Consider the following 56,577-nt stretch of genomic DNA (forward strand, 5'->3'; position numbering starts at 1 on the left):
GGGACGCCGTGCGACAAGGGAAAATAAGGGGAAATCCGTGCCATCTGCGCTTCACTGAGCAAAAACAAATCACCCATCAAAGTCTCCATTTCGGAGACCTTGAATCACGCCTCAGTCAAAATTAATAGGTCCTGAGCCTAGGAATACCGACCTGGCTATATGGGCACGAGCCACCAAATCTGTTCGCCTCCGATATCGGGAAATACTTTTTCAACTCAGTGCGAGAAGACGGTTTGGTGACAATCGCCAGCGGTGGAATAGTATTTGCGCCAGGTAGTGCGGGCACGGTACAGGAAGTATTTCAGAACGCTACTGTCAATTACTACAAGAAAGCGCCGCTCCGTGCGACGCCGATGGTCTTCCTTGGAAGAGCATTTTGGAATCCAGCGGCCTACGATCCGCCACAACAGTCGCTCGGGCATCCAAAGCCCTTGTACCCGCTAGTGGAAAAGCTAGCGCGTGATGCCAGCAGCGCGATGAATGGTTTCACAGAAGCACTGCTCCTGTCGGACGATCCCGTCCTAATAGCAAAGTTCATCGACGAGCACGTGTGCCAAGAACTTCCGACATTCGCCGATTTGCGTGTCCAAACGCTTATCGGGGGGCGTCTTAATTGGGGATCGTCAGATTGATAGCCTCTACCTGCAGTGTCCCAAATCGTAGCTGATTCGCTGCGTCATCAAGCGTGAGCTTATGCAACACGAATGTGATACCGGCGTTTGTTAAGCTCGGCACTTTTTGGGAGCAATTTATCTTTCGATTAGCGCAGCCGTTTCGTCCTCATAAATTCGCCCCGGTTTACTTAAGCTTTAAACTAAAGCTCGAGCTCGAAATGTTTCGACGAAAAGGAACGGTCACGCTGATGGTATATTTTCCTGATATCTCTTTACCCCGACTTGAACGAACATAGAACGGCTAAGTCAGAGCAAACGGCTCTATTCCGCTCCTGCCTTCCGCGGTTACCTCGTGGTTACAGCTTCATCGCTCCATGCCCGTGCGTGCTCATCCACGCCGGCTCACGCGCGTTCATGACTGCCTCCCGGCCTTTTTCGCGTATAATCGTATCCTCGCGTGAATGGCTTTGGACTGGCTTGCACGACAGCGACGCTTCGAACCCGCGCTTGTGGATCTGGGGGTCCCCCGTTCGAGCCGGGGTGGCGGTACCATTTTCTCCTGCGACTTCTGATATAAAGACCCGCACGCTGACACACCGGCGGGCGACGGAAGACGCAGGCGCGACCATTCGCGCGAGACCCTCGAACGCGAGCGCGGCCGGACGGGCGCCAAGTGGTTCTTTTGCTGATCGTCCCCGGATGGCGTCTCGCTTTTGTCGCCGGGAGGCTGTTCTTTGCATCCGGAACCAAGCAATATCCGTGGAGGCGATACAGCCAGTAGGGGGAGGGGATGATGGATCGACAGGAAGAGATGCTCATCGACGCCCTGGTCAGGGTCGACGACCTTGGCGACATCGCGCCGGCCGAGGTGCAGGATCCGATGACCATGGTGCTGCGCCAAAGGGCGCTCCTCGCGGATCTGATGCGCTGGGACGATTATCGGGGCCGATACGTTCTGACCGGAACGGGCCGGCGCCGCATCGCGGCGCGCCAGCGCCCCCAAAGCTCGGTCATCCCGTTCGGAAGGCGCCCGGAGGGAAAGGACAAGTCCAGAAGGGCTTGATCGAGAGCGCGCCAGCCGCGTCCTAACCTCGGATCATGGAAGGCCGGTGAATCGGTATCCCACGCCCGGCTCGGTCGTCAGAAGATGCGGACGCGCTGGATCGTCCTCGATTTTTCCTGGCACCTGCCCAACGAAGACCCGCAGATATTGGCTATCATTCTCGTGGGCTGGCCCCCAAACCGCCTTCAGGATGTCACGGTGTGAGACGGGCTGGCCGGCGCGCCTTGCGAGGAAGACCAGGAGATCGAACTCCGTGCGCATTGCGGGCCAGCAATTCGCCCATGCCGAAAGGCTTTTCGACATAGTCGTCGGCCCCGAGGTCGAGGGCCATGACCTTTTCTGCTTCGCGGTCGCGCGCGGACAGGACGATGACGGGCGTATCGGTCATCACGCGCAGCCTCCGCAGCGCCTCCATTCCATCAATGTCGGGAAGGCCCAGGTCGAGGATGACGAGGTCCGGTAAGCCGTCGCACAAAGCCGTGAAGGCTTCCGCGGCGGTGGCGGCGCTGATGACCTGGTAGCCCGAGGCCGTCAGCGCCGGGCGCAGCACGCGCAGGATTTGCGCCTCGTCGTCGACGACGAGAACCCTGGCGCCGCTCATGGGGCGCCGCCCGAGGGGTTGGCGATGGTCGGAAAACACATGACAATTCTCATTCCGCGGCGCGGGACGGCGGGACTCTGGGCGACGATCCTGCCGCCCATCGCCTGCACGAGCCCGCGACTGATGGAGAGGCCGAGGCCCGTGCCGGCCTTGCGCCCGTCCGAGCGCCCGCCGCGATAGAATTTCTCGAAGATGCGTTCGAGATCCGCGGGCTTCACGCCGGGGCCTTCATCCGTGACGGTGATCACCACCTCCGCCCCTTCCCGACGCGCATGCACGATCGCGCCCCCTGGCCCGCCATATTTATGCGCGTTATCGAGCAGGTTGAAAAGAACCTGGCCAAGTAGGCTGGCGTCGCCGCGAATGGGCGGCAGGTCGGGCGCGACGCTGATCCCCGTTTTCTGATCAGGGCAGGTTTTACGGATGCGCTCGACGGCGAGGCGGATGACGGCCGCGACGTCGACGGCATCGCGACGCGGCGTGAGACCTCCCGCTTCGATTCGCGACATATCGAGCAGATTGGCGATAAAGCCGCCGAGCCGGGTCGCCTCCTCTTCGATGGACGCCATGAGATCGAGGCGGTCGTCGGGCGGCAGCTTTTCCCCGAGGCTGCGAAGGCTCGTGATCGCGGCGGTGATCGAGGCGAGCGGCGTGCGAAGATCATGCGAAAGAGACGCCAGCAGGGTGGTCCGCAGTCTTTCATTCTCTTCGAGAGCCGCGGCCTTGATGGAGTCGCCGACAAGACGGGACCTGTCCATCGCAATCGCGGTCTGTTCGAGAAGCGCGGTCAGCATGCGTTCCTCCTGCCCCGTGAAGGGCTCGTCTGGCCGCTTCGGCTCGACGCCGCAAACAGCGACGACGCCCCGCGGCGTCGTCAGGGGACGAAACTGGAAGCGCACGCTTGGCAAGGTCCCCGTTCGCAAGCCGGATGCTTCGCCCTTTTCCAGCGCCCATCTTGCCGCGCCGTCCTCGCCCGCCTCAAGCTGGTCGAGTGGCGGCCATGACGCCGCGATGACGAGCCCGTCCTCTCTTGTTGTGAGGAGGACGACGCTGGACGCGTTCATCGCCTTCTGAACCTGCGTCGTCATCGCCCACAAAATATCGTCCTCGCTCATCGCGGCCGATAATTTGCGCGAGAAGTCGAAGAGAAACTGCGCTGCGCGTTTTCCTCGGCGCCGCGCCCGGCGTGGGCAAGACCTATGCGATGCTCGCGCGCGCCCGGGCGGCCAAGGCCGAAGGTCAGGACATCGTCGTCGGCCTTGTCGAGACGCATGGCCGCAAGGAAACCGAGGCGCTGGCCGAAGGACTCGAAATCCTCCAAAGGCGAAAGATCGCCTATCGAGGCCGTGTTATCGAGGAGTTTGACATCGACGCGGCCCTGGCGCGCAAACCTCGGCTCGTCGTCGTCGACGAACTCCCCCACACGAACGCCCCCGGCGCTTTCCATGGGCTTGAGCGCGGGCGAAAGCAACGTGCGTTCGCCGGCGAGAACGCGGGCGATATAGACGCCGAGCGGAACGAACGCCAGTATGACGGCGACATGAACAATGGCGATCTGCGCCAATCCGATCATTGTCATGATCATCGGCCGGACACTCCGGCCCCTCTCTTAGAATTTCTCGGGGCGCAGCAGCGCGTAAACGAGGTAGCCGCCGAGCAGCACGGCGACGATCAAGCTGATCACAGGCTCCAACATCGCGGGGCCTCCTCTAGAGCCGAGCGCAGGCGCGCGCGTAGGCGGCGGCGGTGAGAAAGAAAAGGAAGCCGAAACCAAAGAAGGCGAGGTCGGTCATGAGAGCGATTTCCCTGCGAGAGTGGTCGAGGAAAATGCGCACGGGTCGATGTAAAGGCTCCATTAGGATTTTTCGGAAAATGCGCGGCTGAGGGAGGTCGTTTGCGCTCCATCTGCTTTGGACCGACCCGATGTCTAGCGCAGCCATTCATAGATGGTTCATGATGAAGGAGCGATCCTCGCTGAAGGCCGCCACACCGCCACAATGTGGACCGAAATACCGGCGATCACGACTTGTCAGAGAGGATCAAGCCTATGGATAAAAGAAGGGCTGGCCTGGTGGGCGCCATTTCAGCATTGACCCCTCTCACTGCTGTGGCCGCGCCACCAGCGAAATCGCTCGCGGACGTCCTGGCGCCGCAGTCATATGCAGAGCTTCTCCAGCCTATCCCGAACGCTTCGAGTCTCCTGAAGGAAGCGGTCGCCGCCTCGGAAGCCCAGCCCGAGCCAAGAATGGAACGGGCGCAATATTACGGCGACCCTTATTACTATCAGAATCCCTATTATCCAAATTACTACCAGCCGCGCCGGCGCTATTATCACCACCACCACCACCATCATCAAAACAACTACGGCGGCTGGGGGTGGGGGCCGCAGCCCTATTACCACCACCACCACCACCACCATCATCATCACCACCACGACTATTATTGGCGCTGAGGGGACTGCGCTCTCCCCCACGGGGGAGCGTTCTCACGTCCTGGACGGTTTCCGCGCGGCGCCGTGAATACGGCGGTAGGTCCCATCGAAAACGGTGTTGGTCGTGGAAAGCCACTGCGAGTCCGCCCCGAGCGTCTCTCGGCTCGCGTAAATGCGACGGGACTGCAATTCCCGCTCGGCCGCCTCGTCGGCGCTCATCGGGACGAGTTCGAAATCCGACTCCGCGGGAATCATCGTAAACTGCGCCATGGGCGCGCCGGGACGGAAGATGTGGGACTGATCCTCGGCCGGCGATTTGAACACGATGAAATAGAGCATCGGCCACCACTCCCGGATCAGCGCCGGAACGGCGATCGGCGCCGTGCCGGTTGTGTCGGTGTAGAAGCTCGGATGAGTCTCGACCTTTATCGCACAACCAGATTCAGGCTTCAGATCGAGCAGAATCTGATATGTATAATAGAGGTCGCCGAAATTTCTGAATGGCGGCCAGTTACGGCCGGGAGCCGGCGGCGGCCCCAAATCGCCTTCGAAGTTCAGCCGGCCATCTTTCGTTGTGACGCGAAACTCGGTTTCATAGGGATAGAAAACCTCAACGCCATATGTCGCAGCCTCTGAAAAGGGCACGCAATGCCATGCATGCTCCTGAGAGCCGTCGGCGCGCCGCTCGGCTTTGCCGGCCCAGCCAGGTATTTCCAGCTTGGTGCGCCGCGGTCGCAGGTCATCGCCGCTCATGCGGAATTTGATCTTGTGCATGTCATCGCCTCCGGAGCGGTCGAACCGCAGCTTTCAGCCGTTGGCCCCTTTCTTTCATTAATTTCGCCACGCGCAAAGGTCCGAAAGAGATCAGGAGCACCCCTTGGGGACAGTCGTCGGCAACCAACCCCACGCAGGGAAATGGTTGGGTTATCGTCATCCGCGCATCGCAAACACAACAAGAGCCGTTCACCGTGTGGGGGAGGGATAGGCCGGGGCGCCTATCCCGGTTGATCGCTTCTCAGTCGTCGTCATCCCAATGATGACGCCTGTAACCGTAGCGATAGCCGTTCCCGTATCCGTAGCCGGCTCCATAGCCGTAGGGCCCGGTTCGATAGGGCGCGTAGCCATAGCCATACCCGTTCGCGTAGCCCGGCCCGTATCCGTAGCCCGCGCCATAGCCGCCGCCGTAGCCGTAATTGTAGCTGGGTTGGCTTGCCAACGTGCCAACGACGGCGCCGAGCGCCATACCGCCGATCATGGCGCCGGCAATCGCCGCGCCGTTAGTGTTGTTGCGGTAATACCAGGCTGAAGCCGGCGTGGTCGTCATCGCGCCAGCAAGCAGAGCCGCAATCGCGGTGGCCAAGATGGGTTTGCGCAGCGTGGTCATTGTTCCCCTCCCGGTGACTCCAATCAACGCCGCGATTTAGCGCCGGCACACCTGAACGGATGCTGAAGGGCGCTGCTTCCGCTGGTGCGGACGCCAGTGCGCCGGCAGCTGTCCTGGCCGTGCCCCGCCTTGCAGCATCCCTGTCTCGTTCAAATTATGTACGGGCGCGTGCACGACGAGAGAGGACGGCATCGATGATGTGGGGCTCAACCAGAGCGCTCGTCGCCTGCTCAATGTGCGCCGGCGCCGCTCATGGCGCTTTGCCGCCCCTTCCTCCACACCGGCCGCCTGAGTTGCGCTCGCCAGTGGCGCCTCTCGCCCGGCCAGCGGAGGAGCGCGCGGAAAGCCAGTCCGTGGATGAGGCCCGGGAGGCGTGCCTTCAGAGATTGACGGATCTCGGCGTGCGCTATGTCTCTCTCGCGCCACAAGAGGACGGCGCCTGCACAATCCCGTCGCCCGTCCGCCTGCTCGGCTTGGCGGCGAACCGCGACGCCCAAAGCTCGATCACCTTCCCCCAAAGCCCCTTGATTGATTGCCCGCTGGCGGAACGCCTCGCGGATTGGCTTCGGGAAGCTGTCTCGCCATTGTTCAGAGCCCGGCTTGGCTCTTCTTTGAAGGCCGTCGCCACCGGCGTGGGCTATGAGTGCCGCACACGCAACCGGGACCCTGGCGCCAAATTGAGCGCGCATGGGCTCGGATTGGCCCTTGATATCTCGGCATTTGAATTGAGCGACAGACAGCGCCTGAGAATTGGGTTGACACAGGATCCGGCCGCCGAAGACGCCCTTGACGTTGTGAGAAGATCTGCCTGCGGCTGGTTTACGACCGTGCTGGGGCCGGGGTCTCCGGATGCTCTTCATGAAAACCATCTGCACCTCGACCTGCAACAACATGGTTCTGGCGCGGGCTACAGAATCTGCCAATAGCCGCAGCGAATGGTCGAGAGATCCAGGGGGGCATGCGAATGCTCATATTCCTGCTAACTTCTTGAGAAACCGCTCGATAAGCTTCGTGAGGGGATAATCAAAGAGAAGGAGTAGCGACATCGGCGCGACAGCCGCGACGCCGATGATGGCGATCAGCCGGGCGCTGACAGGCGCGAGGCGCATCTTGCGGACCACCGTCACGCTATTCGCAAGGTCCGCGAGCGATTGCAGATCCGCCGTCCCGAGCAGCGGCTCCTGTGGACCCTCCTTCCTGATCCATTTCCGCTCGAAGGCGTCCACATAGCGGGACGAAAGCTCCGTATAGTCGCGCAGCCCTTTTTCCTGGCACGCTCTGAGCTTGAAGGCGAAGACGCAGACAGGCGCGATAAACAGCAAGACGTCGATCAGCAGCGTCGCCACGAGCGCCGGATAGATCGCCGTCAGACTGCTTTGACCGGATGCAATATCCTCGGCGAACGTTGACGAGATGACGATTGAGATCGCCAAAGCGAGCGGCGCGAAACGAGTGTGCACGGTCTCGAGATAGCCGAGTCCCCCGACGCCGTCAGGATGCGCCGGGGCGAGCGTGAGGTCCATCTTCGCGAGCCGCGCGAGCAAGACCCACCAGAAGACGAGACGCCAGGCCCAGCGGATGATCAGGAATCGAAAGAGCGGGAGACAGACGAACCAGTACCACGCCGCCGCGAGTGGCAGAGTGGCGAGCTCCTGGCTCGATACATGCGCGCCCTGGCCGGAAAGACGCATCCGCGCCCAGAGCAGCGACAGCGCAGCCGCGACAAGAAGGCTCGCTGCGTCCGGCAGCCAGGAGTCTTGCCAGCGCTGGAGACGCCCGGCGGCGCGCGCCAATTCCTGAGAGGCGCGCTGTCTCGCGACCCCCGAATGCGACAGCAGCGCGACAAATTCCCGAAACTTGGCGTCAAGCGCCGTTTCGGCGACGAAGAGCAGCGGCACGGCCAAGAGCAGGCGCGCATGTGCCGCAATCACCGGCAGCGAAAGAATTCTTGTTGCGCCGCCTTCCGCCGAGGCGAGAAGCATGAGGACGACCCAGGAAACCCAACCCAGCGCCAACCCCAGTGCGACCGTATTGGCGCCGCGCACGAGGCCAAGCCGCACGCCCAGCCGGTGCAACGGGCCGCCCAGGAGCGAGAAACCCTCTATCTCTGAAAAGGTCGTCATCCGACCGCGTGCTATAGATGCGTCAGCAGAGACGGCGGAAAAGCCGGACTCCGGCCGGGATGTGTTTTTGGAACGTCCACCTTATTCCCTCCCCTGATGATGCGGCCGTCACGGTCTCTTTGCAGCGGCTGCGCATGGCTCTTGGCGACCGCATGCGGCAAGGGAGCCACGGCGCCGAAGTCCCTGCTCAGAGCGCATCGGCGCCAGCACTGCCATCGCTGATCCTGTAGACATCCTCCAGGGTTGTGATGAAAACTTTCCCGTCTCCCGTATGGCCGGTCCTCGCGGCGGTCATGATCGCCTTGACAGCGTGGCTCAAAAGCGCGTCCGGGACAATCGCCTCGATCCTCAGCTTCGAGATGAAATGCGCCACATATTCGGTATCCCACAGAACCTCTGAATGTCCTTTCGCATGCCCGTGCCCTTTTGCCTCGCAGACCGTAATGCCGGAAACGCCAACCGCGTGCAGCGCATTATGGACGTCATTCAGCTTGAACGGCTTGATATAGGCGGTCACCATCTTCATGCGCCTCTCCATCCGCCCGCCCAGCCGCCTCGCGGGCGCGACTCACTGGGGGTGCGTCGATATTGGAAGCACGTCAGACACTTGTTCGGGAAGCAGATTCGGATTCACGGGAGGCTTTATCTGCTCGAGCTGCTGTTTGGTGGGGCCGCTGGGGCCGTCAGGAGGCAAATTCTTGAGGTTTTGATCCTGCCACCCCCCGCCGAGAGCCATGAACAGGCCCGCCACGTCCGCAAGCAGACTCCCCCGCGCCTGGGCGTGCGCCACGACGGCGAGGAGATACGTTTGCTGAGCATTCAACACGGCAAGGACGCTCACGCTCCCGATCTTGAGTTGCCCTCTGACGATATTCAGGTTCTTTCCAGCGACGGTCTCCGCATAGGAGGCGGCTTTGACGGCTTCGTTGTCCGCCTGAATCGCCCGCAACAGATCAGCCACATTTTCGAAAGCGGAAATGACCGTCTGCCGATATTGCGCGTCGGCCTGTTGAAACGCCGCTTCGGCGCCCTTCTGCTGGTTGAGCAGGGAAAAACCCATGAAAAGGGGCTGCGTGGCGTCGGCGGCGAAAGTGTAGAATTGCGTGCCCGGCATGATGAGCTGGGCGAGCTTATAAGCGCTGAAGCCGCCATTGGCGCTGAGCGTGATGTTTGGAAGGCGGGCCGCGACGGCGACGCCAACCTGGGCGCTGGCCATGTGAAGCTGCGCTTCGGCGGCGCGAATGTCCGGTCTTTGCCTCACAAAGCGAGCAGGAAGACTGACTGGCACATCGCGCGGCAGTTTGATTTCATCGAGGTCGAAGGTTTCGGGAACCTCGTCGGTTGAATATCTTCCAACCAACGCCGTGATGAGGTTTCGTTGCTGAGAGATTTGTTTCTTCAGCGGCGGCAGCAATTCCAGGGCCTGGGCGAGCGCCGCCTCCTGGGTGAGCACGTCGGCTTCGGACGCCCAGCCGACGCCTTTCTGCTTGCGAAAGAGATCGAGGAGGTCACGCTCGATCCTGATCACCCGCTCGACGGCCGCAAGTTGACCGCGTAACGCCGCTTCCTGAATCGCCGCCACCGCGACATTGGCCGTCAGGGCAAGATAAGCCGCTTCGGATTGGTAGCGCATCACATCGGTTTGCGCCTCGAGCGACTCGACCGCCCTTCGATTCTGCCCCCAGACGTCGAGCGTGTAAGCAACCGTCAGTTGCTTGAGGAACAGCGAATAGGACCACATCGGCGGGTTTTGTGTAAAATTGGGCACCGGCGCATTGTTCAAAATGTTGAACGCGGACGGATAAGCCTGATTGAACATGGTCTGGTTGATGGCGCTCAGCGGCCTGAGATTCGACGGCAGGGTGACGCTGTCATTGGAATTCAGCAGCAGCGAAGGGAGGAAGCCGCCTTTTTGCGCCTCGGCCGCATAATAGGAGACTTTGATCGCTGCCTCCGCCGCCTGAATTGAGGGGTTGTGCTCCACCGCCGCCTCGACGAGCCGACTGAGTTTCCTGTTGCGGAAAATTTCCCACCAACGTTGCGGGACCTCGCCGCCGGCGACGAAAGAGAGCCCGCTCTCCTTCCCGCCAACATGGGCGACCGTGTCGGAGGTGAAGCGCTCGACCTCAGGCGGCGGCGGCGACACGAAATCCGGCCCGACCGCACAGCCCCCCAGCGCGGCGACGCCGATGAGGACGAGCGCCTCAAACCCGATCGCGCGCATGCTCGATCGGCGATCACCCGTTGAGTCGGGCAAATCTTTTACCGAAGCTGACAACCGCTTTATGGCCACCTGAAAGATCCGGCTCGGAGAGAGAAGGTCGGGAAACTGACTGAAGCCGAGTGGCTCGCCGTGATTTATGTCAGCATTGTGTCGCTTCCCGCGTTGAATCCTGTTTTCCAGAGAAGCCGTGTTTCGCTTCTGTTTCAAGTGGGCGGCGCCTGGGGGAGCGGCTGGACTTTGTTGATCCACAAGGTAATAAGGGAGCTATGCCCCCGACGCGTCAAGATCGTTTCGACTCCAATGGATCTTCGTAGCTTATCCGCGAACAAGCGGCGCGCCATCGGCGGACTGGCCGCTGTCGCCGCGGCGATAACAACCGTCTTTCTCCTGCTGTCTCCCCCGCCGGCGGAGCATCGCCGGAGAGACGCCGAGCCGCCGGCTGGTCCGATCGAGTTGGACCTTACCGAGCCGCAGGCCGCCGCGCTGAAATCCGAGAAAGTTCTTTTCCGCGACTTTCATCAGGAGAAACAGGCCGTTGGAAGCATCGACTTCAACCAGAACCGGCTTGTTTCGGTGTTTACGCCCTATCAGGGACGAATCATCAGCGCCGCTCTCAACGTCGGAGACCCGGTCGAGAAGGACCAGGTGCTCTTCACGATCGACAGTCCCGATCTTCTGGCTGCGGAATCGACGCTGATCGCCGCGGCGGGCTCGCTCGTCTTGCAGAGCAAGACTCTGACCCGCACGAAAACCTTGCTGAAAATCGGGGGCATTTCGCAGCAGCAGGCCGACCAGACGACTGCGGAGCAACAATCTGCGGAAGGGGCGCTGAAGGCCGCCCGGGACGCCGTCCGCATGTACGGAAAGAGCGCCGAGGAGATCGACCGAATCGTCCAGGATCGCCTCGCGGACCCACGGCTCGTCGTCAAAAGCCCGTTGAAGGGCTATGTGACAGCGCGCGCGGCGGTCCCTGGACAATTGGCGCAGCCCGGCGTCGCGCCGGCGCCTTTTGTCGTGGCGGATACAACGACCATGTGGATGGTCGCGAATGTCGTGGAAAGCGACGCCGCCGCGCTTCAGCTGGGTCAGGAGGTCCTTGCGAGCGTCTCCGCCTATCCGGGACGCACATTCGCAGGGACGATAACCGTCCTCGGCCCCTCCGTGGATCCGACAACGCGCCGTCTTTTCGTGCGCAGCGAAATTGCTGATCCCGAACACCTGCTGCGCGCCGGGATGTTTGCGAATTTCGTCATCCGCACGGGTGATCCGATTTCCTCTCTCTCGGTTTCGCAGAGCGCCGTGGTTCGGGAAGGGGATGGGTCGATGATTTGCTGGGTGACCAAGAACCTGCGCCATTTCACACGCCGGCCGGTCACGATTGGCGTCCGGCAGGGTGAGTTTGTGCAAATTCTGTCCGGGCTCCAGGCCGAGGAAACGGTCGTTGGCGACGGCGCCATCTTTCTCAGCAATCAGGCGGCCATCCAGACGTCTCGCTGATTGGCGCGTATCGGAGAAGCGACGTGCTGAAGACCGTTCTCGAGTTTGGGTTGACCCGACGCGTGATTGTGGTTGTGGGGGTGATCACTTTTGCCCTCGCCGGGCTCCTGGCCTTTTCCAAGCTGAACATAGAAGCCTATCCCAATCCCGCGCCGGTCATCATTGAAATCTCGGCTCAGGCTCCGGGCCTTTCGGCTGAGGAGATGGAAAAATACTATACCATCCCCATCGAGATCGGCATTTATTCCACGCCGGGGGTGACGAACGTCCGCTCGACGTCGTTTTATGGGTTGAGCTTCATCCGGGTGACGTTCAAATACGGAACCGACTATTACTTCGCTCGAACGCAGATTGCCCTGAATCTGCAGCAGAACGTCAATCTTCCCAACAACGTCACGCCGCAGATTCAGCAGTCGAGCCTGACCGGCGAGATCTATCGCTATCAGGTGAAGGCGCCGCCGAATTTCGGCTTGACGAATACGCGCACAGTCCAGGACTGGGTCATTGCGCGGCGTCTTCTCACCATCCCGGGCATTGTTCAGGTCACCTCCTGGGGTGGGACGACCAAGCAGTTTTCGGTCGACGTCAATCTGCGAAAACTGGAGGCGCTGAACGTCACGCTGCCCCAGGTCATCTCCGCGATCGGCAATTCCAACGTGAACGTCGGCGGGCGCGAGATCGAGATCGGTCAGCAGTCGGTCAACATCAGGGGCGTCGGTCTCATCAATGATGGCGGCGCAAGCGACATTACCGCAGGATACCGCACGGAAGACATCGAGAACATCATTCTTTCGCAATCCAATGGCGTCCCCATCAGGATTGGCGATGTGGCCAGGGTGGCGGTCGGTTTCGTGCCGAGGCTCGGCATTGCAGGCCGGGATTTTCAGGACGACATCTCGGCGGCCATCATCCTGATGGGTCGGACGCAGCATACAAATGAAATGCTTCCCAAGGTGAAAGAGGAGATCGACAGGCTCAACACCGACGGATCACTGCCTCCGGGCGTCTCCATCGACCCCTATTACGATCGCGGGGCGCTGGTTGACGTGACCACGCACACTGTCTTGCACAATCTCTATTTCGGGATGATCCTGGTCTTCCTCATCCAGTGGATCTTTCTCGGAGATTTGCGCAGCGCCCTGACGGTTGCCGTCAATATCCCTTTCGCCTTGTTTTTCGCCATCATCATGCTGGTTCTGCAAGGCGAGGACGCCAATCTCCTTTCGGTCGGCGCGGTGGATTTCGGCATCATCGTCGATTCGGCCGTCATTCTCGTCGAAAACATTTTCCGCAATTTTCAGGCGCCTCGCGACAAGCGGCTCCAGCTTCTGCAATTCCTGGCGGAAGGTTTCTGGGGCTCTGATCCGACCTCTCCGACCGAGACCAGCGGCTCGTCGCAGTTGTGGACGAACAAGCTCCGTCTGGTTTTCGTGAGCGCGCTTCAGGTCGACAAGGCTGTCTTCTTCACCGCGACGATCACCATCGTCGCCTTTCTGCCGCTGTTCACGATGACGGGCGTCGAAGGCCAGATTTTTGGACCCATGGCGCGCACCTATGCCTATGCGCTTGCCGGCGCGCTGCTGGCCACCTTCACGGTGACGCCCGTGCTCGCCTCGATCGTGCTGCCTGAAAACGCCAAGGAGGTCGAGACTTGGGTCGTCCAGCGGCTTCGGGACCTTTATACCCCGGCGCTGAGATTCTCCCTCGCCCATACGAATGTCCCGCTGATCGCGGGCGGGGCCTTCCTCTTTCTGGCGCTCCTCATCGCCACGCGGCTTGGCAGCGAGTTCCTCCCCACGCTCGAAGAGGGCAATCTCTGGATCAGAGCTTCGATGCCGCCGACGGTTTCATTGAGCGCGGGCACGGCGCCCGCGCGGAAGATGCGGGAAATTCTGCTCCGTCATCCAGAGGTTCTGACGGTCGTGTCGCAACATGGGCGACCCGACAACGGCTCCGACGCGTCTCCATTTTCCAATGTCGAGCTCTTTGCGCCGCTCAAGCCTTTTGATCAGTGGCCAGCCGGACTGACGAAGGAAAAGCTCACCGAGGACATCGAACGCGAATTCGAACAAGAGCTTCCTGGTGTGAATTTCAATTTCTCCCAATACATTCAGGACAACATTCAGGAGGCTCTTTCGGGCGTCAAGGGCGCCAACTCCATCAAGATCGTGGGACCGGATCTCGAGGTTCTGGAAGATCTGGCGGAGCGGGTCATGAAGGTGGTCAACCGCGTTCCGGGCGTCGAAGATCTCGGCATGTTCCATGTGCTGGGCCAGCCTAATCTGAATATTCGAGCCGACCGCCAGCGGGCCGCGCGTTTCGGCATTTCGGTCGGCGACATCAACACCGTCGTTCAGTCGGCCATGGGCGGGGCGGTCGCGACAACTGTCCTGGAGGGCGATCGGCAATTTCCCGTCATGGTTCGTCTGGCGCCCGAATACCGCCGGTCGATCGACGCCGTCGGCGGAGTCAAAGTCGCCTATACGAATGCGAATGGCGTCAACGCCTACATTCCCTTGAGGGAACTCGCCGACATCTCACTCGACACCGGGCCGTCCTTCATCTATCGCGAGCGCGGCCAACGCTACGTGCCGATCAAGTTCAGCATCCGCGGCCGCGACCTCGGCGGCACCGTGGCCGAGGCGCAGGCGCGTGTCCAGCAGGAGATCAAACTCCCCAGCGGCTACCAAATCCTGTGGGCGGGTGAGTTCGACAATCTTCAGGAAGCGAAAAAGCGGCTGATGGTCGTCGTTCCCATCACGCTCGCTCTCGTCTTTCTCCTGCTTTATGCCCTTTTCAATTCGGTGCGCGAAAGCATCCTTGCCTTTGGCGGCATTCCATTTGCGATCGGCGGAGGAGTCATTGCGCTCTATTTTTCCGGATTGAATTTCAGCGTCTCGGCGGCGATCGGTTTCATCTCCCTCTTCGGCGTCGCCGTCATGGACGGCATTCTGAACATCACCTACATTCGCGAGCTGATGATCCAGGGCATGGAATTCAAGGAGGCCGTTTTCCACGGCGCCGAACAGAGAATGAGGCCCATGCTCATGACGGCGCTGTCTGCGGGCGTGGGTCTCTTTCCTGCCGCGGTTTCCCATGGCGTCGGCTCGCAGGTTCAAAGGCCATTGGCGACGGTCGTCGTGGGCGGCATGATGCTGGGCCCTGTCATGATCCTGCTGGTCGCGCCGGCGTTGAGACAGCTCTTTCTCAAGCCGATCAAGCCTGCGAGGCCGGCCACCCGGAACGAGACTCCATAGCGCGGCAACCAATCAGAGAGGGGCTTTTCAATGTGTTTGTCGACGACATTCGCCGCGCTGCTGGGCCTCTCCTTCGCGGGCTGTGACGCCTATCAGGGTCTTGGCCCGGATCCGGTTTCACACACGGACGCTGTTGAGGTGTCCCTGCCCCAGGGGGCGACGGCATACGCCATCAAATGCCCTCAGTCGATGGCGTCCTGTTTGAGCCGCGCGCAAGCGATCTGCCAGGGCCCTTTCAGGGTTGTCGCGCCAGCAGCTCATGGACCCAGGGTTCAAGCGCTGGTCGATCTGCAAATCAGAACGGTCGAAACGGACAATTCTGGCGCGCTGACGGCCGTCTGCAACTGACGCCGGATGCAAGCCGAGACGCCAATCGCCCGGTTTCATCGCGCACCGCGAGTCGTCTCAAAACGCCCCTCGGACGCGCAGCGCGAAAACATTCACCGGCCCGCGCGCCGCATTATGGCCCGGGTTTATGAAAAGCTGATAATCAGCAGTAAGATCGAAATTCCTGGAGAGTCCCAGCTTGTAATAGGCTTCCAGATTCTTTTCTCCGCCATAGGTCATTGCCCCGTCGCCGATATAGGTGCCACGACCGCCGAGCTCGAAATAGCGGATGTGATCGCCATGGAGACCCGCCGCCGCGGCTGCGACGCCGATCTCGTCGTCCTTGCGATCCCATAACTCGCCATCGAAGACAAACCCCGCTGAAATCTGGCGGTCGTTGTCGATGTAGTCGACAGTTTGGTAGCGTCCGTCCGTCATGCTGCCGCGCATGAAAAATCCCACGCCATTCGTTATTCTCTGTTTGAGATTGAAGCCGCCGCCCGGTTTGAAATGACGCTGCTGCAAGGTCGTCACATCGGGCGGCAGGTTCCCTGTCGCCAGCGCGAGATTGATCACGTCCTGAAACTTTGCAAACCGCCCATTGTCGCCGTAGGCGAGCAATTTGAGCGCGCCCGGCTCACCGAAAATGTCGTAGCGCGCCTCGAATTCGACCACTCCCATATATTGGCGGAAGAGCTCCGGCTCAATGTCGTTGCCGTTCGGGACGGTCGATTGCTGAAAGGTTCCGGCGCGCAAGGTCCACCAGCTCTGCTTCCACTCGACCGAGGCGCCGTTGGTGTACCCCCACGCATCCGAAACATAGTCGAACGCGCCCATGTAGTTGAATGCAAAACTCATGAACCCGGTGGTCGGGTCATGCGCATAAACGTTGTCGTCGAAGACGTCGCCCACGGAAAACTTGCCGATCGTCAAGGTGATCCGATCCCGGTCGACCTTGCCGGCGACCTGATTCTGCAACGATTCCAGTACTTCGCTCCGGGACCCTTCATCCGGGTCGTTCACCTGGTCGCCACTCGAGTCGAGTCCGATGATTTGTCTCAAGAAATAACGCTGAAATCGCATATAGGGCGCCGCCCGGCCGATCTTCTGCGCAAGACCGTCAGGATAGGCGGCGGAGCCGGTGGAGTTGCCGGGTCCATAGCCCTCGTTGATCTCGGGGTTGACGTAGACGGAACCTCCCTGCCAAAGCCGCAATCCCATGAACAGATCGTTCTGGGTCAGGACATCGGCCACGCCCTTCGACGGGAAACTCGCTGGTCCATCATAGGTCGCATAGAATTTGGGAAGACCCTGGAGGACGGTGGTGGACTGCGCGTGGACGCTATATTGCTCCTCCTTCGTGTCCTCCTTGTCCTGAGCCTTGGAAGGCTGGCCATATGTGATCGCGCCGGGAATTCTGCTCTTGTCGCCAAAGTGGAAGTTCATTCCAAAGCGCAAAATGTGGTTCTCATTCCGTACCCGGGAGAGGAAATCATAGCCCTCGCCATTGTCGAAGATCTGGTTGTTGAGCGATTGATTGAGATAGAGATATTCCGCTCGCGCGGACCAGTTTTCGGCAAAGGCGTATTCAAAGCCGACGCCCGCTGCGAATTTGGCGCGGGATGATTGCGACCAGCCTGCGGCGTAAGCATCCGCGCCAATTGAAAGAGACGCCGGGCCGCGCCCGCCGCCGTTGGCGATCCCGGCTGTCAGATAGATCAGGGACCGATCGAAGGCCAGGCCAGCGCGGGCGCGCAAGCTGCCGAAATAATTCGCGCCGCTATTGGAGCTGATGGTGAAGATCGGCAGCCCCGAATAGGCGGGTGGGGTGGGATAGACTCCGTTCGGGGCGCGGCGGCCATCGAGGAAGTTGAAGTCCGCCTCCAGACCCCATACCCAAGGCCCGGCCTGAAAGTTGAAGCCAGCCTGGGCGCCAATCGTGCCTCCGAGCCGGGTCGCCGTCTGAGGTTGGAGATCAAACAGGGCGGACCCGAATCCACTCACCGCCTGGAGACGTTCTCCCGGATGCAGCGGCGCATTCACGCCGCCGTTCGCCCCGAGGTACATGCCGGACCAATCATAGGCGCCCACGGCCTGGTCCGCAGCCCAGCAGGAGCGGGGGGCATGCACGGCCCCAGACAAGCAGAACATCAAGCTTGTGCGAAAGAGTGAGCCGGCGAGCGACTTTCCGCTGGATCTCATCTACGAAGCCTAATCCGGAAGCGCCGAGGGGTGAAAGCGGCTCAATGACAAGGCGGGCTCCCGACCTCCCATTTTTCTCGCCTGTGATGATGACGCAACAATGAAAGGCATCCATTTGAAAAAAAGCGTACATCGCAGAGCCTCGCGGGCTGCTGCGATTGAGTCGCCATCTTACCATGGCCACCAGGATCTGAGCCATGATGGACGGTGACGCGCTGACCAATTGCTCTCGGAAGCCGTGTGGGCCTCGGTCTCGGCCCGGGAAAGACGCCGCGACGCAACGTCGACGGCCTGTTGCTTCCGCGAGATCGATTGCTTGAGAATCTCCTTCTTTTTCCACAAGTAGGAGGGCTCGATCCAACTGCCTTTCTTTGCGACGGCGACCCGCCGCAGCGCCGCCTCCTCCTGTCTCAATTGGTCGAAAGCCTTCTGCTCGGCCTGCAATGCAGCTCTTGAGCGTTCCAGGTTCTTTTGAGCGTGGATGAGAAATTCCGGCTCTGCCGGGTGGGCGGCAGGCGGTCGGCCATCGGATGGGCCAGGCTGTGCAGATGCGCTCATCGGACTGGCCAGAATGCAGACCGCCGAAACGCCGGCGAGAAACCGTCTCGTATGGTCCATTTTCCGCTCGATCATTGTCATTGGCTGTCGACGCCCCGCGTCACGCTGACTTTAAAACAATTCGCATGTCACCAAATAATGACGCCGCGAACGTCTGGGAGGTCAACCAGCCGGTCCTCGGGAACATTGGTCCAGACGCGTAGACGACCGCTCAAGGACGGGTTTGACGCACAGGCGGGCCACCCGGAGACGCAAGCGCGACCATGCTAGTTAAACGCGGGCTCTACCGCACGCGATGCAAATTAGCCCGGACATCGTCTCGCTAGCGATAGCTTGACAGGACGAACGAGGTGGCAGGCAGGGCGGAGTCTTTGCGTTTCCATTGGGATACGCAGCGCCTTAATTTGTCCAATTGGTTCATTTGAACTAGCTGTTATCCGGTCACAACATTTTGAGGCTCGCATGTCAAAGGAAGTTAGCGATTCAAAGGACTCGAAAGAAGCGGAGCTGAGCGAATCTGCAAAGCTTCTGAAGCAGCTTCACGATGAAATTCTGAGAAATCTCAAGCCCGCCGACGAAATGGCGGTAAAAATGTCTCTCAAAGCCTCTGCTTGAAAACGAAAGAACGTTGCCTTGGCCGGGGCGAGCAAGACAAAGGTTTCCAGATGCGTCACCCGCGTTGGGTCATCCGAAGCGAAATCAGCTATGCGGTGATGGCGTCCGTGCTGGTCGCAGTGTTTGTGATCGCACTTTGGCTGGTTGGCGGGTGAACGACGTCTGCGGCATGGCCCGAGCCGAGGCGCGAGGGCATGGCCGCAAGCCGACCTGACGCTCCCGTCTCGGTTACGATTTCGTTCCCGTCGCGCGTCGACGCCGACAGATGGCGGCTGCCTCCCTCTCTGGTTTTCACGTCAGAGGCCTCGACGCCGCGCCCGGCCAGCGTCGCGGGCGAGCGTGAGGGCTTGCGTCTTCCGCGCGGCGGAGCCAGAGTGAACTTGAGCGTGGCGTGTGAGACTGCGGCATGTCCTTTCTTCGCGTTGCGGCGGTCGCCGCGATTTCGGTTATGGCTCCAGTTCTGGCCTGGGGTCAGACGGTGTCGCCACAGGCGCTCGTTCTGGCCTATCCGGACCAGTTGCAAGGCCAGGACGGCCAGACGCTTTCATGGAAGGACGGCTTCCGGCAGCCGCTCTCCGACGGCGTTGAGAAGACATTCCAGGAAAAGCTCGGCAACGCGTCGCTCCTCGATCAGCTCAGCCTGCCTTATCCGAAGGGCCCGCAAACGCGCCCTCCCGGACGGGAAGAAGATCCGGGACGTTTCAGAAACACCGCCTTTTTCGACAGGATGTACGGCGACTGTCAAAAAGGAGAAACACAAAAACGCCTGACCACGATCCAGTGGGTTGGCGGCGAGCGGCTGCAGGCAACGGAGGTGAATGGCGTCGCCCGCCATCTGCGGGAGATCGCGACCGAACTGAGCCGGCTGCCCGAGCCATTGAAGAAATTCGTCTCCCCCAGCGCGGGCGCATTCAGTTGTCGCGCGGTCAAGGACACGGGGAAGCCCAGCATGCACGCCTATGGCGCCGCCATCGACATCAACGTGAAACAGGCCGATTACTGGCTCTGGAGCGGCGGCGCCTATCGCAACCGCATCCCTTACGAAATCGTGGCTGTGTTCGAGCGCCACGGGTTTATCTGGGGCGGGAAATGGGGCCACTTCGACACGATGCATTTCGAATATCGGCCCGAATTTTTCGTCGCCGTCGAGGGCGCGGAGAAGCGCCCGTAACCGCGCATCGGCGCCGGGGCCTCATCTTTTCCGGATATCGCGGGACGCAGGCAGGACTCGTCGCCTTGTTGAAGATCAAACCCCCGGTCTGCGCGGCGCTTCTTTGCCTCGCCATCCTTGGCGCGACGACGTCGCCCTCACGCCCGGAGGGCGGCGCTCCTGCGGGAACGCCGGCCGAAATCGTCAGGCTCGGCGCACATGCGCCGGCGCGATCGTCGCAACATGATCCCTCCTCGCGCGAGTTGCTCGAAAGCTGGATCGCCGGCCGCATCTGGCCCGACGGCAAGCGCTTCGATCAGGAACGCTACGAGATCCTCGATCGGCGCGTCGTCTGGAGCCAGAAGGGCCGGGCGATTTTGCACGCGCGCGTTCTTCCCCTCGACGGCGACGCGGCGGCTTTCGCCGCAAAGCGCTGTCCGGGGCGCAAGGAGCCCCTGGAGTTTCAATTCTATTTCGAGTGGAGCGCCCAGATCGGCGCCTGGGTGGCGCTGGCGGAGCGCGGAACCGACGGCTTCGATTTTTGCGTTCGTGAGCCGCTGTGGACCGCGGCGCAGATGCAAACCATCGTCGCGCCTCCGCCTTTGCCGGCGCCGCCGAAAATTTCGGCGCGGGACATCCATACGCCTTTGCCCGGAACGCCCGAGCGAAAGGCGATCGCGGATGCGTTGCGCCCCGCGTTCGAGGCGCTTTTCAAGGCTCCGATCGAATTCAGATTTGCTGAAATGAAGGTCGGCGGCGGTTTCGCCTGGGTGTCGGCGCACCCGCAGCGGCCCGGCGGCGCCGCGATCGCCAAAAGCGACTGGGTGGCGGCGGTCGGCCCGTGCGAACAGGATCGCAAGGACGCCGTCGCGCAGTTCTGGATGCGGAAGGCCGGCGGCTCATGGGGCGTCGACTGGGGCGGGCCGGCTGGCGTATGCGTACCAACATCCGCGCCCCCTTCGTGACGCCTCCCGCATGCGGCCCATCGGCTCCATGGACATGATGCAATATTGCGACGATTTGTCCCTGCGCGCCCATGGTTGCCGCGCGGCGGCCTGCGCGTAAACTGCTTCAGGAGCCGTGAGCCAGCGGATGAAACAGCGAGCATGATCAGGGCGCCTCTCCACTCGCTTGTCATTGCGCTTCTTTTGGCGGGCATGGCGTCATGCCTGACGGCTGGGGCCGCAGCGGCGGATGCGATCGCTCGTTGCCGCGCCAAAGGCAATGACGACACGGTCCGCGCCATGCCGCCCGCGCTGGCGAGGGGGGCCGCAAGCGCGTTGGGCGTCGAGACATCGGATATCCGCGGCAACCCCCGGCGATTCGTCTATCGCTGCATGAATGGCGCGGTGTGGGCTTGCGACCATGGCGCCAATATCACTTGCGCACGGGCGGATGCGGAAGGGGAGACGCAAGGCGTCGCCGAGTTTTGCAAGGCCAATCCGGATGAAACCGTCCCCATGGTTGTCACCGGTCACGGCGCGGTCCACTCCTGGACATGCGAGAACGGCAGACCGAAAATCACGGGCGCGCGGCAGGTCGACGGGAGAGGGTTCATCGCCGACGACTGGCGCCGCGTCGACCAATAGGCCTCGCGCGCTCAAGGCGGCGTGAATACACCCCGCCGTGTGCCGCGATTGCGATCTGCGCGCCCTGGAGACGCTGTCTACGCACCAGAACTGGACGCCGCCGGCTGTCAGCGGGCCGACGCCCGTGAAACTGTCGTTCAACGGCGAGGACTGGACTCAAGATTATCCTCGGGCCGGAACATGCCTTTGACTGCGCCGAGCCGGTCTACGTCTGCTGCCGGAGCCGGTCCCGCGTTCCGCCCCCGAGCGCCGTTACTAGTTGGCGATCCCCGGCGCCCAGCTCGCCAACGACGTCGATCCACATCAGGGCGACGCCGTGTCGACTACGGGCCAATCTCGCGCGCGGCGTGGCGTGGTGGCGCGCTATCGCTCCCCCGTGAGACGGGCGCAGGCCGTTGAAGATCGCCTTCCCAAAGGGCTCAAGTCGGCGCGCCCGTCGCGCTGCTTTCGCGGCTGCCGACAGCGGGCGACAGTTCGTGATTCCATCCCGCCTCCATCCACAACCCGAGGTTGCGCCCGAAATTCGAAAGCTTTACCTTGACCTTTCGAACGGAAGCCAGGATTCCGGGGCGCGAACTGCGAGGGGGATTTTGACGACTCCATATTACAAGTCCGGCTCCGCGACCCTCGCCAGCACGGCGATGCCGCAGGGCCAATATAATCATCAGGTTATGCCGCTTTCGAGCGGCGGCCCCGCCGTGATCTGGATGGACTTGAGGCAGGGCGTGGCCGCTGGGAGCGGCGACATCAGCGGCAGAGCGATCACGGCGCAGGTTTTTGCAGGGACAGTCGGCAGCGGCTTCGTCAACCACAGAATGGGATTGTCCATGGCAAGCAATACCTCAACCTCCATCCAAGGTTCGATCACAGAATCTTGCCTGCGCAGCACGTTCAAAACCCTGACGCGCAGTGAGATCAACGGCCAGACTCCGCCGCGCGTCATTGTGGGCGCCGGGCCCAATGGCGGCTGGAACGAGGACTCCGAGTTCAACCCGCAATTCGCGACTACGGTCCGCCCTGCGGCGTACGGATTCCGGGCGGTCGAAGCCTAAAGCGAGGTCGATGATCCCAATGGCTTTAAAGCGCTATTTGCAGACATTGCAATTCAATCAGAAAGAGTTGGTCAGCTCGAATGAAATTTTCGAGTTGCGTGATAAAATCAAACAACTTGAATCAATCGTCTACCTGACAGACATAACCAGCCTGCGTGATTTGATAAAACTGAAGCACGTTGAACTAAAGTCGACATTGGCGCGCTTTTTAGAGAAGGCTTCGATCGAAGATGCTAGTCCCGCTGTCGCGCACAGACTCTCGAAGAGCGTCCTCCAGCAGAAAGAGTCCGAATTAAGAGCTTTCCTTACAAGGACGCTCGGGCCGCACTGGAAATTCGACGGCTATCCATCGCGATATTTCTTTGATATGACGCAAGCCATCTCGCTGGATTATGTCACTGGGATACAAAGGGTCGTTCGTGAAATCGCAAGGGAGGGAAGTAGACTGGGTGTGTTGATCCCGGCCTTTGTCGTTGGAAAAGATGTCTTTTTCCTTCCTTCATCAGGCGGACAGTTAGAGCGCGTTATCTTCAGGCCAGCGGATACTTTTATCCTGCCTGACGCGTCATGGAACTATTCCGACGAGGTGCGCCGCGCGATGCGCACCGCAAAACTCGGCGGCGCCAAAACGGTCTCTATCGTTTACGATCTGGTTCCCCTTTCATTTCCCGATACCTGTCCCCCTGGCCTTCCGTTTCATTTTTCACGATGGTTCCATACTTGTCTTATCAAAAGTGATCAGGTCGTCTGCATATCCAGAACCGTCGCGGATGAAACAGCAAACTACATTGACCGCCTTGGGGTTCAAAACGCTCCCACCATATCCTGGTTTCATCTCGGAAGCGACTTGGTCGATGCCGGCCATGTTGAAAAGGAGATAACAGACCAACTGAGCCTTCTTCCCTCGCCGGTAGTGCTCGCTGTAGGCACGATAGAACCGCGGAAGGGTTACGATGTTTTATTGGATGCAATGGAAAACCTATGGGACTTGAGGTACGAAGCTCAGCTTGTCATTGTAGGAAGATACGGATGGGCATCGCATTTGCTTGAGAAGCGGATTGCGAATCATGAAGAATTCGGCAAGAGACTTAGGTGGTTCAATTCTGCTTCAGACGCAGCTGTTTCAGCCCTGTACAGGATGTCTCACACGCTCGTGTGCGCATCTATCAGCGAGGGATTTGGTCTTCCAATCGTTGAAGCCGCCAGAATTGGACTTCCGTCAATTGTCAGCGATATCCCTGTCTTTCGTGAGATATGTGGAGACGACGCAATCTACTTCGAAGCAGGCTGTGACGATTCTCTGACGCACCGACTCACTGAATGCATTAAAGGGGAGAAGCGTTGCCCCCATATAAACCTTTTGACGTGGGAACAATCGACGGCCCTCCTACTGCAAAGAATAATTTGTTCCGGTGAATCTGGATTGTCCGTCTGACGAGAGGGAGGTCCGATGCCTCTGCCGCATATGATTTCGCACGCTCAGAACGGTGAAGATGTCGTACTGAGACGAGCGCTGCATTCCAAGACAAGCGGACTCTGGGTCGATATAGGGGCCTGTCATCCAGAGATTGACAGCGTCACGAACCATTTCTCCCTTTTGGGATGGCATGGCGTCAATGTTGAGCCAGATGCAGGTCTACACACACTGCTTAGCGTCGCACGTCCGAGGGATGCAAATGTTAGGTGCGCGATAGCTGCAGATTCGAGGGGGCGCCGCTTCTACCCGACCGGGACACGAGGTCACGGCACACTTTCCGCCGCGTTGGCAGAAGCACGCACACCAAAAGATAGCTACTGTGTCGAGACTATGACCTTATCCGCACTAATTGATACATATGCGTCAGGTCGAGAAATTGATTTCTGTAAAATAGACGTTGAAGGCCATGAAGCAGAGGTCATTGCATCAGGGGACTGGAGGCGGCACCGTCCGCGGATCGTGATTGTTGAGGCTGTCGATCTCCATGGAAATCGGACACATCAGACTTGGGAGGAAGCCATCTTGTCGAAAGGCTATTTGTATTCCTTGTTTGATGGCCTCAATCGCTGGTATGTGCGTGAAGAGGAACCGGAACTGAGAGAGAAAATTGAGTTTCCTGCTAGTGTTTTCGACAATTGGACTCATGTAAGTCACATCAATCTGCTTCACGAGCAAGATAATTTAATCAAGGCGCTCGATCTGGCGCGTAATGAACTCGAGTCGGCGCGCCTGCAGCTCGAAGAATTATCGCGATACGAAGATATGACTCTTTTGGGATTTCTTCGCCAACGTTTGTTCAAAACGAAAGAGACGCCAGTGATATGAGAGGTGGCCGTTCATGATAAAAGACCTCATCGAACATCTCTTTTGGCGAAGATCTTCTCTGAAAGGACAGCAAGATTTCGCCTCTCTTTCAAAGGGTATAGTGTTAACTATCATCGATGTTGGAGCTCAAAAGCTCAACTGGGAAGACCACATATATGACCCTATATGCACTCCTCGAATCAAACACAGAATTATTGGCTTTGAAGCGCTTGAGGAAAGAGCCTTTGAGCGATCGGATTTGGGTGAAAAAGACGTTACAATTCACCCGGTAGCTGTCGGCGACGGTCTTGAACATACCTTGTACGTGAACAATGACGATGCGACGTCATCGCTTTTTCCCTTAAACGAAGAGTTGTGTAATGATTTCGAACACCTGTGCACTCTCAAAACCGTGGCGACAAAAAAAATTACGACAAGTCGACTGGATGATCTGATCCCTGATTGTGTGGTGGATTTTTTGAAACTCGATATCCAGGGAGGAGAACTGCTGGCGCTCGAAAGCGGCAGAAATGTCCTGGAGCGCACGGCGGTTGTCCACTGTGAGGTTGAGTTTGATCAAATCTACAGAGGCCAGCCTCTGTTTTCTGATATAAGCACATTTATGCATGCATCGGGCTTTTACCTGGTAGACTTGATTATTCCGCATCGATACAGCTACGAGAATGCGGATCAGACAAAATCACCCGACAGACTTTTGTGGGCTGAGGCAGTTTTCTTCAAAAAAACAAGCGTCGCGCGGCTGTTAAGGTCACAAGCGCTGATCGCGGCTCTTGTCTATAACAAGCCAACGCTTGCGGCGCATCTTGCCAATGGAATTCAAAATAATCCCAAGAGGAAGACACTTCTTCGCGACGATGACCAAAAATTTTGAACTGTCTTTTTGGGGAAAGGCGTCGCCACATGGGCAAGCCGAAGTCCGCCATCCACTGGTCTATCACTGTCTCGATGTCGCCGCCGCTTTCGAGGCGCTCGTCGAGGCGGACGCGCGTCTCGCAAGCGACCTCGCGGCCCCGTTCCAGCAGCCTGCGACACGCATCCTTCCCGCTCTGTGCGCGCTTGTCGCGTTACACGATATCGGCAAGGTCGACGTCAAATTTCAGGCCAAGAGCGAAGCGGCCTGGCGCGGTCAAGGTGACTGGCCGGGAGTCCCCGCGCCTTACGATCACGCGGCGGGAGGCATGAAGCTTTTCGAGCGGGCCCTGAAAAGCGCCCTCGATGAGCTGATCGCCGACACGGACTACTTTACCCGTGCGGCGCTGCTCGCCCCGATCGCCTACCATCACGGCAAGCCGCTCGACCGTCTCGGCGGCGGCTCCACGCTCTCGCGCGGCGTCGGCGAGCAGGCGCAACGCGTGATGGCCGCAATCCTCTCCGCTTTCGACGGTGTTGCGCCCTTGCCGCCGACCGACGCGGCGGCAGTCAATCCTGCGAGCTGGCGGCTCGCGGGGCTCGTCTCGCTCGCCGACTGGATCGGCTCGTCGACAGACTTCTTCCCTTACCAGGCGCCGCATCACAGTCCGCGCGACTACTGGCGGGAGATCGCGCGCCCCGGCGCGAAGAAGGCTTTGGCCAGGCTCGGCCTCGCCCTCGCCGCGCCAAACCCGGAGGTCAGCTACAAGACGCTCCTCGCCGCATCCTGCACACCCGGCGCGACGCAGCGTTATTGCCGCGACCTCCGGCTGCCGGAGGGCCCGACGCTCGTCTTCATCGAGGATATCACCGGCTCGGGGAAGACGGAGGCCGCGCTGCTGCTCGCGCAGCGGATGATGCTCGCAGGCAAGGGCCGCGGGCTCTTCGTCGCCCTTCCGACGATGGCGACAGCCAACGCCATGTATGCGCGCATGTCCACCTGCTATCGCCATCTCTTTTCGGCCAATGCGTCGCCCTCTCTCGCGCTGGCGCATGGCCGCGCGCGCCTTCACGACGGGTTTCGCGCGTCCATCCTGCCGAACGGCGGGCGACCGGAAGGCGAAGCCGATGGCGAGATCGAAACGGTGCAGGCTGCCTGCTCAGCCTTCTTCGCCGACGACCGCCGCAAGGCGCTGCTCGCTGACGTCGGCGTCGGCACGATCGATCAAGCGCTGCTCGCCGTGCTGCCGACGAAATACGCGACTCTCCGTCAATTTGGCCTCTCCGATAAGATTCTTCTCGTCGACGAAGCGCATGCCTACGACGCCTATATGTCGCGCGAGCTCGAAAGGCTGCTGACCTTTCACGCCGGCATGGGCGCCTCCGCCATCATTCTCTCCGCGACGCTGCCCCGGCGCATGAAGGATCGATACGCCAGCGCCTTTTTCGGCGCGCAGGGTGGAAACAGGGTCTCGCTCACCAGCGCGGCCTATCCGCTCGCGACCGTGCTCGCGGCGGGGGAGGAACATCGTGAGACGGCGCTCGACGCGCGCGCGGATTTGCGCCGGCGCGTGCCGGCGTCGCGTCTCGACTCGATGGAGCAGGCGCTCGATCGCATCGCCGACGCCGCCATGAAGGGCGCCGCCGTCGCCTATATCCGCAACAGCGTCGATGACGCCATCGAAGCGGTCGAGGCGCTGCAGCGACGCGGGCTCGATCCCATGCTGTTCCATGCGCGCTTCGCCATGTGCGACCGGCTGAAGATCGAGGACGAGGTTCTGGCGATCTTCGGCAAGAGAGGAACGCCCGCGCAACGCGCCGGGCGCATTCTGGTGGCGACGCAGGTCGCCGAGCAGTCGCTCGACCTCGATTTCGACCTGCTCGTCTCCGATCTCGCGCCCATCGACCTCTTGATCCAGCGCGCCGGCCGTCTGTGGCGTCACAGCGCGCGTGAACGGCCGCTTTCGGCTCCGGAATTTCTGGTCGTCTCGCCGGAGCCCGCCGCCGATGCGCAGGCGGACTGGTTCGAGAAAGCCTTGCCGCGCGCGAGCTGGGTCTACAGGGCGCATGCGCTGTTGTGGCTCGGCGCCAAAAAGCTTTTCGAGGCGGGCGCGCTGGTTTCGCCCGACGGCGTGCGCGGATTGATCGAAGCCGTTTACGGCGAAGACGCGCGTGAGCTCGTTCCGCTGGCGCTCCAGCCCAATTTCGACGAGATGGAAGGCGCCGCCTTCGGCGACGCCAGCCATGCGGAAAACAATCTTCTCGATTTCTTCGCGGGTTATTGCGGGGATCATCGCGCTTGGTCGAGCGATATCGCAACGCCGACGCGGCTCGGCGACGAGCAGACGCTGTTTCGTCTGGCGCTGTGGGAAGATGGCGTGCTGCGGCCCTACGCCGAAGACCCGGATGATTTCCGCGCCTGGGCGCTGTCGGAAGTCTCCCTGCGCGCTTCGCGCGCGACGGGGCGCGGCCTCCATGAGCAGGCGATTGAAGGCGCCGCGCAGGCGGTCGAAGCGGTCTGGCGCAAGGCGGGCGACCGCGCGGTCGTTCTGCCGCTGCTGGGCGCCCCTTTTGAAGGAAGGGTCGCGGATCGTCGGGGCCTCGAAAAATCGGCTTCCTACGACCCCCGCCGGGGGCTCGCCCTGTCATCCGGGAGCCCCTGATACCGGCTTTGCAATCGATGTGGACGGCTTCGGCCCGATATGCTTCCCTGCTCAGCCATGTTCGCCGCCGGCCCCCAAAGGGCCGTCCCCGGCGGGTCCGGAACAGACCCGAAACGCCGGTGCGTTGTTTGACATTGCGAAGAGACAATGAGAACAACGCTCTCTGGAAAGAGTGTTCCGCGCACACGCGGGGATGAACCGGAATATGTGATTGAGGCGCTGCCTGGGGAGCCGTGTTCCCCGCACACGCGGGGATGAACCGGTAGACCTCGACAACAAATTCGGGAGCCCGGTGTGTTCCCCGCACACGCGGGGATGAACCGGCGTTCCGCATCCGGTTTGCGAGCGGGTTTCAGTGTTCCCCGCACACGCGGGGATGAACCGCGGCCCGGCGCGGGTCGCTCTCACAGCTGGCCGTGTTCCCCGCACACGCGGGGATGAACCGATCACACCAAACGTTGGTTTCGTCATTCTACGGCGTTCCCCGCACACGCGGGGATGAACCGTCCTCGGAGAAACAGTCCCACGGCTGGATATAGTGTTCCCCGCACACGCGGGGATGAACCGGAGCGCGGATGATGGACTGGCCGTTCGGCGACGTGTTCCCCGCACACGCGGGGATGAACCATCGTCGGACGCGCGCGCCGCGTGCTGAAGGGGCGTCCCTCGCGTAAGGGGGAATCGAAAAGCCTCACGCGCAAAAGGGCGTCAAAAAATCGACTTCCATTACACTCTTCGCTTGCATTAGCTTGCGGCTACGCTTAGGCTGGTTGCCGTCAGCTTGAAGCCTTTTTTTCGGCTGTGGATTCGCGTGGCTGTTTCTTTTTTCGAATTTCCATAACGCCCGGCGACAGCCGGCCGCGCCCAGCTTTGAACAGATGATCGACATGACGCCCTTTTCCCTTCTCGCCGCCCGTTGGCTTCCCGTGCGCCGCCGCAGCGGCTCGATATGTTTCATCCGACTGGCCGAGATCGCCTCGGACTTTCTGCACGATCCCATTGTCGCCTTCGCCTGGGGGCGGCCGGATTTCGACGCCGCGTCGCGCGAGTTCATGATCGGCCTGCTGGCGACGGCCTTCGCGCCGGCCGACGGCCGCGCGTTTCTGACCTGTTGGCGCGAACCGCCCGACGCCGCGCAACTCGACGCCGCCTTCGCGCCCTTCGCCCCCGCCTTCACGCTCGATGGCGACGGGCTCCGTTTCGGGCAGGATCGCGATGCGCTGGCGGATGCGGAAGAAACGCCCGTGAGCGGCCTGCTGATCGAGGCGCCGGGCGCCAATACGATCAAGGAGAACAAGGACCTTTTCCAGAAGCGTGGCCAGGTCGACCATCTCTCTCGCGCCGCCGCCGCCATGGCGCTTTTCACTCTACAGAGTTACGCGCCCTCCGGCGGCGCCGGTCATCGCGTCTCGTTGCGCGGCGGTGGGCCGCTCACCACGCTGGTCGCGCCCTCCGACACGACGCCGGAACTTTGGCGCCTGTTGTGGCTGAACACGCCGCCGTCCCAGCGCGATTATCCGCCGGCGCAGGAAGCGCTCGACAAGGTCTTTCCGTGGCTGGCGCCGACGATCACCTCCGAAGGCAAGCCGCCGGCGACGGTTTCCCCGCGCGCGAGCCATGTCCTTCAGGCGTTCTGGGGCATGCCGCGCCGCATTCGTCTCATCTTCGCGCCCAATAGCGATGGCAAGCCCTGCCCGATCACCGGCCTCATTGACGAGGTGCGCGTCACAGGCTTTCGCACGCGGCCTTATGGCGTGTCTTACCACGAATCCTTCGAGCATCCGCTGTCGCCCTATTACAGTCCGAAGGGCAAAGGCGACTGGTTGCCTGTACATCCTCAGCCCGGCGGCATATTGTATCGCGACTGGCCGGCCGTCGCCGGCGCGCCGGACGAGAAGGAGCGGCTTGCGAGCATTGTCGCCGTCGCGACCACGCGCCTGCGCGCGCTCGACGATATGGGCGAAGCGCGACTCATCGCCTCCGGCTTCGACATGGACAACATGAAGGCGCGCGGCTTCGTCGAAACGGAAATGCCGGTGTTTCTCTTCGCGAAGACTGTCTCGCAGGAAGACGCGGAAATATTCCAGCGAGCGGCGCGCGGTTTCGTGGAGGCGGCGGAGCTTGCCGCCAGCATGATGGGCATCGCCATCCGCACCGCGCTGGCCGGTGAGCGCGCCGACGGCAAGGCCACGCCTTTCTCGGCGCTGCGCGAAAACTTCTTCCTCACCACACAGGGCGCCTTTTTCGGCGCGCTGCGCGACATGTCGCGCCGCTTCGCGGAGGGCGAAGACCCTGAACGTCTGCGCTCTGAACTTGGCGGCGCATGGCTGCGCGTGTTGCAAGACACGAGCCTGTCGACTTACGACCGCTCGGTCGATTTCCTCACGCTGCCCCAGCATATCATGGAGCGCGCCATCAGGGCCCGCCGCCTCCTCGCCGGCGCCTTTCACGGCGACAAAGGCATGGGCAGGAAGATTGACGCAGCGCTCGCACTCGCGCGCCAGCCCCGAAAGAAAACCGAGAAGACCGGGAAAGCGGCATGAGCAACAATGCAACGCAGGCCAGCGCGGACAGCTTCGATCGCGCGGACGCGGCCTTTCTCTGGTGGCGCGAGATGACAGGCGCCGAAAGCGGCAAGAGCCGCAGCGGGAAGGATCGCGCCGCGCTGGCGCGGTTGCGCCGCGCCGCGCCGCAGGAAGCCATGACCGAAGAGGCGACGCTGCGCCTGTTTCGAGCGCTGCGCTACAAAAATCCGGCGCGTCTGCCGCGCGTCGCCGCGCTCGCGACGGTGCTGGCCACGATCCGCAAGAACGACAGCGGGCAAAAATTCGCGCGGCGGATCGGCCGCCGGAATTTCGGCGACGAGGCGAGCGCGGCGCTGAAACCAGCGCGCTTCCGGCGTCTGCTTGACGCAGACACGGACGACGAAATTGCAACGGCCTTCCGGCGCGCCCTCGCCATTGTCGGCGAGGAAGCCAATGTCCGCGACGTCGCCCGCTGTCTGCTCTTCTTCGAAAGGGAGGAAACCCGGCGGCGCCTGATCTTCGACTATTACGCGGCCGGCGAAGACGACGCGGCGCAAGCATGATTTTCCTCTATTCCAGAGACGCTCATGAACCGTTTTGTTCAGCTCCACCTGCTCACCTTCTATCCGCCGTCCAATCTCAATCGCGACGACTCGAGCAAACCGAAAACGGCCATCGTCGGCGGCGCGACGCGGCTGCGCATTTCCAGTCAGGCGTTGAAACGCGCATGGCGCACATCGGACATTGCCGAGAAAATCCTCGCTGGGCATCTCGGCAAACGCACGCAGCGCATCGGCGTCCTCGTGCTTGACCATCTGCGCGGCAAGGCCGACGAGGCCAAGGCGCTGGAGATCGCACGGGAAATCGCGGCCGTCTTTGGCAAGGTGAAGCCCGACGAGACCGCCGTGCTCACCGAGCAGCTCGCCTTCGTCTCGCCGGAAGAGCAAGAGGCCGCCATCGCCTACGCGGAGGCGCGGGTTTCCGGCGCGCAGGCCGCGCAGGAGAAGAAGGCGCTCGCCGGCGCGCTGCTGCGCAAGACAGACACCGCCGCCGACATCGCCATGTTCGGCCGCATGCTCGCCGACAGCCCCGACTTCAACCGCGAGGCGGCCGTGCAGGTCGCCCATGCGATCACCACCCACACTGTCGCCGTCGACGAAGATTATTACACCGCGGTCGACGATCTGAAGACCTCGGCCGAAGACGCTGGCGCCGGCTTTATTGGCGAGACGGGATTCGGCGCGGGCGTTTTCTACCTCTACGCCAATATTGATCGCGCGCTGCTGCGCGACAATCTCGGCGGCGACGGCGACGTCGCGCGCAAGGCGATCGAGGCGCTGGTCACGGCGGCGGCGACCGTCGGACCGCGCGGAAAATCGGCGAGCTTCGCGAGTTTCGCCCGCGCCGCCTTCATTCTCGCGGAGCGCGGCGACACGGCGCCGCGCACATTGGCCGGCGCCTTCCTCCAGCCCGTCGACCGCCTCGGCCGCAACGCGGATCAGCTCGCCCTTTCCATCAGCCGCCTGCGCGAGACGCGCGCGCGGCTGATGACAGCCTATGGCGAGGAGGGCGTCAGCGCGGTCGAGATGAACACGCTCGATGGAACGGGCGCGCTCGCGGACGTAATCGCCCTCGCGACGGAGGGGCTGTAATGGCCGAACTGTTGATGTTTCAGCTCGTGGCGCCGATGGCCTCCTTCGGAGCCGTAGCGGTTGGCGAGAGGCGCGAGACGGCAACGCGACCGGGTCACGCCGCTCTGGTCGGCGTCATCGGCGCAGCGCTCGGCCTCACGCGGGACGATCCGCGACAGCCGTCCTTTTCGGCAAGCCTGGCCTTCGCGATCCGCCGCGATCGGCTGGGGCCGCTCCTCGCCGATTATCACACGGCGCAAACGCCGCCAGCCCGCAAGGGCCGCCGCTTCGCCACCCGGCGCGATGAGCTCGCAGGCGATAAAAACACCATCCTGTCGCGTCGCGACTACTACACAGACTGCGCCTTCAGCATCGCCTGTCTGCCCCTTGGCGACACGCTCGCGACAACGCAGGAAATGGCGGAGGCGCTGGGCCGGCCGCGTTTCGCGCTTTATCTCGGCCGCAAGTCTTGCCCGCTCTGCCTGCCGCCCGATCCGCTGCTCACGCCAGCCGAAAGCCTGTGCGACGCCTTTAACGTCTATGACGCGCATCGCCACGACCGCGCGCCCTTCGACTGGCGTGACAAGACTGGCGAAATTGCCTTCGATCCGATCTTTTGCGCCAAAGGGCTCGCGCCCGCGCCAGGCGTCCTCGGCGGACGGCAGGAGCAGCGGCGCGACGCTATCGCGGACCGCCGAAGCTGGCGCTTCGATCTGCGCAATGAAATCGTGGCGCCGCGTCTTGGCGGCGGAGCGGCTGTGTCATGATCGAGCCGCTCTATTTTTCGCGCGCGACGCTACGTCAAGATCCGGCGCTCGAGGCCCTGGCGCCCGTGCTCATGCCAGCCGACGCCGCAGCGCGCGCGCAGACCGATCATCGTCTCATGTGGTCGCTCTTTGCTGGCGACCGGGACGCGGAGCGCGACTTCCTCTTCCGACGCGAGACGCGAAAGGCGGCGGCGCCTGGCGCGTCCTTTCTGATCCTGTCAAAGCGCCCGCCTAATGAAACGTCGCCGCTGTTCGAGGTGGAAACCAAGACCTTCGCGCCGGTGCTGTCGGAGGGCGACCGCCTGCGCTTTTCGCTCTACGCCAATCCCGCCATCAACCGCAGTCATCGGATCGATGGGCGGAAGGTGACGCGGCGTCACGATGTAGTGATGGACGCGCTCCGACAGGCGGCTGGCGATCGGGCGCAGGCGCGCGAACGGGCGATCCAGGAGGCCGGGTGTGAGTGGCTCATCCGAAAGGGAGAACAATCGGGCTTCACTCTCGCGGGAACGCCGGCAATCGATGGCTATGAGCAAATCACCATCGCGCGCGGAGGCGCCGCGCCAATCACCTTGTCGGTCCTCGCCTTCGAGGGTCAACTCACCATCACCGAGCGGGACATGTTTATACGGGCGGTCGCCGAAGGCTTCGGCCGCGCGCGCGCATTCGGCTGCGGCCTCATGCTGATCCGGCGGGCGTGACGCCGTGAGCGCCGCGATCCCCGCGACGGCATGCCCGGACTCGCCCCGCCGCGTCCCCTGCCGCTCAGGGATCGCTCCTCCATCATCTTCATCGAATACGGCTAGATCGACGGACTCGCGGAGGCCGCCGTGCTGGCGGCCGGTTACGCGCCGGCGATCGGTTTCCTGCACACGGGCAAGCCCTTGTCCTTCGTCTACGACGTTGCTGATCTGTTCAAGTTCGAGACGGTCGTGCCGGTGGCTTTCGAAATCGCGGGTAAGGCGGCAAAAGGCGCTCTGCACGACGAGCCGGCGCGGGCGGTGCGACGGGCGTGCCGAGACAGTTTCCGCCGCACCAGTCTGCTGGAGCGACTGATTCCGGCAATAGAGGAAGCGCTCGCCGCCGGAGGCGTCGACAAGCCCGCCCCGCCCGAGGACGCGGTAGGGCCGGCGTTTACGGATCGGGAGCAAAGCGGTAATGCTGGTCATCGTGGTTGAAAACGCTCCGCCACGGCTACGCGGGCGGCTCGCCGTCTGGCTCATCGAGGCGCGCGCGGGGGTCTATGTCGGCGCCTATTCGCGCCGCGCGCGGGAGAGAATCTGGGAGGAGGTCCAGGGAGCGATCGGCGAGGGAAACGCGGTCCTGGCCTGGTCGGCCCCGACGGACGCCGGCTTCACGATCGAAACCTGCGGCGCCAACCGACGCCTCCCGGTCGATCTGGATGGCTTCACCCTGATGAGTTTTCTCCCGCCAGCGGACCCTGGGACGAAAAAGGAAGAAAAGCGGCGGAACCCTGGGGACCTGTCCGGCGTCGCTGAATAGGCTCCTTCCAGGCCCCCGGAACACACCGGAAACGCCGGTGCGCTGTTTGACATTGTGAAAAGACAATGAGATCAGCGCTCTCTGGAAAGAGTGTTCCCCGCACACGCGGGGATGAACCGACAGCCGCCTTTGACGGCGCGCGGCCGCGACCGTGTTCCCCGCACACGCGGGGATGAACCGTGAAGGCGAGCTCGATAGTGAGTTTGGCCGAGGTGTTCCCCGCACACGCGGGGATGAACCGTGAAGGCGAGCTCGATAGTGAGTTTGGCCGAGGTGTTCCCCGCACACGCGGGGATGAACCGCTGATCGCCAAGCACAATGACGGCACTGGCTAGTGTTCCCCGCACACGCGGGGATGAACCGATTGTGGTTGTGGTTGTGATTGCTTCGGCAATGTGTTCCCCGCACACGCGGGGATGAACCGCTGCTTCCCAATGTTGGCGGTGGCGCTTGCGTGTGTTCCCCGCACACGCGGGGATGAACCGAGGTCGTCGCCAGTCAATTGAACCCCAGCGCTGTGTTCCCCGCACACGCGGGGATGAACCGGTCATCAAGCTCGGCGGCGGATTCAACCCTGAGTGTTCCCCGCACACGCGGGGATGCAGTGACACGATGCAGGATCGGCGCAGGATCAAATCCGCGCTCCGCATGATGAGCCGCGGTCGCAGCCTCGCGGCGCTCATGGCCGATGTTCTGGATTTGAAACTTCTGATCGGCGTCGGCGACGAAACAACCGCGAAATACTGCTCCGACGAAATCGGAAAGCATTACGTTCGCCGCGAGCGCTGGGGGACGTCGGTCGGCGGCGGCGGTTGGAAGCTCGAGCCGCTCCTGCCGCCAGAAGCCCTGCGCCGGCTGGATGGCAAGAAGCGCCTCGACCCAAGCAGCGCAACGAATGCAAAGCCCTTCGGCGACGCCGCCATCCGGGCCTTGTTCAATGACGCGAACGATCTCGGGACATTTATCAAGACGAACGCCAATCCGGCGTTCGGGCTCCGCCGTGGACGATCCGACGCAGCCAAGGCGCTCGCTGAAATCATCGTCCAATACGCCGGAGACCTTGGGCTCCAAAAATCGACGAGCATCGAAGCGGCGAAGTCCGGCGTTTTGCAGTTCTTGGACCAAGACCGGACGCTGAAAGCGACTCTGGACCCCAACGACTGGCAAGGAACGTTCAACAAGAACGGGGGCAGCGCCGGCGGAGAGAAAATTCTTGGCGTGCAAGACCTGACGGCTGCGTTGGGCGATATTGTCAGGAACGACGGCGACGCGAGCTCATTCTCCGTCGAAATCGACAACGCCCTGAAGAAATGGGACGCACAGTACAACGCCGTGTCGTCCGCAACCCGAGCGCGTCGTCGACAAGGCGTCCTTGTTGACAGCGGCTTGTGGCAAGACAGCCTGCCAGGCTGACGGAGCTTCGGTTCACACCATCGTCTTCTCTTTTAGCGGAGCTAAATGTAACATATAACTGCTGGAAACGTGCTGGAGGGGTCACATCATGTGCCGCGGTTGTTTCAATCCCCTGATTCTCAATGGGGAGGTTTTTGTGGGGGGCGGCGGCAGGGTCTTTGCAGATGTCGCGCCCGGTCCGACGCGGCGCAATTTCATTGCGTGTTCGGTCGCCGCGGCCGCCGCCGCGAGCGTGTCGGGCGCCCAGGCGGCGCCGGCGGGCGAGGCGGGCGCCGAGGTCATCTTCAAGGGCGGCAAGATCATACCGCTTCCCGGCGCGAGCCCGGTGAAGGCGCTCGCCATTGGCGGCGGCAGGATTTTGGAACTGGGTTCCGAAAGCGCGGTGAACGCCGTCAAAACGAAAAACACGCAAATCGTGGATTTGCAGGGGCGCGTGCTGATGCCGGGTCTGATCGACCCGCATAATCACACGATCCTGTCGGCGCTGATTTTCGAGCTCCTCACCGACGTCGGCTATGTGAATTTTCCAACGCGCGGGAAGCTGCTTGATGAATTGCGCGCCCTCGCGGCGCGCACGCCGCCGGGACAGTGGATCGCCTGTTCCAACTTCGACAACCTCCTGCAGGGCGGCGATCTCTCGCGCGACGAGCTCGACGGCGTCTCGACGAACCATCCGATTCTGGTCTGGTATACGAATGGGCACGACGCCTGCGTCAACAGCGCCGGTTTGAAGGCCGCGAATATTCCCGAGGACATCGGCCCGCTGCCGGGCGGCGGCCATTTCGGACGAGATGACAACGGGAAGCTCAACGGCCGCGCCTATGAAGAGAGCGCGGTGATGAAGGTGGTCTTTCCCGCCCTCCCCAAGATCACCCCCGCGCTCGCCTCGAAGGCGATCGGCGATTATCTGCGCTCCGCCGCGGCGGTCGGCAATACGACCGTGCACGAGCCGGGAACGCTTCCGTCTCGCTGGGTGGCCGACTTCGCGAAGCTCTCCAACCATGTGGCCTGCCGCACCAGCGCCAGCCTGATGTACGACGACATGAAGGGTTTCGAGCCCTATCGCAGTCTGGGGATCGGCGCGAAGGCGACGCAACTGCCGAATTCGCTTTTCACTCTTTATGGCGTGAAGATCGTCGGCGACGGATCGAACCAGACCGAGACGGGCGCGCAGACACAGCCCTATCTCGACACCGACAGCAAAGGCGCGCCCAATTACACGGCCGCGCAGATGAAGGACATGGTCGCCGCCGTGAAGGCGGCGGGTTTGCCCGTGCTGATTCACTGCAACGGCGACTATACGATTGATATTTCTCTCGACGCCATCGAAGCCGCCTATGGCGGGTCGACGGCGCAGGGGATCAATCGCATCGAACATTCCACGATGGCGCGGCCCGACCAGATCCTGCGCATGAAGAAGCTGAATGTGCAGCCGAGCTTCCTCATGAACCATGTGCGCTTCTATGGCGCGGCCTATCGGGACCAGATTTTCGGCCGCGAGCGCGCCGCCTTCACCGATCCCGCCGGCGCCTGCGTCAAGGCGGAGCTTCCGTTCACGCTGCACACCGACGCGCCCTGCTCGCCGCTTGGGCCGCTCGCCCTCGTCAGCACGGCGGTCACGCGGCGGTGCGATATCGACGGCTCGACCATCGGCCGCGATCAGGCCGTGACACTCGATCAGGCGCTGCGCGCCGTCACGATCGACGCGGCGCGCCAGATCGGCATGGGCGACCGCATCGGTTCGCTCGAAAAGGGCAAGGAGGCGGATCTCGTGCTCCTGGAGTCCGACCCCTACAAGACCGCTCCCGAAAAACTCGGCGCCATCAAGGTCAGCGAGACATGGGTGGCCGGCGAGCGGAAATACGGCGCCTGAGCGCGGGCCCGGACGCCGCCGCTCGACGCGTCCGGGCTTTTCCTTCGCACCGAAGCCGAACCAGCCGCCGAAGCCGCCGCGCGGATCCTTGCAACGGCGCGCGTCGGGCGGTTCGCAAATGCAAAAGAGACGCGCGCCATGTGGGAGCTCGAGGACTGGAAAGACTTCTCCAAGATGCTGGAAAACTTCGCAGAGGCGGCGTTGGCCCTCGCGGGAACCCATGTCCTTCTCAAATGGCTTTCCAGAAACAGGGAGTGAGCGGGGAGCGGGATTTTCATGTGGGATCTGGATGACTGGAAAGACTTCGCGGAGGTTGTGAAAAACTTCGCCGAGACAGGCTTCATCGCCGTCGCGATCGTCGCGCTGTCGATATGGGCAGGCAAGGACAAGGCGCGCGATTGAGAGGTCCTCTCGCCAGCCAGGAGCAGCAGACTCCCTGAAACACGCGCAGAGACCGGGGCTGCTCGCCCCGGTCCCGCGAGGCTTACTTGCCGGAGCCCGCGCCCGTTCCCCCTGCGCCTGTTCCTGTTCCCGTATGACCGCTCCCGCCGGTCCCGGAGCCCCCGAGGGTCCCGGTTCCGCCGGTCGCGCTTCCAGTTCCCGTCCCGGTCCCCAGCGTTCCATTCCCGGTCCCGAGCGCTCCTTTTGCGCCGGTCCCTGTCCCGGTCCCTGTCCCGAGCGCTCCGCCGCCGGTCCCCGCCGTCCCTGCGCCGCCGGCGCCTGCCCCCGCGCCGCCCCCCGCCGCGCCTCCGCCAGCCCCGCCGCCCGCGCCGCCTCCGCCCCCGCCTTGAGCCCATGCGAGTGAAGCTCGCAATCACTGCCGCCGTCATGGTGAGAAGTCGTCGTGTCCTGGTCATTCTCGCCTCCGCGCCGGGGTTTCTCATCTCCCCGGGCGCCCGAAAATAGGGGCGCAAAGGGGAGCCGCCATTGGGCGGCGTACGGAGAAACGGTTCCTTGCGGATGCGAATCGCCCGGCGCGTCACGCACCGGGCCGCGCCGCTGATCGGGCGGCCGGCTCGCCTGTGCTCGCGCGCACATCCGGCGCGGCCGAGGCCATGTACGGTGCTGTCATCGACAGAGAGCAACGCGTGAAGGGCGCTGGGTCGGCGGCCTTCCAGCGGAGTCGCGAACCTGTCCTTTTGAAGGGTGCAAGCAAATGGGCGAGAAGCTGGCTCGAAACTTCCTGGGGCTGCCAGCGCAAGGGGCGCTGACGGATTCGCAGATCAACTTCTTCTTCGAGAAGTCGGTCTTCATTCGTGGTCTGACCTTCGATGATTATTGCCTGCTCTATCGCGCGCGCAGTCTGCTGCTCGCCAGATGGGCGCGGGTTGTCGGCTGAGAGCGCCGCCGCTCATGCAACAGCGGCCGACGCAAGCGCGACGGCCGCCGACTGGCAATCCGGTTCTGAGCGTCCGGCAAGTCTTTAGTGAGACGACTTTCCGGGCGCGGGAACGACCTGTATTTTGGCCATCATGCCGCTGTCCTCATGCTCCAGGATGTGACAGTGGTAAACGAATTCACCGAGCTCCGCGAAGGGAATGTCGACGACTTGCGGAGTCATCCGGCAATCTCCGTTCCGCCACTGGGCAATGGTGCAATAGCCGTTCTGATTGTTCATGACCTGCTGCGCGATCGTGGCGTCCTTGGGCACGGCGATGGCGAGCGGCACATTGTCTTCCATCACGCCGGCGCCGACCGTCGGATTGAGCTTCGGCGCCAGCGGAGAACTTGCGTCCGCCGTCGCCTGCACGGCGCGGAACTTGGTCTGGTGGATGTGGAAGTTGTGGTTCTCAGTCGCGAGATTCACGAGCTCCCATGTCTCCCTGACAGGCTTTTGCCCTTCGCCCAGAGGAAGGCACACAAACGGCGTGTGGAGATCGAAAGCGGTCACCGGCAGGGACGATTCCGGCACGACGACGCCCTTGTCGTCCACGACGTCATAACCAAGGCCAAAGATGTTGGAGTTCGACGTATCGACGAGGCCGAAGAAAATACGGCGTCGGTAGCCCTCGGGCAGGGCGGCGCAGTTCGGCGGCACGGGGGCGGGCTTCGCATAGGGAACCGGCTCGACGAAGATGCCCTTGGGCGCATTCGCGGCGAGGGCGTCGCCGTTCAGGATCAGCGAAACCAGGCCGTTCGTCGTGTCCCTGGGGCCAAAGGAAACGCTCGCCAGATCGACCGCCGGCCAGGGATCGCCGACGCCGGGCGCTCCGGTGGTGATGCCGACCGTCTGGAACGTGGCCGTCTTTCCGCCTTGCGGAGGCGCGACCACATTGCCGTCCTTGTCCCGATAGGTCACCCAGACCTGCGCGCGCGAGCCCGGCATCATGACGAAATCCTTGACGCAGGTCGGATCGGAGCCGGCGCCGTCCGGCGTCACGCCCGGACAGGGAACGATCGTGAAGCGGGAGTTTCCGAGCGCGATCTTGTCGCCGGCGGCCGTTCCCTTCGGAACATGCACGCTGACGCCGTCGACGGAGATGAGCTGCATGAGGATCGGATAGCCGCCCTGATTGTCTTTCAGCTGGAGTTTGTAGGTCGCGCTCGCGCCGATGTTGCTGATGCTCCAGATCTCCCCGCCGGGCTTGTCGACGCCGATCGTGGGATAGACGGTTCCGCTGACCGGGAAATACCATCTGCCGCCGGCATAGTTGTTTCCGCCCGAGGACGTGTTGTTGGTTCCGGGGCAGAAGCCCGGCCGGACTTCGCCCGCCCCCGGCTGTTGCGTGCAGAACTCGGGGTCCTGCTGATCGTCGAGCACCTCGCCGTTGGAGACCGGCAGCGTGGTCATCACGGTCCCCTGCTGGAACTGAATGGCGCCCCCGGCGAGCACCTGCATGTCCTTCAGGGTGATGTGCCGCACCTGCGATTCAGGGAAGCCGCCGCCCCAGCCGAGCGAGGCGTAATCCGACGCGCGGCCGATCGAGATGATGCCGGCGAGACCGCTGGACAGACTGTCGGCGGTAATGCCGTGCACATGCGGGTGGAACCAGTCGGCGCCGGAGGGTTCGTTTCTCGGAATGGCGATCTCGTAATCGAGCGCGCCAACGTCGACGACGATTCCGTGCTGATGCGGCTGCGGGATCGGCCGGCCGTTTTCGGGATTGAACAGATCGACGTAAATATCGTCGCCCCACGTCGGATTGGCCCGGGAGGGCGCTCTCGCCTGCACCACCAGACCATGCGTATGCAGATTGGTGGGCGTGAGCGGAAGATTGACTCCCGCGGGATCGGGAGTCTTGGGCAGGCTCATGTTCCAGAAATGCGAGACCTTCGCCGGATTTTGCGCGGGAAGCTTGTTGACGAGCCGCACCTTGAGGAGATCGCCCTTGTCCAGCGCGAGCCTGATCCCGCCAAATTCGGATGAGGTCAGGGAGCCCGGCGGGCACAGCTTCTGCTCATCGAACAGCCGATAGCAGATTTCATACACCCATCCGGTCGGATGAATCCGCTCATTGCTGTTGGGCGCGGGGAAAGAGATGGCTTCAACCGGCTTCGTCCTGGCGACCATGACGATGTCGAGCACGCCGTTGACGCTGCGGAATACGGGCGGGTCCCTGAATGGCGCGGCGGCGCCCGGCGAACAGAGCGAAAGAAAAAAGCCATATGCGACGACGCCTGTCAGAAAGTGCTTGTTCATCTGCCCCTCTTCAATTCGGCTGGGTCAAAAACCAAGCGGCGACGGCCCCTGTCGTCGCTGGCCCGAGCGCATGAGTGAAGCGGCTTGTTGTTCGTAGCTGTCCTGAAAAACGTCAGCCTGACTATTCACTCAGTCTCAAATCCCAGCTGCGCCGCAAGATGGCCTTTTTTGGGCTTTTCGACAAGCCTGCGCCATAATGTCCGCGTTGCAATTGTAAGGCCTGTCATCTATTTAGCCGAGGCGACCGTCATGCTTGCGCAAGCCGGAGGCCGCCAGCTTCGTGACGGCGTCACTCCGCCGTGTCGGCTCTCATGAGGGGGAGCGTGATGATGAAGGTGGCGCCGCCGTCCGCGTTCCGCTCCACCGCAATCGTTCCGTAATGCGCCTGAATGATGGATTTCGAGATCGGCAGTCCGACGCCCAGACTGTTTGGCTTCGACGAGGTGAAGGGCTCGAAGATGTCCGCGCTCAGGTCTGGACCCGGCAGGCCGCGTCCAGTGTCGGCGATCGCCACGCGCAACTGATCGCCGTCGAGCGCGGTGGTGATCGTCAGCCTCTGTTCCGCCGAGCCCTGCATGGCGTCCTTTGCATTGCGGATCACATTGACCAGGGCCTGAAGGACCTGCACCTTGTCGATCAGCACGGCGTCCTGCGGGGCGTCGAGATGCAGAACAAGCTCGATGGCGGGAGATCTCTCATCGGGCAGCATGAGCTTGCAGGCCTGGCGGATGAGCGCATGCAGGCTCTGGGTCGTCTTGTCCGGCTCGCCGGGGCCGACGAATTCCCGCAGATGTCCGATGATTTCTCCAGCGCGCAGCATTTGTTCGGCGGCCTTGTCGACAGTGCTCGAAACGTCTTGTGGGTCTGCCGTGTGCGTCGCCAGCAGGCGCCGGGCGACCTTCAGATAGGTGGCCGCCGCCGTGAGCGGCTGATTGATTTCATGCGCCAGAGCGGTGGCCATCTCCGCCATGGAGCTGAGCCGGTTGATATGCAGCCGTTCCAGCCGGCTCTCCAGCTTGCGCCTTTCGCTGAGGTCCCGGATGAAGACGATGAACAGCCTCCCGCCGCCATGGCGGGTGCGAGACACGGTCGCTTCCGCGGGGAAGGAGGAGCCGTTCTTGCGCCGTCCCTCGAGGCGTTCCGCCACGCTTGAAGATTCGGCCTCTCCGACGTCGAGCAGCGTTTGAATGGTCTTGCGGATGCCCTGTCCCTGCGCCGCGAGCACGTCGATGTCCCTGCCGACGAGATCAGGCTCGGCATAGCCGAAAATCTTCATCGTCGCCCGGTTGAGGGATTGGATCGCGCCGGCGTCATTCACCGTGACTATGGCGACGTCGACGCCGTCGATCACCGCGCGAATGCGGGCTTCGCCGCCACGCAGCGCATCCTCGGCGCGGCGCCGTTCGCTGAAGTCGACAAGGGTGACGACGACGCCGTCGATGCGATTTTCGACAGTCCGATAGGGCCGCATGCGCATGAGGTACCAGGCGCCGCTCTTGCTCCGCACCTCGCGCTCGCTCGAGCTCAATGTGCGGAGCACGTCACGCGCGTCGTCCGCCAGGCCGTCGAAATCGAGAGAATGGGTAAAGTCCGTGATCGATCGGCCCTCGTCGCCGGTCGCGATATTGAAAAGGTCCGCCACGCGCGGGGTGAAGCGTTTGATGCGAAGCTGATTATCCAGAAAGAGGATGCCGACGTCCGTCGCGACCATCAGATTCTGTATGTCGCTATGGGCGCGGGAGACGCTTTCCAGTTTCGTCTTCAATTCGCTGTTGACGGTCTGAAGCTCCTCGTTGATCGACTGCAATTCCTCCTTGCTCGTCTCGAGCTCTTCGGTGGTCGACCGATATTCCTCATTGATGGATTGCAGCTCCTCATTGGCGGCGCGCAGCTCCTCATTGGCGCCTTCATATTCCTCCCGCGACGTGCGAAGCTGTGATTGCGTGTATTGCAGCTCCTGCTGGAGCTGGCGGATCTGCTCATCGGGCCGGCGCTCTTCTATGCCGGTCTTGCCCGCATCGTCCTGGAGCGAGTCCCCCTCGAAGAAGAACACCAGCGCGGCGCGACCGGAAGAAGGTTCCGTTTCGATCGCCCTCACTTGCAGATAGACCCGACGCTGCGTCCCGTTGAAGCGGACGGGGATCGGGGCGCTGAGACTGATTTCGCCGCCTGAAAAAACGCGATGCAGCGAAGTGCGAAGATCGGAGCGCAGCTCCTCGCGGGCAAGCATCGTGATGTCGTTGGCCAAAGCGCCCGCCGAGGGCTGCAAATAGCGTCCGGCGGTTTCGGAAAGATGCAACACGCGGTAGGACTCGTCGACGACCGCGCTCGGCGGCGCCAGCCGTTCCAGGGCTTCGCGATGGGACGCGTCTTCGTTGCGAGGATGAAAGCCGGCGGCGCCGCGCGCCGGAAGCGGTTCCGGGGTCGGGGCGACGGCGGCGAAGGTCTGCGCCAGCCTCAAGCCGTTCACACTGGCGGGCATCCGCTGGTAGAGTCTGGCGTCGCGGTCGATCGAGCGAAAGGCGCTGAGCGGACTTTCCGCGCTTTCGGATGAACCCAAAAAAAGATAGCCGCCGGGTCGCAGCGCAAAATGGAATGTCGCGCAGACCTGCTGCTGCAACTCCCGGTCCAGATAGATGAGCAGATTGCGGCAGGAAATCAGGTCCAGTCGCGAAAACGGCGGGTCCTTGAGAATGCTGTGCCGGGCGAAGAGAATGACATCGCGCAATTCACGGCGCACGCGGTAGTGATCACTCTCGCGGGTGAAAAAGCGGCGCAGGCGTTCGTCGCTGAGATCGGTCTCGATCGCGACGGGATAGCGTCCCTCGCGGGCGGTCGCCAGCGCCATTGCGTCAATGTCGGACGCGAACACCTGGATTTCCGGATGAACGTCCCGCCGGCCGGCCTCTTCCAGAAGCAGCATCGCGATCGAATAGGCCTCTTCGCCCGTCGCGCAGGCGGGCGCCCAGACGCGCAGCGCGTTCGACGGGCCAATCTCGTCGAACAGCGCGGGAATGACGAGCTCGGCGAGCTTCCTGAAGGCGGCGGGATCTCTGAAGAAGGTCGTCACGGAAATCAGCAAGTCCGCGAAGAGCGCCTGCGCCTCTTCGGCCTGCTCCCGCAGGGCGGAAAGATATTCGGCGAGCGTCGGCGTGCGCTGAACCTGCATGCGCCGGGCAATGCGCCTGCGCACCGTCGATTTCTTGTATTTGGTGAAGTCATGCCCTGTGCGGATGCGCAGATAGGAGAGGATCCGCTGCACGGTCTCTTCATCGTCCGGACCGGGAGAGTCCATGGGGGCGCGGGGGCGGGACGCGATCAGTTCGGGCAGGCGGCGGGCGATCTCGCGCACAGGTAGAACAAAATCAGCAAGACCCGTCGCGATTGCGCTACGCGGCATCGAGCTGAAATCCGCTTCGTCGGGCTCCTGCACCAGGATCAGGCCGCCGGATTCCTTGACGGACTTGATGCCGGAGGCCCCATCGGAGCCTGCGCCGGAGAAAATGATGGCGAAGTCATTGCCTTTCTGCTCGGAGAGGGAGCGGAAAAACAGATCAATGGGCGCGCGCTGCCACCGGGGCTCCACAAAGGCCGAGACGGAGAGGTGGTGGTTCGCGAGGGTGAGCTGGCGGTTGGGCGGGATGACATAAACGTGGGCGGATTGAAGCGGCGTTCGTCCCGTGACCTGAATCACGGGCATTCTGGTCTGGTTCGCGAGAACGCTTGGCAGATCGCTTTGATGCTCCGGATCGAGATGGAGAATGACCACAAAGGCGGCGTCGACCGCATCGGGCAGCTCCTGAAAGAAGTTCTGGAGCGCCTTGATCCCCCCGGCCGAGGCGCCGATGCCCACCACGGGAAACGGTCTTGCCGCGTCCTGCTCGTCGCGCCGCTCGCCAGAATTCGACTCGGAAGCCTCGTTCATCCCAATTCCCCGGATTCGACCGCCGATTTCAGCTTTATTCACGCGAACCGTTTTGGGCAACTTGGGTCAGGATGTCCGATCCTCAGGCGCGGCGGCCGCGGAAAGGTCATCCACCCGATCCATCGCGCGGGCGATGACGCGGGCCTCTTCTTCGAGCTCTGCAATCTTTCTGTCCTATAAGTCCACGCTGTGCCTGTGGTGGCTTTCGGCGGCCATCCGTCTCAGGCGGCGCACGAGCGCCAATCTCTCTTCCAGCGCGCGGAGCGCGACGTCGAGCGCGCGGCGCACATTGTCGTCGAGAGCAAGCTTCAAAATCCCTGCCGTATAGGCATGACCCGTGTGGCAGCGGTAGCGAAGGCCGCCATTTTCGTCGGTTTCCCACAAGACGCCGCCGCAGTCCGGGCACACGATCGGCGAACAACGCCCGATCCGATCCATTTCGGCGATGTTTGCGCGCTTGCCCCTGGCGATCTCCACTTCGGCCCGCAGCCGTTGTGACGCCGGTTGCGGCTTGCCGCCCGGCGTCTTCACAAGCGTGGCGAGCAAGGACGGAATCGCATCGAGCGCGACGACGTGGTCCGGCTCGGACCGTTCGAGGGCGGCGGCGGGCATTTCGGGATAGGCGGCGTCCTCCGGACTCTGCACCACTGTCACGCCGCCGCACAGTTTCATGGCGGCAAGACCAGCGGCTCCGTCGTCGAGCGCGCCGGTCAGAATGACGCCGATGGCGCGGAAGCCGCAGCAAACCCCCACCGAGCGCAGCATGGGATCGATGGCGGGCCGGGCGAGATTCTCCCTGGGTCCGGCGCCGAGGGTCAGCCGCTCGCCGCAGAGCAGAAGATGCCGTTCCGGCGGAGCGACATAGATGCGCCCCTTGAGAAGCGCTTCGCCGTCTGTCGCGAATTGCGCTGGCAGAGGCCCGGCGCCGGAGAGGAGTCGGTCGAGTTCGCTCGGGAAGTCGCTCGCAAGGTGCAGCGTCACCAGAACCGAGGCGTCCAGCTCCGCCGGCAATGCGCTCGCAATGAAGCGGAGGGCGCTGAATCCGCCGCTCGACGCGCCGATGGCGACAAATGTCGCGGTTGCTCATTGCGCCGCCCCTGTTTGCCTGGCCGCCCGGGCTCGGGAGTCATGCTGAAGCCGGGTCCGTCCCGGTTCGCCAAGCGTGCTGTGTGGCAATGTAGAGCGGCCGCGGCGCATGTCTTGCGCCGCAGACGGCGGCGCCACACGCCCGGCGCGTGTCGGGTGGCCGACGTCCGCCGGCGCCGGTCTCGCCCTGTCAGCCGCGAGACGCTCGAATCTCGCAGACAGGTTCAGGAAAAGCGGCGGCGGCGTGCAAGAGTGTTGGCGGATGTGCGCGGCAAGACGTGGGCCGCCCCACGTCGCTGGCGGCCTTGCTTACTGCCCGCTGAGCGGCTGGGGCGGGCCGCTGCCGGCGAGGAGCGACGTCACGACCGCCAACTGCTCGGGGCTCGGGCCGTTGCCCTGATTCTGGTTGGAGCCGGCGACGACGCCCGCCGTCGTCCCGCCCGCCACCGCTGCGGCGGTAAAGGCGAGGCCGGCGAGCTGTGTCCCGCTGAGGCCGCCGGTCAGGCCACTTGCGCCCTGCGCGCCCGGGGGCGTCGGATTTGCGACCGCCTGCTGCGCCTGCGGAAAGGTGAGCGTGTCGCAGGGGCCGACGCAGGCGGCCTGCGACGCCTGGCCGGTGAACTCGGACGGCGTGACGCTGTTGTTCGAGACATTCGCCGCCTGTCCGTCGGTCAGCGTCGTGCACCTGGGCTTGCGCCTCTCTTCGCGAGTCGCCTCGCGCGTCTCCTGGCGCGTGCAGACGATCACGTTCCCGTGATCGACTTCGATATGCGTCGAACCCGGATCGAGAAGAACGGAGAAGTCCGTTCCGCGCACGCCGATGGTCGCCTGCGGCGTCTTGATGTCATAGGCGCGCTTGTCGGAGGAGCCGCTGGCGAAGCGGAACGCGCCCTTCGCCATGCTGAAGCTCGCCTGCTTGTAGTCCGAGGGGCCGGCGAAGACGAACTTGTCGAGCGTGACGCTCGAATTGGGGCCGACGTTCAGATTGGTGCTGTCCTTGAGGACGATCTTGGCCGAGGCGTCCGCCTGGGTTTTCACGATCTCCTTGCCGAAGACGTCCGAACCGTCGTTGACCCTGACCGTGTTGGTCTGAAGCTTGCCGGTCACTTCGTTACGAACGGTGACCGCGATGCCGATCTGCTCCTCCGCCAGCGCGGGCGCGAAGGGCAATGCAATGGCGAAACCAATCGCCGCCAGTTTCGAGAAAATGCTGACGCCGTTGTTACGCGGCGGAATGAACCTGGCCATGTCGTCACCTGATTGAATTCGACAGCCTGAACTGAATGTAGACGCCAATCTGGTGCGATGCTTCCTGTTGTGCAAGCGCAAAAAATACGCTGTTGCGCCGATTGGCGCTCCCTGCGGCGGAAACAGACTGGACTGTTGCGCAGAGAGCACGCTTCGGTGTGATCGATATACAACTATTTACCAAAACAAGCGTGAACTTAAGCTTGCTTGGCAGCCTCCACGATCCGGCGGTCCTCTTCAATGAAGCGCACCAGTTCCCTGGCGTGATCGGCAAAAAGCTGCAGTTTCGTGACGTCGACCGGCTGCTTTGCGGATTGCAGCAGCAGAGCGTCATGGTCGCCCAGAAAGGCGGGTCCGAGTCCGCAAAAGTAAAAGCCCAATTCCCGCGCGCAGGCCGCAAGGCGCGGGAGAGCGGGATCCTGAAGCGGCGCGCAAATCTGCACATGGTCGGCGCCGAGGCTCATCACATCGCTGAACGCCTGTCGCAGCTCCGTCCCGATCGCCGCGCCGATGGCCTCGACACGGATGCTGGCGGCGCCGATCCTCTCCATCTTGACTTCGATGACGGAATGCTCCGCCGATGGCCCGGCCTCCTCGCAAAAGCGCGCGGCGAGACCCAGCCGCGCGGCAATGTCCTGGATGACGTCCCGATAGGCCGGCGGCGCATAGATTTCACGCTCGCCCGGCTGCGCCAGGAAGCGGAAGGAGAGAAGCAGGCTTTGTCTCTGGCCGCGCGTGGGGATCGTCAAACCTTTCGGCAGCACGTCTTCCGGCAACATGCCGAGCATCGCCGCGCAAACCGGCATGCCGGCGCGATCATCGTTGCGCTGGGAGAATGTGTGAATGGTGACCGGCTGCGCGAAGACGCCCGTGAGACCGATTGTCTCGGCCTGCCGGGAGAGACGCTCGGTCATCCGTTCCAGCAGGCGATGGCCGCGATAGGTCGGCAGGACGACCGCCTGGCCGCGTTCGGCGATTCTTGCGCCAGGCTCGCGTTCGAGCGCCACATGTCCGACGATCTCTCCGCTGGCGTTGCGCGCGATGACGGGGACCAGCTCGCCGCTCTCCACCTTTGCCCAGTATCGGCGGGGGGAAAAAACTTCGGAGTGAATATAGTGACGCCCATAGACCTGCAGGAAGCATCGCGCGATGGCGGCGGAGTCGTCCTTTTGAGGGAGGCCGATCTCGAAGCTTTCTCCGGACGTCGCGTCGGCGTCGTCGTCGTCCACGCTGGCGTGAGCCGCGGGCGCGAGGGGGGCGACGGCCGTATGAAGGGTGATCTCCCAACCGTCGATTCCGCGCTCCCTGTAGGAGACGCCCAGATCGTCCGGCAGGCCCTCGAAAAGCGAGGGCATGATTCTGCTGAAACGATCGTGTCCGCTGATGAAAAACCGGACGCTCATGTCGCTGTTGCGCGTCGATGTCGCGAGCCGGGCGCGCGCGCCGTCCGCCTGGCGCTTGCAGAGCGCGCTCCAGATGAGAAGCGCGCCTTCAGTGATGCGATTGGCGACGGCCAGCGGCGCGCCTTCGGCAAGAGACGTCTCGCGCACGAAGGCGCGCACGAGATCGCTCCAGGCGCTTGCGACATCGAGCCGAATATCAGGCGTGCGGGTTCTGCTCTGCATCTGTTCGCCCACGCGCATGGACCGCGCTTTCAAGATTTGAACGCGTCGTCCACCGGCACGCCCAGCGCCGCAACGAGGCGGTTCGTCTCCGCGGCCATGCCGATGATCGCCAGCAGTTCGCGATATTCCTCGTCGGTCATTCCCTTCGCCCGCGCCCCGGCGGTATGCGAATGAATGCAGTAATCGCAGCCATGCGCGACGGAGACGGCGATATAGATCATCTCCTTCACCCTTGGACTGAGCTGTCCGGGGCCCATCACCTCCTTGACGCCCTCCCAGGTGCGTTTGAGCGTCGCCGGATCATTCGCCAGCGCGCGCCAGAAATTATTGACGAACTCGGTCTGGCGCGTGGCGCGAATATCCTCGAAAATCAGGCGCGCTTCCGGCGACAGCTCATCGTCGCCCAGCAGCTTGACCGTCGCCATGTTCATCTCCCTGCAATCATGATGATGCGGCGAGCATAGGACGATCGCCGCGGGGAGCAATGGCGCAAGGCCGCCGCGCGGCGGATCAGGACAAGACGCTGTCGACGAAGGCGAGGACGCCCAGAATGACGCCGCCGCCCGGGATGTTTCTGCAAAGCTGATCGAAGCGCTCGGGCTCGACGCCCGAGATGAGCATCAGCGCGGAGAGAAGGAGCAGCGCCCCGGCGATCTTGGGAAAGAAGAGGCCGATCGTCATGGCGGCGGCGAGCGCCGCGCCCCGCTTGAGTCGTCCCGAGACGCCGCGTCCCCGTTCGTCGCCCTCCGGCGCAGCCGTTCGTCCGAACAGCGGAAGCGGCCCTGCGGACGCCTCATCCGTGATGAGGCCGCGATACTGGCTCCAGACCCACGCCGTGCCCTGCTCGTTCATGCGCCGCCCCTGGTTACGCCTCTTGCTTGCCGCGCGAGGTCAGATGGTTTGCGTCGTCGATGGCGGTGCGGATCGCTTCCGCGTCGGTCGAGAGATTGAAGAACCATTGCCGCAGTCTTGCAAGCTCCCGGCTGGCCGCTTCGAGTCCCGCCGCGAGAGATTTGTTGGACGCGTCGAGTTCGAGGATGCGCCGCTCCGCAGTGGCGAGCGCGTGACGCTGCTCTCCGCTGACGGCCTCGAAATCCTTCTTGAGCCGCTCGTATCGCGCCCGTTCTTCCACCACTTCGCGGCGCAGGGCGGCCAGCGCCTGTTCGGTCGCGAGCGTGTCGGAGCGATTGCGATGGGTGAGCTCGCGCAGCTTCGCCGCGCCGAGATTGAGCGAGGCCCTCAGCTTCTGGAAGTCGGCGTCGGACTCCTGCGCGTCTTCGCCCTGCGGAGACGGCGCCCGGATCAATTGCAGGATCTTGCTGCGTGCGAGTTCTTCCGTCGCGCCGGCGCCCAGGCCGTTGGCGCCCCAGCGCGCCTTGTATCCATCCAGATTTGTCATTGGCTTCGCGCCCCCGCCATCGCCCGCCACGGAGCGCGCCCGGATTTTCGTCCCCGCCAGGCTGCTCCGCCGCCGCCTCTTTGAGGCGTCACACTGTTCTGTCAGATCAGCCGAATCGCGTTGCAAAGCGAACGACTGTCACGGTGAAAAAGTTAACAACATCCTCCCTCAAGGGCCAGAGCCGCCTCGGAGCGGCGCGGGCGACCGAGCGTTCGCGGGGTTCCGCGCCCGAGTCGCAACCGTCTGAAATTCCGTTACAATGAGTCGGACGCGATCGCTTGTTTCGGAAGTTGCCGAAAAGTCACACATTTTTGTTTTTGCGCGTCGCCTGCGCGAGCTGCGCCATGGAGGCTTGTTGGCCATGCGCAACGGCGGGCGACATGGCGGCCCGCGCGCGTCAGCGAATCACGGCTGCGCGTCGCCGGTCAGCGGTTGGCCCGGGGAAACAATTTCTGCCACCAGGATCGCTCGGACGGGTGTTTGAAAGAGAAGACCGCTTCGCAGCCCATGTCGACCCAGACGCCATCGGCGTCGACGCCCCAGGTTTCGTTCTTCTTGCACCCGCCTTCGCGATCGAGCTTCAGCCGCACCTTCAGCCGGTCGGCGTTCTTGAGGGCGCAGCGGTTCAGTTCGCCGCGCAGCGAGTTGCAGGCGAATTCGCCGGCTGTCGCGGCGGGGACAAGCAGGATCAGGCTCGTCAGCAGGCCGATGGCCGCGCTCAGACGCATTGCATGTCTTTCCAAGAGCCGCCCTCTTTCCAGTGAGACCACGCGCCGGACAAGGGCCGGCTCAGCGCCCGAGCGCCGGGAAAAAGCCGCCGCCGGCGTGGCGCGCCGCGACGTCGCCGAGCAGATCGCGCCACATGCGATCGGGGTCGCGAAAGACCGCCCGGCCGAGCTCCCTGTCCGCGAGCGCCGCGGCCAGACTTTTGAGCCCCTCCGGAATCGTCAGGGCGTTTTCGAGATAGAGCAGCCGCTCGCCAACCGCGTCCTTGCCCATGAGCGACATGGCGGCCGCGATTTCCACATTGTCACGACGTCCGAAGGCGACGCCGCACACGCCCACGAGGCAGTCGCTCCAGTGTTCTGGCGCGCTGTCGTCGATGAAAGCGCGCAGACCCCGCACGACCGACTGGTAGACAGCTTCGCCAACGAGATCCACCGCCTGATCGAGCTCCCGCCCGACGCTTTCCATGGCGGCCGGCAAGTCGTCCGGAGTCGCCTTTCGGCCCGCGGCCCAGCCCTCGGCGAGCCTGTGCAGCGCTGTCAGAACGGCCTGCGCGAGAGGCGCGAGATCAGGCGGCAGTACGACAGGACTTCTGGAGACGGCCTCCCGCAGATGGCCTTCGAGAAGACGCGCGCCGGCCCTGGCCGCTTCGTCATCGTCGCGCCTCAGCAAGCGCGCCCAGACGGCTTGCGTTCCGATGACCGCGTGGAACAGACCTTTGACCTTGGACAGCCAGGGCGTTGGCGGATAGGATTTGACGACCCTGCCGAATTCCACGCGCCAGATTTCACCCGTGCCGATCAGCGTGAGGGCCGCCAGCGGCGTCTGGCTGAAGAGCTCCTCGCGGTTGACGGCATAGAGCCCCCGAAAGGCGAGGTTCAGGGCCTCGACGGGATCGACGCCGCCGGAAGCCGGCGCGGGCGGGTGAGATTCTGAATGGCTCATCATACTGCGCAATCTTGAAAATCCGGTCGTTGCAGGGGAACGGATTTCCCCGGCCCCGTCAATCCCTTGGCCATTGGCCTGCCGACCGGCGCGGGAAGGCGCGCGTCACGAAGATGCGCGGCGGGAGCGCGAGCGGATGTCTCGGAGTGGCTTGGGGGCGTCGCCGCCATAAACATGCTGGCCCAGAGACCCCAGTCCGAAGGGCTCCGGAATAGGATCGGGAAGATGGCTTTGCGCCGGCTCCGGCGCGCGCGGCCGCGCGGGGAGCCCGCGCGCCCCTGCGCTCGCGGCGGCGAAGCCGAGCAGCGCCATGCGCCGCGTGATCAGCATGCGATGGATGGAGGCGCTCATGGCCGATCCTTCCGAAACGGATCGCGATCATGGCGGCGATCGCGCGCATGGCGCAATCCGTGAGGTCCCTTACCCGGCGCGGGAGCGGATGCGCGTTATATCTGTCGCAGCATCGCCTTGAGCTGAATCTGCAGCAATATGGTCTGGCCGTCAGCGTCGAGTTTCTTGCAGGCGTGCCGGATGATGTCGTCGAGCTCGGCCTTCTCCCCGAGTTCCCGCTGGGATTGGCGGAAGGCCTGTTTGGCGGCGGCGGCGATGGCGTCCGGCTCCTCTCGCGGCAGGGGCTGGGGTTTCAGCTCCTCCGCCGTCTCGAACCGCGGCGTCAAAGGTGAGGATGGCGCGGCCGCGTCAAGCCGGGGCTTTTCGGGCGGGGCCGTCTGCGCGGCTGGGGCGTCTCCCTGCGCCGGCGCGCCGGCCCCGTCCGTCTGCTCGAGGATTTCCTGCAAGCGCAAGAGCGGATCGCGCGCGTCCGCCGTCTCCACGGCGCCGGTATCTCGAGGTTCGGCCGGCATCAAGGCTTCGAGCATCTCCAGTGGATCGCGGCCCGCGGCGGCCTTGTTTGCCGAGAGATGCGCCGGACGAAGCTCTGCGTCAGGCGTCGCGAAAAACGCCTCGAGGCGCGCCAGAGGGTCCGTGGACGGCGCCGGCGCGGCGGACGGCGCCGCCTGCGCGTTCTGATCCTCCTCGGCGAGGATGCGCTGCAGCTTCAGGATCGGATCGTCTTTCCTGGACGGGTCTCCTGTCATGCCGACGTTCGTTCCCGTATGTTCGATGGACTGTCTCAAAAGCAAGCCCGCTCCGGGGGACAACACTCAAAATTCAGGCCAGGGCTTTCTCGCGCCCCCTGGCGTCGGCCGGGAAAAAAGTGATGCGGCGGTCGCAAATCCTTCGTTGGCGCAAAGCCGGAACCCTCGTGGACAAGGATCATGAGGCGCCGGGCAGGCGCATGTCAACACGTTGGTAAATAAAGGAAAAATTAACGTCGTTGGCCGCGCGTCGAACGCAGAGGAAGACGCCGAAATTATGAAGGCTTGACCGCGCCTCCCCTTCGCCTCGAAACTGGCGCGGATGCCCTATCGATGCCTCGAGAGCGACGAGATCACGGCTCGGCTGGAGGCGCGCCTCGGGATCGCCAATGCGCGCCGCCGTCTCGCGATGGAGACGCAGCGCCAGTCGCAGGCGCGCCGCGAGACTCTCACGGTGCTTGGTGTGGCGCTTCCCATTCCGCACCGATGGATCGAGGGCGTTCTGCGCCTGAGCGGCTTGTACTGGATCGGACGGCGCAACGCGGCGCGCGTGCGGGTTCTCGTCAACGAAATCGTCAGCGCCGATCTGCCCGCCGCCTTCGATGGCTTCACGATCCTGCATCTGAGCGATCTGCACGCCGACAACAGCCCCCGCGCCATGTCGAGCGTGGCCGATCTGCTCGGCGATCTCGACTATGATCTCTGCGTCTGGACAGGAGATTATCGCGGAGAAACCTTTGGCGACTTCCGGCCCTGCCTGAGGGCGCTCTTCAGCCTGCGCGCCAGAATCTCGACCGATGTCTACGCCGTGCTCGGCAACCATGACTCCATCCGGATGGTTCCGGATATCGAAGCCATGGGCGTCAGACTGCTGCTCAACGAAAGCGTCGTCATCGCCCGCGGCGACGCCCGGCTCTCTCTCGCGGGCGTCGACGACGCGCATTTCCACCACGCCGAGGATCTCGCGAGCGCCGCCCGCGGCGTCCCCGTCGACGCCTACGCGATCCTCCTGTCGCACACGCCGGAGATTTACAGCGCGGCCGCGCAGGCGGGGTTTGATCTCTTGCTCGGGGGGCATACGCATGGCGGCCAGATTTGCCTGCCGGGAGGCTTTGCGCTGACGCTCGACGCCGTCCTGCCGCGCCGGATGGGCAGGGGCGCGTGGAAACATGAGACCATGTCCGGCTATACGAGCGCTGGCGCGGGCGCCTCCATCGTGCCGGTCCGGTTCAATTGCCCGCCTGAAATCACGCTGCATCGCCTGCTCAGGGGCTAGACCGCTCAATAGGGCCGCTCGCGGATGCTGAGCGCATAGAGCAGGCGCGAGACGACGAGCGCGCCAGCGAAGAAGATCGTCACGACGACCACGACGTCCATCATGTGCAGCGACATGCCGGCGCCGGCGTAGAGCGCGGGAAAGAGCGATTCCGGGATTTGGTCGAGGCCGAGGGCGCGTGCGCTGGAGGCCCGCGCGGAGCGTCGCTTGAGGAAGCTGGAGGTGAGATCGCCGAGCATCGCCAATGCGGCGATGGCGCCGCCCAAGGCCCAGGGCAGGGCGAGGAGATGCGCGCCCAGGGCTGTCGCCGCGAGACTCGCCGTGACGCCGCGCAGGGTTTTCGATTGCCCGAAGAGGGGCCGCCCGTCGAGGAAGACGGCTCCGCCGTCGAGAGGCCGCGCCATCCTCTCGCCCAGCACGCGCGTGGCGAGGATGGGCGCGCCATTCGCGATGGCGAGCAGGAGCAGGATCTGCCCGATGGCGCCGAAATTCATGCCTCTCTCCGGCCCCGGCGCGGGTGCGGCCGTTCTGGTCCCTTTCGCCTCTCAACTGGCTCGCGCCGCCGCCCTTTCAATCCGGCTTGGCGTTTCGAGGGTCAGACGCAGGCCGCGCCCCTGCGCCGCGCATGACCGTCAGAACAGACGCCATCCATGAGCCTGACATTATCCCGGGACGCCATGAGCGCCGCGATGGAGGTGAGATTGCCGGGATCATCCAGATAAACGCAGATCTCGGTCTGCGGGAAAGGGTTGAAATGCAGCAGATAGATCAGCGAAATCGACTCGCCGACGTAAACGCGCCGCGCGGGCTCCGCGAAAAGCGAGCGCTCCACATTGAACTTCTCCGTCAGCACGAGAGGCGCCCGGTCCGGATGATTCTTCTGCGGGTTCGGATGTCCGAAGATGATGGCGGTCGGGCCGAGACGGCCGAGGTCCACCTGTGAAAGCCCCGCCGACTCGATCACCACGGTCGCGCCACGAACGCTGATGACGTTTCTGCGCAACAGTTCAAAGTCCGGGAACTCCCTGAACGAGGCGACGCGCCGCACCGTTCGGCCATTCAGCCAGTCCCCGAGCCGCTCATATTCGTAAAATGTGTGGAGGACGCTCTCCGGCGCATAATTTTCGAGATCGAAGTTTTTCGGCGCGTTGCGCAGCGTGTCGAGCCCGTCGTCGAGATAATGGACCGCGCGCGCCGCCGCCGCCGCCGCCTGAACCATCGGCGGATTGATGTGATGGGGCAGATAGACCGTGCCGACGCATTTCCAGGAGATGAGCCGTTCGAGCCAACGGTCGACCTTGACGCCGAAGCCTGTCTGAAGCGCGTTCAGCGTCGGCTTCTGAACGAGCCGGTGCTGGTCGTAAATGATGAGCGAGAGGCCACGCCTGGCCAGGGCG

The 56,577-nt window shown here is 62.8% G+C and carries 53 protein-coding genes, 2 pseudogenes and 2 CRISPR repeat arrays (1 of these 57 only partly in view); of the genes and pseudogenes, 30 read left to right on the plus strand and 25 right to left on the minus strand.

All coding sequences use genetic code 11. The annotated features are described in order from the left end of the window. Positions 1 to 236: 236 nt before the first annotated feature. Entirely contained in the window at positions 237 to 632 is a 396-nt protein-coding gene (locus ACR652_RS07935; RefSeq protein ID WP_434505975.1) for a hypothetical protein, read from the plus strand. Positions 633 to 1,404: 772 nt separating this feature from the next. Further along, positions 1,405 to 1,677 carry a hypothetical protein gene (locus ACR652_RS07940; protein WP_434505976.1) on the plus strand — a complete coding sequence of 91 codons (273 nt, stop codon included), beginning with the start codon at positions 1,405 to 1,407 and terminating at the stop codon, positions 1,675 to 1,677. 33 nt (positions 1,678 to 1,710) lie between these two features. Here the strand turns inward: ACR652_RS07940 and ACR652_RS07945 are convergent. Further along, positions 1,711 to 2,278: pseudogene (locus ACR652_RS07945) on the minus strand (response regulator). Then, entirely contained in the window at positions 2,275 to 3,393 is a 1,119-nt protein-coding gene (locus ACR652_RS07950) for a sensor histidine kinase (protein WP_434505977.1), read from the minus strand. The pseudogene ACR652_RS07945 and the gene ACR652_RS07950 overlap by 4 nt, the downstream one beginning before the upstream one ends. Before the next feature lie 8 nt (positions 3,394 to 3,401). Between ACR652_RS07950 and ACR652_RS07955 the strand changes: the two are divergent. Beyond that, positions 3,402 to 3,725: pseudogene (locus ACR652_RS07955) on the plus strand (sensor histidine kinase KdpD); the annotation flags it as partial. A 162-nt stretch (positions 3,726 to 3,887) separates the two neighbouring features. Here the strand turns inward: ACR652_RS07955 and kdpF are convergent. Further along, the gene (gene kdpF, locus ACR652_RS07960) at positions 3,888 to 3,974 is read right to left on the minus strand and encodes a K(+)-transporting ATPase subunit F (protein ID WP_434506052.1); all 87 of its coding nucleotides are present in this window, start codon (positions 3,972 to 3,974) and stop codon (positions 3,888 to 3,890) included. Between the two features lie 351 nt (positions 3,975 to 4,325). Here kdpF and ACR652_RS07965 point away from each other — a divergent pair, with 351 nt between their 5' ends. Further along, positions 4,326 to 4,730 (plus strand): hypothetical protein, encoded by a 405-nt coding sequence (locus ACR652_RS07965; RefSeq protein ID WP_434505978.1) that lies wholly within the window; start codon positions 4,326 to 4,328, stop codon positions 4,728 to 4,730. A gap of 33 nt (positions 4,731 to 4,763) precedes the next feature. On the opposite strand, the gene ACR652_RS07970 is transcribed toward ACR652_RS07965, so the two are convergent. Then, the gene (locus tag ACR652_RS07970; RefSeq protein ID WP_434505979.1) at positions 4,764 to 5,483 is read right to left on the minus strand and encodes a hypothetical protein; all 720 of its coding nucleotides are present in this window, start codon (positions 5,481 to 5,483) and stop codon (positions 4,764 to 4,766) included. 241 nt (positions 5,484 to 5,724) lie between these two features. Then, positions 5,725 to 6,069 (minus strand): hypothetical protein, encoded by a 345-nt coding sequence (locus ACR652_RS07975; protein ID WP_434505980.1) that lies wholly within the window; start codon positions 6,067 to 6,069, stop codon positions 5,725 to 5,727. Positions 6,070 to 6,479: 410 nt separating this feature from the next. On the opposite strand from ACR652_RS07975, the gene ACR652_RS07980 reads away from it, so the two are divergent. Next, entirely contained in the window at positions 6,480 to 7,019 is a 540-nt protein-coding gene (locus tag ACR652_RS07980; RefSeq protein ID WP_434505981.1) for an extensin-like domain-containing protein, read from the plus strand. Between the two features lie 42 nt (positions 7,020 to 7,061). Here ACR652_RS07980 and ACR652_RS07985 read toward each other — a convergent pair whose 3' ends face one another. From ACR652_RS07985 to ACR652_RS07995, 3 genes are all read right to left on the minus strand, one after another. Further along, on the minus strand, positions 7,062 to 8,216 hold the full coding sequence (locus tag ACR652_RS07985; protein WP_434505982.1) for a hypothetical protein: 1,155 nt from the start codon (positions 8,214 to 8,216) through the stop codon (positions 7,062 to 7,064). A 187-nt stretch (positions 8,217 to 8,403) separates the two neighbouring features. After that, positions 8,404 to 8,742 carry a P-II family nitrogen regulator gene (locus ACR652_RS07990; protein WP_434505983.1) on the minus strand — a complete coding sequence of 113 codons (339 nt, stop codon included), beginning with the start codon at positions 8,740 to 8,742 and terminating at the stop codon, positions 8,404 to 8,406. 42 nt (positions 8,743 to 8,784) lie between these two features. Beyond that, positions 8,785 to 10,440, minus strand: coding sequence for an efflux transporter outer membrane subunit (locus tag ACR652_RS07995; protein WP_434505984.1), 1,656 nt, complete (start codon positions 10,438 to 10,440; stop codon positions 8,785 to 8,787). 300 nt (positions 10,441 to 10,740) lie between these two features. Here ACR652_RS07995 and ACR652_RS08000 point away from each other — a divergent pair, with 300 nt between their 5' ends. Genes ACR652_RS08000 through ACR652_RS08010 form a run of 3 tightly spaced genes read left to right on the plus strand, consistent with a single transcriptional unit; the run spans position 10,741 to position 15,542 of the window. After that, positions 10,741 to 11,937 (plus strand): efflux RND transporter periplasmic adaptor subunit, encoded by a 1,197-nt coding sequence (locus ACR652_RS08000; RefSeq protein WP_434505985.1) that lies wholly within the window; start codon positions 10,741 to 10,743, stop codon positions 11,935 to 11,937. A 23-nt stretch (positions 11,938 to 11,960) separates the two neighbouring features. Continuing rightward, positions 11,961 to 15,194, plus strand: a complete 3,234-nt coding sequence (locus ACR652_RS08005; RefSeq protein WP_434505986.1) for an efflux RND transporter permease subunit — start codon at positions 11,961 to 11,963, stop codon at positions 15,192 to 15,194. Positions 15,195 to 15,224: 30 nt separating this feature from the next. Then, a complete protein-coding gene (locus tag ACR652_RS08010) occupies positions 15,225 to 15,542 on the plus strand; it encodes a hypothetical protein (RefSeq protein ID WP_434505987.1) in 318 nt (105 codons plus the stop codon). Between the two features lie 57 nt (positions 15,543 to 15,599). Here the strand turns inward: ACR652_RS08010 and ACR652_RS08015 are convergent, their stop codons facing one another. Then, positions 15,600 to 17,612, minus strand: a complete 2,013-nt coding sequence (locus ACR652_RS08015; RefSeq protein ID WP_434505988.1) for a carbohydrate porin — start codon at positions 17,610 to 17,612, stop codon at positions 15,600 to 15,602. Positions 17,613 to 17,894: 282 nt separating this feature from the next. Continuing rightward, positions 17,895 to 18,362, minus strand: coding sequence for a hypothetical protein (locus ACR652_RS08020; protein WP_434505989.1), 468 nt, complete (start codon positions 18,360 to 18,362; stop codon positions 17,895 to 17,897). A gap of 381 nt (positions 18,363 to 18,743) precedes the next feature. Between ACR652_RS08020 and ACR652_RS08025 the strand changes: the two genes are divergently transcribed. The 10 genes from ACR652_RS08025 (at position 18,744) to cas3 (ending at position 28,501) form a co-directional block, all read left to right on the plus strand. After that, on the plus strand, positions 18,744 to 18,896 hold the full coding sequence (locus ACR652_RS08025; RefSeq protein WP_434505990.1) for a hypothetical protein: 153 nt from the start codon (positions 18,744 to 18,746) through the stop codon (positions 18,894 to 18,896). Beyond that, positions 18,893 to 19,051: a hypothetical protein gene (locus tag ACR652_RS08030; protein ID WP_434505991.1), complete on the plus strand. Its 159-nt coding sequence runs from the start codon at positions 18,893 to 18,895 to the stop codon at positions 19,049 to 19,051. Before ACR652_RS08025 ends, ACR652_RS08030 begins: the two co-directional genes overlap by 4 nt. Before the next feature lie 251 nt (positions 19,052 to 19,302). Further along, complete coding sequence (locus ACR652_RS08035; RefSeq protein ID WP_434505992.1) at positions 19,303 to 20,067, plus strand: M15 family metallopeptidase; 765 nt, start codon at positions 19,303 to 19,305, stop codon at positions 20,065 to 20,067. Between the two features lie 65 nt (positions 20,068 to 20,132). Next, the gene (locus ACR652_RS08040; RefSeq protein WP_434505993.1) at positions 20,133 to 21,011 is read left to right on the plus strand and encodes a hypothetical protein; all 879 of its coding nucleotides are present in this window, start codon (positions 20,133 to 20,135) and stop codon (positions 21,009 to 21,011) included. A gap of 141 nt (positions 21,012 to 21,152) precedes the next feature. Further along, positions 21,153 to 21,635, plus strand: a complete 483-nt coding sequence (locus ACR652_RS08045) for a hypothetical protein (RefSeq protein WP_434505994.1) — start codon at positions 21,153 to 21,155, stop codon at positions 21,633 to 21,635. A gap of 395 nt (positions 21,636 to 22,030) precedes the next feature. After that, positions 22,031 to 22,687, plus strand: a complete 657-nt coding sequence (locus ACR652_RS08050) for a hypothetical protein (protein ID WP_434505995.1) — start codon at positions 22,031 to 22,033, stop codon at positions 22,685 to 22,687. 10 nt (positions 22,688 to 22,697) lie between these two features. Continuing rightward, positions 22,698 to 24,122, plus strand: coding sequence for a glycosyltransferase family 4 protein (locus ACR652_RS08055; RefSeq protein ID WP_434505996.1), 1,425 nt, complete (start codon positions 22,698 to 22,700; stop codon positions 24,120 to 24,122). Positions 24,123 to 24,137: 15 nt separating this feature from the next. Further along, positions 24,138 to 24,989, plus strand: coding sequence for an FkbM family methyltransferase (locus ACR652_RS08060; protein ID WP_434505997.1), 852 nt, complete (start codon positions 24,138 to 24,140; stop codon positions 24,987 to 24,989). Positions 24,990 to 25,002: 13 nt separating this feature from the next. Continuing rightward, positions 25,003 to 25,860: an FkbM family methyltransferase gene (locus ACR652_RS08065; RefSeq protein WP_434505998.1), complete on the plus strand. Its 858-nt coding sequence runs from the start codon at positions 25,003 to 25,005 to the stop codon at positions 25,858 to 25,860. Next, positions 25,844 to 28,501, plus strand: a complete 2,658-nt coding sequence (gene cas3 / locus ACR652_RS08070) for a CRISPR-associated helicase Cas3' (RefSeq protein WP_434505999.1) — start codon at positions 25,844 to 25,846, stop codon at positions 28,499 to 28,501. The genes ACR652_RS08065 and cas3 overlap by 17 nt, the downstream gene beginning before the upstream one ends. A gap of 172 nt (positions 28,502 to 28,673) precedes the next feature. Continuing rightward, positions 28,674 to 29,129: direct repeats of the CRISPR family, unit length 29 nt; unit sequence GTGTTCCCCGCACACGCGGGGATGAACCG. Positions 29,130 to 29,192: 63 nt separating this feature from the next. On the opposite strand, the gene ACR652_RS08075 is transcribed toward cas3, so the two are convergent. Then, positions 29,193 to 29,390, minus strand: a complete 198-nt coding sequence (locus tag ACR652_RS08075; RefSeq protein WP_434506000.1) for a hypothetical protein — start codon at positions 29,388 to 29,390, stop codon at positions 29,193 to 29,195. Between ACR652_RS08075 and casA the strand changes: the two genes are divergently transcribed. The 11 genes from casA (at position 29,389) to ACR652_RS08130 (ending at position 39,552) form a co-directional block, all read left to right on the plus strand. Continuing rightward, complete coding sequence (gene casA / locus ACR652_RS08080) at positions 29,389 to 31,044, plus strand: type I-E CRISPR-associated protein Cse1/CasA (protein WP_434506001.1); 1,656 nt, start codon at positions 29,389 to 29,391, stop codon at positions 31,042 to 31,044. The two genes, ACR652_RS08075 and casA, sit on opposite strands and share 2 nt — an antisense overlap. Next, a complete protein-coding gene (gene casB, locus ACR652_RS08085) occupies positions 31,041 to 31,589 on the plus strand; it encodes a type I-E CRISPR-associated protein Cse2/CasB (protein ID WP_434506002.1) in 549 nt (182 codons plus the stop codon). Before casA ends, casB begins: the two co-directional genes overlap by 4 nt. Positions 31,590 to 31,613: 24 nt before the next feature. After that, positions 31,614 to 32,678 carry a type I-E CRISPR-associated protein Cas7/Cse4/CasC gene (gene cas7e / locus ACR652_RS08090; protein WP_434506003.1) on the plus strand — a complete coding sequence of 355 codons (1,065 nt, stop codon included), beginning with the start codon at positions 31,614 to 31,616 and terminating at the stop codon, positions 32,676 to 32,678. Next, positions 32,678 to 33,424 (plus strand): type I-E CRISPR-associated protein Cas5/CasD, encoded by a 747-nt coding sequence (cas5e, locus tag ACR652_RS08095; RefSeq protein ID WP_434506004.1) that lies wholly within the window; start codon positions 32,678 to 32,680, stop codon positions 33,422 to 33,424. The genes cas7e and cas5e overlap by 1 nt, the downstream gene beginning before the upstream one ends. Further along, on the plus strand, positions 33,421 to 34,125 hold the full coding sequence (cas6e, locus tag ACR652_RS08100; RefSeq protein ID WP_434506005.1) for a type I-E CRISPR-associated protein Cas6/Cse3/CasE: 705 nt from the start codon (positions 33,421 to 33,423) through the stop codon (positions 34,123 to 34,125). Before cas5e ends, cas6e begins: the two co-directional genes overlap by 4 nt. Positions 34,126 to 34,254: 129 nt before the next feature. Next, positions 34,255 to 34,602 (plus strand): hypothetical protein, encoded by a 348-nt coding sequence (locus tag ACR652_RS08105; RefSeq protein ID WP_434506006.1) that lies wholly within the window; start codon positions 34,255 to 34,257, stop codon positions 34,600 to 34,602. Further along, positions 34,583 to 34,927, plus strand: coding sequence for a type I-E CRISPR-associated endoribonuclease Cas2e (gene cas2e / locus ACR652_RS08110; RefSeq protein ID WP_434506007.1), 345 nt, complete (start codon positions 34,583 to 34,585; stop codon positions 34,925 to 34,927). The genes ACR652_RS08105 and cas2e overlap by 20 nt, the downstream gene beginning before the upstream one ends. A 90-nt stretch (positions 34,928 to 35,017) precedes the next feature. Further along, positions 35,018 to 35,534: direct repeats of the CRISPR family, unit length 29 nt; unit sequence GTGTTCCCCGCACACGCGGGGATGAACCG. 41 nt (positions 35,535 to 35,575) lie between these two features. Further along, positions 35,576 to 36,340 (plus strand): hypothetical protein, encoded by a 765-nt coding sequence (locus ACR652_RS08115; RefSeq protein WP_434506008.1) that lies wholly within the window; start codon positions 35,576 to 35,578, stop codon positions 36,338 to 36,340. Between the two features lie 88 nt (positions 36,341 to 36,428). Then, a complete protein-coding gene (locus ACR652_RS08120) occupies positions 36,429 to 38,213 on the plus strand; it encodes an amidohydrolase (RefSeq protein ID WP_434506009.1) in 1,785 nt (594 codons plus the stop codon). A gap of 276 nt (positions 38,214 to 38,489) precedes the next feature. After that, on the plus strand, positions 38,490 to 38,615 hold the full coding sequence (locus ACR652_RS08125; protein WP_434506010.1) for a hypothetical protein: 126 nt from the start codon (positions 38,490 to 38,492) through the stop codon (positions 38,613 to 38,615). Positions 38,616 to 39,369: 754 nt separating this feature from the next. Further along, complete coding sequence (locus tag ACR652_RS08130) at positions 39,370 to 39,552, plus strand: hypothetical protein (protein ID WP_434506011.1); 183 nt, start codon at positions 39,370 to 39,372, stop codon at positions 39,550 to 39,552. Positions 39,553 to 39,636: 84 nt separating this feature from the next. On the opposite strand, the gene ACR652_RS08135 is transcribed toward ACR652_RS08130, so the two are convergent. The 12 genes from ACR652_RS08135 to ACR652_RS08190 all read right to left on the minus strand — a co-directional run bounded on the left by ACR652_RS08135 (position 39,637) and on the right by ACR652_RS08190 (position 53,949). After that, positions 39,637 to 41,853: a multicopper oxidase domain-containing protein gene (locus ACR652_RS08135; protein ID WP_434506012.1), complete on the minus strand. Its 2,217-nt coding sequence runs from the start codon at positions 41,851 to 41,853 to the stop codon at positions 39,637 to 39,639. Positions 41,854 to 42,142: 289 nt separating this feature from the next. Beyond that, positions 42,143 to 45,778 (minus strand): chemotaxis protein CheB, encoded by a 3,636-nt coding sequence (locus ACR652_RS08140; protein WP_434506013.1) that lies wholly within the window; start codon positions 45,776 to 45,778, stop codon positions 42,143 to 42,145. Between the two features lie 174 nt (positions 45,779 to 45,952). Continuing rightward, the gene (locus tag ACR652_RS08145; protein ID WP_434506053.1) at positions 45,953 to 46,840 is read right to left on the minus strand and encodes a chemotaxis protein CheB; all 888 of its coding nucleotides are present in this window, start codon (positions 46,838 to 46,840) and stop codon (positions 45,953 to 45,955) included. Positions 46,841 to 47,173: 333 nt separating this feature from the next. Then, positions 47,174 to 48,112 carry a FecR family protein gene (locus ACR652_RS08150; protein ID WP_434506014.1) on the minus strand — a complete coding sequence of 313 codons (939 nt, stop codon included), beginning with the start codon at positions 48,110 to 48,112 and terminating at the stop codon, positions 47,174 to 47,176. A 197-nt stretch (positions 48,113 to 48,309) separates the two neighbouring features. Then, entirely contained in the window at positions 48,310 to 49,737 is a 1,428-nt protein-coding gene (locus tag ACR652_RS08155) for a hypothetical protein (RefSeq protein ID WP_434506015.1), read from the minus strand. 29 nt (positions 49,738 to 49,766) lie between these two features. Beyond that, positions 49,767 to 50,162: a carboxymuconolactone decarboxylase family protein gene (locus ACR652_RS08160; RefSeq protein WP_434506016.1), complete on the minus strand. Its 396-nt coding sequence runs from the start codon at positions 50,160 to 50,162 to the stop codon at positions 49,767 to 49,769. Positions 50,163 to 50,247: 85 nt separating this feature from the next. Continuing rightward, complete coding sequence (locus tag ACR652_RS08165; RefSeq protein ID WP_434506017.1) at positions 50,248 to 50,589, minus strand: hypothetical protein; 342 nt, start codon at positions 50,587 to 50,589, stop codon at positions 50,248 to 50,250. A gap of 13 nt (positions 50,590 to 50,602) precedes the next feature. After that, positions 50,603 to 51,136, minus strand: a complete 534-nt coding sequence (locus ACR652_RS08170) for a hypothetical protein (protein WP_434506018.1) — start codon at positions 51,134 to 51,136, stop codon at positions 50,603 to 50,605. A gap of 425 nt (positions 51,137 to 51,561) precedes the next feature. Further along, positions 51,562 to 51,864, minus strand: a complete 303-nt coding sequence (locus ACR652_RS08175; protein WP_434506019.1) for a DUF3011 domain-containing protein — start codon at positions 51,862 to 51,864, stop codon at positions 51,562 to 51,564. A 61-nt stretch (positions 51,865 to 51,925) separates the two neighbouring features. Next, a complete protein-coding gene (locus tag ACR652_RS08180) occupies positions 51,926 to 52,810 on the minus strand; it encodes a hypothetical protein (RefSeq protein WP_434506020.1) in 885 nt (294 codons plus the stop codon). A gap of 102 nt (positions 52,811 to 52,912) precedes the next feature. Continuing rightward, the gene (locus tag ACR652_RS08185) at positions 52,913 to 53,158 is read right to left on the minus strand and encodes a hypothetical protein (RefSeq protein ID WP_434506021.1); all 246 of its coding nucleotides are present in this window, start codon (positions 53,156 to 53,158) and stop codon (positions 52,913 to 52,915) included. A gap of 95 nt (positions 53,159 to 53,253) precedes the next feature. Then, on the minus strand, positions 53,254 to 53,949 hold the full coding sequence (locus ACR652_RS08190; RefSeq protein WP_434506022.1) for a hypothetical protein: 696 nt from the start codon (positions 53,947 to 53,949) through the stop codon (positions 53,254 to 53,256). A 277-nt stretch (positions 53,950 to 54,226) separates the two neighbouring features. Between ACR652_RS08190 and ACR652_RS08195 the strand changes: the two genes are divergently transcribed. Further along, on the plus strand, positions 54,227 to 55,180 hold the full coding sequence (locus tag ACR652_RS08195) for a metallophosphoesterase (protein ID WP_434506023.1): 954 nt from the start codon (positions 54,227 to 54,229) through the stop codon (positions 55,178 to 55,180). Positions 55,181 to 55,185: 5 nt separating this feature from the next. Here ACR652_RS08195 and ACR652_RS08200 read toward each other — a convergent pair whose 3' ends face one another. Together ACR652_RS08200 and ACR652_RS08205 are read right to left on the minus strand one after the other, a co-directional pair. Further along, entirely contained in the window at positions 55,186 to 55,674 is a 489-nt protein-coding gene (locus ACR652_RS08200) for a CDP-archaeol synthase (RefSeq protein WP_434506024.1), read from the minus strand. A 101-nt stretch (positions 55,675 to 55,775) separates the two neighbouring features. Then, on the minus strand, positions 55,776 to 56,577 hold the 3' portion of the coding sequence (locus tag ACR652_RS08205) for a hypothetical protein (protein WP_434506025.1). 47 nt of this gene lie beyond the right edge of the window; the window shows 802 of its 849 coding nt (coding positions 48–849); its start codon lies beyond the right edge, outside the window — the gene reads right to left on this strand; it ends in the stop codon at positions 55,776 to 55,778.

Source organism: Methylocystis sp., from assembly GCF_051061225.1.
Classification (GTDB): domain Bacteria; phylum Pseudomonadota; class Alphaproteobacteria; order Rhizobiales; family Beijerinckiaceae; genus Methylocystis.

Excerpts from the sequence above, each read along its gene's own strand:
- ACR652_RS07940 (WP_434505976.1), top strand. The coding sequence starts at position 1,405 with ATGATGGATCGACAGGAAGAGATGCTCATCGACGCCCTGGTCAGGGTC.
- ACR652_RS07950 (WP_434505977.1), bottom strand. The coding sequence starts at position 3,393 with ATGAGCGAGGACGATATTTTGTGGGCGATGACGACGCAGGTTCAGAAG.
- kdpF (WP_434506052.1), bottom strand. The coding sequence starts at position 3,974 with ATGTTGGAGCCTGTGATCAGCTTGATCGTCGCCGTGCTGCTCGGCGGC.
- ACR652_RS07965 (WP_434505978.1), top strand. The coding sequence starts at position 4,326 with ATGGATAAAAGAAGGGCTGGCCTGGTGGGCGCCATTTCAGCATTGACC.
- ACR652_RS07970 (WP_434505979.1), bottom strand. The coding sequence starts at position 5,483 with ATGCACAAGATCAAATTCCGCATGAGCGGCGATGACCTGCGACCGCGG.
- ACR652_RS07985 (WP_434505982.1), bottom strand. The coding sequence starts at position 8,216 with ATGACGACCTTTTCAGAGATAGAGGGTTTCTCGCTCCTGGGCGGCCCG.
- ACR652_RS07990 (WP_434505983.1), bottom strand. The coding sequence starts at position 8,742 with ATGAAGATGGTGACCGCCTATATCAAGCCGTTCAAGCTGAATGACGTC.
- ACR652_RS07995 (WP_434505984.1), bottom strand. The coding sequence starts at position 10,440 with ATGCGCGCGATCGGGTTTGAGGCGCTCGTCCTCATCGGCGTCGCCGCG.
- ACR652_RS08000 (WP_434505985.1), top strand. The coding sequence starts at position 10,741 with ATGGATCTTCGTAGCTTATCCGCGAACAAGCGGCGCGCCATCGGCGGA.
- ACR652_RS08010 (WP_434505987.1), top strand. The coding sequence starts at position 15,225 with ATGTGTTTGTCGACGACATTCGCCGCGCTGCTGGGCCTCTCCTTCGCG.
- ACR652_RS08020 (WP_434505989.1), bottom strand. The coding sequence starts at position 18,362 with ATGACAATGATCGAGCGGAAAATGGACCATACGAGACGGTTTCTCGCC.
- ACR652_RS08025 (WP_434505990.1), top strand. The coding sequence starts at position 18,744 with ATGTCAAAGGAAGTTAGCGATTCAAAGGACTCGAAAGAAGCGGAGCTG.
- ACR652_RS08035 (WP_434505992.1), top strand. The coding sequence starts at position 19,303 with ATGTCCTTTCTTCGCGTTGCGGCGGTCGCCGCGATTTCGGTTATGGCT.
- ACR652_RS08045 (WP_434505994.1), top strand. The coding sequence starts at position 21,153 with ATGATCAGGGCGCCTCTCCACTCGCTTGTCATTGCGCTTCTTTTGGCG.
- ACR652_RS08055 (WP_434505996.1), top strand. The coding sequence starts at position 22,698 with ATGATCCCAATGGCTTTAAAGCGCTATTTGCAGACATTGCAATTCAAT.
- ACR652_RS08060 (WP_434505997.1), top strand. The coding sequence starts at position 24,138 with ATGCCTCTGCCGCATATGATTTCGCACGCTCAGAACGGTGAAGATGTC.
- ACR652_RS08065 (WP_434505998.1), top strand. The coding sequence starts at position 25,003 with ATGATAAAAGACCTCATCGAACATCTCTTTTGGCGAAGATCTTCTCTG.
- cas3 (WP_434505999.1), top strand. The coding sequence starts at position 25,844 with ATGACCAAAAATTTTGAACTGTCTTTTTGGGGAAAGGCGTCGCCACAT.
- casA (WP_434506001.1), top strand. The coding sequence starts at position 29,389 with ATGACGCCCTTTTCCCTTCTCGCCGCCCGTTGGCTTCCCGTGCGCCGC.
- ACR652_RS08075 (WP_434506000.1), bottom strand. The coding sequence starts at position 29,390 with ATGTCGATCATCTGTTCAAAGCTGGGCGCGGCCGGCTGTCGCCGGGCG.
- casB (WP_434506002.1), top strand. The coding sequence starts at position 31,041 with ATGAGCAACAATGCAACGCAGGCCAGCGCGGACAGCTTCGATCGCGCG.
- cas7e (WP_434506003.1), top strand. The coding sequence starts at position 31,614 with ATGAACCGTTTTGTTCAGCTCCACCTGCTCACCTTCTATCCGCCGTCC.
- cas5e (WP_434506004.1), top strand. The coding sequence starts at position 32,678 with ATGGCCGAACTGTTGATGTTTCAGCTCGTGGCGCCGATGGCCTCCTTC.
- cas6e (WP_434506005.1), top strand. The coding sequence starts at position 33,421 with ATGATCGAGCCGCTCTATTTTTCGCGCGCGACGCTACGTCAAGATCCG.
- cas2e (WP_434506007.1), top strand. The coding sequence starts at position 34,583 with ATGCTGGTCATCGTGGTTGAAAACGCTCCGCCACGGCTACGCGGGCGG.
- ACR652_RS08115 (WP_434506008.1), top strand. The coding sequence starts at position 35,576 with ATGATGAGCCGCGGTCGCAGCCTCGCGGCGCTCATGGCCGATGTTCTG.
- ACR652_RS08120 (WP_434506009.1), top strand. The coding sequence starts at position 36,429 with ATGTGCCGCGGTTGTTTCAATCCCCTGATTCTCAATGGGGAGGTTTTT.
- ACR652_RS08125 (WP_434506010.1), top strand. The coding sequence starts at position 38,490 with ATGTGGGATCTGGATGACTGGAAAGACTTCGCGGAGGTTGTGAAAAAC.
- ACR652_RS08130 (WP_434506011.1), top strand. The coding sequence starts at position 39,370 with ATGGGCGAGAAGCTGGCTCGAAACTTCCTGGGGCTGCCAGCGCAAGGG.
- ACR652_RS08135 (WP_434506012.1), bottom strand. The coding sequence starts at position 41,853 with ATGAACAAGCACTTTCTGACAGGCGTCGTCGCATATGGCTTTTTTCTT.
- ACR652_RS08140 (WP_434506013.1), bottom strand. The coding sequence starts at position 45,778 with ATGAACGAGGCTTCCGAGTCGAATTCTGGCGAGCGGCGCGACGAGCAG.
- ACR652_RS08150 (WP_434506014.1), bottom strand. The coding sequence starts at position 48,112 with ATGGCCAGGTTCATTCCGCCGCGTAACAACGGCGTCAGCATTTTCTCG.
- ACR652_RS08155 (WP_434506015.1), bottom strand. The coding sequence starts at position 49,737 with ATGCAGAGCAGAACCCGCACGCCTGATATTCGGCTCGATGTCGCAAGC.
- ACR652_RS08160 (WP_434506016.1), bottom strand. The coding sequence starts at position 50,162 with ATGGCGACGGTCAAGCTGCTGGGCGACGATGAGCTGTCGCCGGAAGCG.
- ACR652_RS08165 (WP_434506017.1), bottom strand. The coding sequence starts at position 50,589 with ATGAACGAGCAGGGCACGGCGTGGGTCTGGAGCCAGTATCGCGGCCTC.
- ACR652_RS08170 (WP_434506018.1), bottom strand. The coding sequence starts at position 51,136 with ATGACAAATCTGGATGGATACAAGGCGCGCTGGGGCGCCAACGGCCTG.
- ACR652_RS08175 (WP_434506019.1), bottom strand. The coding sequence starts at position 51,864 with ATGCGTCTGAGCGCGGCCATCGGCCTGCTGACGAGCCTGATCCTGCTT.
- ACR652_RS08180 (WP_434506020.1), bottom strand. The coding sequence starts at position 52,810 with ATGATGAGCCATTCAGAATCTCACCCGCCCGCGCCGGCTTCCGGCGGC.
- ACR652_RS08185 (WP_434506021.1), bottom strand. The coding sequence starts at position 53,158 with ATGAGCGCCTCCATCCATCGCATGCTGATCACGCGGCGCATGGCGCTG.
- ACR652_RS08195 (WP_434506023.1), top strand. The coding sequence starts at position 54,227 with ATGCCCTATCGATGCCTCGAGAGCGACGAGATCACGGCTCGGCTGGAG.
- ACR652_RS08200 (WP_434506024.1), bottom strand. The coding sequence starts at position 55,674 with ATGAATTTCGGCGCCATCGGGCAGATCCTGCTCCTGCTCGCCATCGCG.